Origin of the sequence: Zhongshania marina, from assembly GCF_002915595.1 — a bacterium.
Lineage (GTDB): Bacteria > Pseudomonadota > Gammaproteobacteria > Pseudomonadales > Spongiibacteraceae > Spongiibacter > Spongiibacter marinus_B.
Genome location: NZ_PQGG01000018.1, coordinates 1 through 46,872 on the forward strand (window position 1 = coordinate 1; position 46,872 = coordinate 46,872).

Sequence of the window (46,872 nt, forward strand, 5' to 3'; positions counted from 1 at the left end):
GCGTTGAGGCTGTAGATTTTCTCTTAAAAACCAGTGTTTTTTGCTAAAATCAGGCATCTGATCAGGGAGTGATGACATGCCCAAGTTCAAGCCTTACAACTACAACCAAGATGCGATGGTTGTGATCAATTTTGCCGAGCAAATTCAGCCTGGTACCTTCGAGTTTACGCTGCACCATCTCATAGAAAATCATATCGATCTGTCAGTCTTCTACGACAAGTACAACAATGACGAAGGTGGTCGCAAGGCCTACGACCCGGCAGTGCTGCTCAAGATTATCCTCTTTGCTTATTCCAAGGGGATCACTTCCAGTCGGGAAATCCAGTGGCAGTGCGAGCACAATATTATCTTTAAGGCGCTGTCCTGCGATTCGGTACCCCACTTCACGCTTATTGCCAGTTTTGTTAGCAACTACCCCGATGCCATTGAAGCGGTGTTTGAGGAGGTTCTGCTGGTCTGTGACCAGCAAGGCTTGCTGGGTTTGGAGTTGCTTGCCATCGACGGGTGCAAAATGTCGTCCAATGCGGCGAAAGAGCACTCAGGTACTTTTGACGAACTCGCACAGAAATCCGCCAAACTCCGCAAACAGATTCAGCACCACATCAAAGAGCATCAGCGCCTGGATGCACGTAAACCCAACGAGAAGGTGCGCCAGCAACGGGCCGAGCAGGCCGCCAATACCCTGTTCAAGCAGTATAAGAAAATCAACGATTTCCTAAAGACAGCAGCCCCAAGGATGGGGCAAGGACAACGGCCAAAGGAAGTAAAAAGTAATATCACCGACAACCAATCCGCCAAAATGCTGACCAGCAAAGGCACGATCCAAGGCTATAACGGAGTAGCCACCGTAGATAAAAAGCACCAGATCATTGTGGATGCCCAAGCCTTTGGCGAAGGTCAGGAGCACCATACACTCAAGCCTGTTCTAGGCAGAGTCGAGAACCGCTTCGAGCGCTTAAACATCAATGCCTCCATCTACGGAAAAGGCTTGGTCATCACCGCTGACACTGGCTTTGCGAATGAAGCCAATAACGAATTCCTGAAGAAGAACCGGATTAACGCCTACATCCCCGACAATCAATTCCGTCAGCGTGATCCAAAATTCAAAGATCAGAAAGCCAAGTACGGGAAGCGCCATCGGGACACAGTGAAAGGCCAGAAGTCAGTCATTCCGGCCAGCGAGTTTACTCTCAATATTACAAAGAAAACCTGCCATTGCCCGACAGGAAAAGAGATGTGGCTGCACAGCGAAGGCACTACCACCGGCGGCAAACTCAAGCTCAGCTTTGAGGGCAGGCTCACCGACTGTCGCCATTGCCCAATTAAGACTGACTGCATGCGCAACCCAGCATCAGCCGATACACGGCATGGCCACGGTCGCCAAGTGGCCTTCACTATTGATAGTGGCAAGACGGCGACAGACTGGATGAAAAAGCGGGTCGACAGTGCCAAGGGCAAACTGATCTACAGTCACCGGATGTCTGTAGTGGAGCCAGTATTTGGTAACATCGGTACCAACAAAGGCTTGAACCGCTTCTCGCTGAGGGGCAAAGACAAGGTTCAAGGACAGTGGCAGTTGTATTGTTTAGTCCACAATATTGAGAAGCTCTCCCGCTATGGTCGAATCGGGTTATATTAGGCGGAACAAGGGCCATTTACAGCTCAAAGTGGTGCCTCAGAACAAAACGAAGCGGCTGATAGAAATCCAAAGGAGCAGGAAGCGTTGTGAAGAAATCCGAAAATAAGCAAGATTTTGAGGCGCGAGGAATCATGCGTTCTGCTAAATCAGAAAATCTACAGCCTCGTTATGTTTTTTAAGCTCTGAGTGAGAAATGGACATCGAATATACAAACTTTGATGGTGATTGGGCTGCTAACTGCCCCTACTGCGGTAAGCCGCAAGTAACCCATCAAGTCGATCTCGGTGAATTTGAAGGTAAAAAATATATCCACCGGCAGCCATGCGAAGAAGAACAATATCAAATACGCAAACGTGCTGTTAAACGAGGGATAGTTAATAGAAGCATTATTTTGGCATATGACATCGTGATGTATATCTGGGGTCTTATACCGTTCAAAGAAGAAATTAAACTTGTATTTAGTACGGTAAAGCACTGCTTAAAAAGCATAAAAGCAGTCCTATATCTTCGTAGTACTAAACCAAAACATAACAAGCGGTTGTAGTTCGCCGCACAGAAAACGTGCGGCTGGGACGGCTTACGCTACGCTCCAGCCGTCCCTAAACCGGGCGTTATGGGTTTTAGAGGTGCCGTTCCACGTCCATACTGTTGTGGAGAATGCGGATCACGACAATCTTGGATTCTGTGCTAGCTCGGTAAAAGATGATATGACTGCCTTGGCTAAACTTTTTGTATCCCGGTTTTATGTCTTCCGCATCGCGGCCAATCTCCGGCTGTCGAGATAGGAGCCTAAAAGCATCATCAAGTTGCTTGAGGTATTTGTCGCGCTGACGCTTTCCTCACTTCTCAGTGGTAAAGCGGCCAATATCAATGATATCTTTTCGATCCGCGGAGGTGAGCGGGAGTGGAGGCATTAGTGAGCTTCGTTGTCCAGTTCGGCAATAACGCTTTCAAGCGAATACTCAGCTATCCCACTTTGCTCGCCCTCATCCAAGAGGCGCCGCAATCTTTCAAGTTTACTCTCAGTCTCTTCAAGCAAGCGCAATCCTGCTCGCACCACTTCGCTCGCGGAGCCATAGCGGCCATTTTTAAGCTGGGCAGCAATGAATTCATCAAAGTGGTGGCCAAGCGTAATGCTGGTATTTCTAGCCATGGGAAGGCTCCTGTACCAAATATTGGTATATTCTGCCAAAACACCCATAACAGGCAAGGCAGGCCGACGACGAAAAGCGGCACGGCTGCCCGCGCCGTTACTTGTGCTTCACGTAAACTACTTGCTCATTTCATCCTGCGTGACTGCATGGTCGTGAATACTGCCCCGTACAAATTTGTGTAGCAACACAGGTAGCAGCGTGAGGTCGGCTACGAGCGCAATAATGATCGCCAAGCCCGTCAGCAGACCAAATAAAACGCTGGGCACAAAATCAGAGAAGCCGAGCAGGGCAAAGCCAATCGCAATAATGACGGAGGTGTAAATTAGTGCGTAGCCCACGCTGTGGTGGCTGCGTTCAATTGCCTTTTCTGCGCTATTGTTTTTGAGTTCCTGTAAGTAGCGGTGGGTGTAGTGGATGGTGTCGTCTACCGCAATCCCCATCGCAATGGCGGCAATCGTCATCGTCATAAAATCTAGCGGAATTCTCAGCCAGCCCATAAAACCCAATACGGCTATCGCAGAAATAATATTGGGAACAATGGCAATGGCGGCAATTTTAAGTGATCGGAAAATTACGCAAAAAGCGATACCTAGGGCAATAAAGACCGCGCCTAAGGTAAGTATTTGCGAGGTAAATAGCTGTTCTAGCATGGCCTGATAGAGCACAAATAAATTGCTTAGCTGGTAGCTGTCGGCAGAAATCCCCAAGGCCTGAATTTTTTTATGAATATCGGCGAGCATGGCACCGCGGTCTAAATTTTCGGTGCTGTCTTTTATTCTTGCGCTTATTCGCAGTTGCGCAGGTGGTTCGATAAAGAAGCTATTAAGTAAATCTTCGCGAATGCTCTTGTCCAAGGTCCAATAAATGGCGGTTAATTCGTACTCGGTTAAGGGCTTGTTATTGTTAATTTGCTTGGCGAGTTGGGTGAAATTGAGTACGGACAGGCGGGTGCCCATTGCCTCAAATTCCCCTAGCGCTTTTTGAATGCGCTGCACGTTTTGAACGTCTTTGGCGCGCAGTACTAGATTCTTGTCTGGTCTGGGTTCTTCTGGTGGGGTGTAAATAATATCCAGCGGTGTTGAGCCGCCGAATTCCTTGTCGATAAAGCTGAGTTCTTTGTGAACTTCGGTGTCATCGCTAAAGTAGTTGATAAAGCTATTCTCAACATCTAGCTGTAGTGAGCCAAATACGCTGGCAGCAAAAAATAAAATGCTAATAATGATAGTGGCGGAACCGTGCTTAATGCAGCCGTTCTGCAGGGCGCCAACGGGTTTTAAAAGAATGGAATTCTCGTGACTGTTCTTGCCCCGTGGGAATAACAGCAGCAAGGCCGGAAACAACAGTAGTGTGCATAGAATAGTGACGGTCATCGCTACAATCATCATCCAGCCGAAAGCCATCACGGGCTCAATTTTGCTGAGTAGCAAGGATGCAAAACCTAGGGAGGTGGTGAAGCCCGCGAAGAAGCAGGGTGCTATTTTGTTTTTTAAGGCGCGTAGTACTAAGTCTCGCTGCTCAAGATCCGGATTGGCTTCGGCATCCTCTCGGTATTGGACAATGAGGTGAATGACGATGGCGAGGCTGAGTATAAGCTGAAGCGATATAAAGTTAGATGAAATGACCGTGGCCTTTAAGCCGAGGAGACCGAAGGCGCCGACAGTGATAAGCAAATTACTCGCGCAGCAAACCACGGTGATAAATACCCAGCTAAAGCGCCGAAACACCGCAAACACAAGTAAGCAAATGACTAGCGCGATCGCGCTTCCAAATATACTTAAATCGTTTTGAATAATATTAATAAGTTGATAGCCGAGTACATGTACTCCGCCGAGGTAAAGGTCTGCCTCATCGCTATAGTCTTTTATGATGCTGCGCAGGCTTTCAATTTCTTGATTGCGAGTCTCCCTTAGAGCTTTTTCTAATGGCGCAGCTTTGGCTTTCAGGCGTTTGAGTTCGGCTTTATCTTCTTTTGATAGCGGGCCCTCTAAACGCTTAGCTTGAATGGCGAGAATGTCTGCGTCGAGATTTTGTAAAATAATATTGGTTTTGAATAGTATTTGAATGCCGGTAGCGGTCTGTTCGTGATTGATTAGCAGGCCGTCATAAATTGGGTGATCTTTGAAGAGACTGCGCAGTTCTGCGGCTGGTAGCTGTAGTTTACTTTGGGTAAAGTCATTCGGATCCATGTCCGCGCTAAGACCCTGCCCAGCTTTGGATAATAGCGGGACATTCATTACCGAACGAACAGATTTAACACGGTTAATCTTCTGTATTTTGGCGCTAATTTCAGCGATGTTTTGCAGGCTTTGCTTTGAGAATATATCTCCGTCTTTGGGGCTATAGGCAATAATCAAAAATTCCTCAGGCGAGAATTTTTGGTTCACTTTTTGGCTTTCAATGAAATCGCGATTGTCTTCTGATATGAGTGTGTCGGCAGAGGCATTTATTTCAAAGCTGCGGCTATGCCATGCAAAAAAACCGACGACTAGCGCAAAAACCAGCAGTATTAATTTGTGACGTGAAAATAGGGCGTCTAGCATGGCTTGGGTCCCAGTTATTTTTCTGTGGTATTGGCTTTTGCTTCGTCGGTTTTGAATTGCTGGTCTCGCAGCAAACCCTGCAAATACATATTGCGAAAAAATAAATAGGGATCATCGCTTTTTGCGCGTAGGGTTTCGTAGCTTTCAGCTTTAGGTGCAAAGCCCTGCGCGGCGTCTGCAGCCATAATAAGGGTGGTGTCGGGTTGCTCGGTAATATAGGGGATGGGGTTTAAAAAATAGTCTGCGACCACGCCGGTGCCGCTGCGAAGGTCGGAGGGGCCGATGAATGGCAATACTAAATAGCTACCGTAGCCGCTGCCGTAATCTGCCAAGGTGTCAGAAAATCCTGTTTCATTTTTTTGTAAATCAAACCATGCGCTGGCGGGGTCAAAAATACCGGCGATGCCAACGGTGGTATTTATCAGAAAGCGCGCTGTTGTTGTGCCGGCCTTGCTCGGCTCCCATTGCAGCAGGTGATTGATGATGTGAATAGGCGCCTTGATATTGGCAAAGACATTGCTCACCCCCGTTCGCACCGGCTGCGGCGCGATGTAGTTATAGGTTTTAGCAACGGGAATCAGGACGTAGCGATAGCTAAAATCATTAAATGCAAACATGGCGCGATTAAAGCCCATTAACGGGTCTTTATATTCGCTCTCCTCGTAGCTGACAACGGTGATTTCGTCTTCGCTAAGGGTGTTGTCTGCACTGCTAGTTGCGTGGTTGGATTCGCTGTCTTGGCTTGCCGCACAGCCGCTATTGCTGAGTATTGCCAGTAAGAATATAGCGCGCAGCAATACGTGTACGGGCAATTGAAATACTCCGCTGGAGCGTGAAGGCCGTGCTGAGTGTTGAAATATAAATGGCATCCATTCACCTAATTTATGTCGTTTTCACCGGCAATCTCGGTTTGCTAGCGCCAATGTTTAGAAGGGCGGAGGTGGGTTTCGTTCCCCTGCGTTGTTTTAGCTGGCTGCTATGTGTCTTGATGTTCACTCCTGCCATGACGGCCAGCGCCTTGCTCAAAGCGCTTGGCACCAGTGACGGTTTCGCCGCTGGATAAGGTCTCCATTCCCCAGTTGAACTCATTGCGAATGGCCGCCGCTTCATCCATTCCCCATTGCTGGTAGGCGCTGCGGCGGTCGTTGCGCAGGCATTGTCGTGGCTGAGCGGCAATCTGCAGTGCTAGTGCTTCGGCGCTACTATGAAGTTGTTCTGGCGGTACTAGACGATTTGCCAAGCCGATAGCAAATGCCTCTGAGGCCTCAACAGGGCGGCCGGTGAGAATCATATCCATTGCCCGGCTCATGCCGATAAGGCGGGGCAGGCGCACGGTGCCACCGTCGATAAGTGGCACGCCAAAGCGACGGCAGAATACCCCGAAGATGGCGCGGTCGGTCGCTACGCGCATATCGCACCACAGAGCCAGCTCTAAGCCTCCGGCAACGCAGTAGCCGTCGATGGCGGCAATAACGGGCTTGCTTAATTCCATTCGGCTTGGGCCCATAGGCCCGATACCGTCGCGGTTTAAGGGGTTGCGGCGCTCGGGGTCTTCGCTGGCAACCGCTTTTAAGTCTGCGCCCGCGCAAAAATTGTGTTCTGCACCGCTTAAAATGGCGACGGCGAGCTCTGGGTCGGCGTCGAAATCGCTGAAGGCCTTGGCCAATGCGTGGGCCGTTTTGCCGTCGACGGCATTGCGAACTGCGGGGCGGTTAATTGTTACCCAGAGTAGGGGCGGTCTTCGGTCTATTGTTATGTTGATGGCGGCAGACATAAGGTTTTACCTTCTGTTTTGGACGGCTAAGATTTTGGTATAGCATTAAGTGTGGCACTTTTTTGGTGCTTATGTCGTATATTGCGAGTTAGGGTTTACCATAGCGCATTGCACTAAATGGCTTAGTGTTAGTCCTAGTGTGCGAGCCCCGCGAGCTTTTAGCGGTGGCTATGTATACGACGAGATAATTAAACGGATTTTTCATCGATTTTCGGCCCATGCGAAAACCGATACAGCAAGGGATACAGGCATGGCCAGACCCAGAGTAAGAGAAAAAATATTAGATGCGGCATACAGCCTGTTACAGCGTGATGGCATTGCAGCAATGACCACGCGGCATATTGCTGTGTGCGCGGGCACGACAGAAGCGAGTGTGTTCAATAATTTTGGCGATAAAGCGGGGCTGCTTTACGCCTTGGTGGGGGAGCGTTTACCAGAAGTGCAGGCGGTAAAATTAGCAATTAATGCCGAGCTGCAAGGTGATATGAGTGCATGGTTGCGAAGCGTGTACGAACACGCCGAGCTATTTTATAGCGCCATTATTCCGCTGACCGCACCGCTTTGGGGGCGCGAGGAGTTTTTAGACAATGCCATGGCTGGCGAGCGCCATCCCATGCATGGCTTGCTTGTCGTCCGTCTGCGCGAACTTCAAAGCGATGGCATATTGGCGTCAAGCCTAGACGCCAAGGCGCTGGCAGTCGTGCTGTTGGGGGCTGCCTTACACAATAGTTTTAATGTGGTCGCACACGGCAGTGCCGCTCTAAATGAAAAGGTTGCGGAAAGATCTGTTCGGATAGTGGCGAGCTTGCTGCCCTTATTTACGGCTGCAGATTAGTAGGTGCTTGTAGCAAAGCTTGCGTTTAAAAAAGCCGGCACCACCGAAGTGGTAGCCGGACGAGGGGGAGACTAGGGTTAAACCCGACGTTTCGCGTCGTTGTATTTGGTTTAATGGCTTATGCGGATCTGTACCGAATCGCCTTCGGTGCGCGCCTCGTAGGAGGCGATAGATACGCTGTCATCTTCCAGGCATTTACCTGCTTCAAGACTAAAGTGTTGTTTATAAATAGGTGAGGCGACCACCAAGGTGCCTTGAATACTGCACACAATGCCACGCGACAAGACATTGGCATTGCTGAAGGGGTCTTTATTTGCAAGGGCGTATACCGTGTCGTTAACGCGAAATATGGCTACTTGGGTTTCGTCTACTAAGGCGGCGACGCCAGTATTTGGCAATATGTCATCGAGCTTGCAAATGGTTGTCCACGACATGGGGTAATCCTCTTTCTGTTCAGTGCTGGCCGGCCACCTATATGGCCGGCATCTATATTAAGCTCGTTTAAGCAACCGCGATTAAATCGGTGTCGGCGATTTTTTCCGCTTCGGTTGCAGGGCGAATTTGACCGCGCTCCTGGATGAAGACAATTTCCTTGTCGCTCTTGTCGGCATTCACAAAGCTGCGGAATTGCTTCACTTTCTCTGGGTTCTCGACGGTGGTTTTCCATTCGCACTGATAGGTGTTCACTACGTGTTCCATTTCAGCTTCAAGATCAGCGCAAATTCCTAGTGAGTCGTCGATAATGACTTTACGCAGATAATCTAAGCCGCCTTCGAGGTTTTCCATCCATACGGAGGTGCGCTGTAGGCGGTCTGCGGTGCGCACATAAAACATCAGGAAGCGGTCGATGTACTTGACCATTGTTTCGGTGTCGATATCTGAGGCAAATAGATCTGCATGGCGTGGCTTCATGCCGCCGTTGCCACATAGATACAGATTCCAGCCTTTTTCTGTGGCGATAACGCCCACGTCTTTGCTCTGTGCCTCGGCGCATTCACGGGTACAACCAGATACCGCCATTTTTAGTTTGTGCGGTGAGCGCAAACCTTTGTATCGGTTTTCTAGGTCGATGGCTTTGCCAACGCTGTCTTGGACACCGTAGCGGCACCATGTGGAGCCAACACAGGACTTAACAGTACGAAGGGATTTTCCGTAGGCGTGGCCAGATTCAAAGCCGGCGCTGATCAGCTCTTCCCATATACGCGGCAGTTGGTCGAGGGTGGCGCCGAATAAATCAACCCGCTGACCACCGGTGATTTTGGTGTAGAGATTGTACTTTTTGGCAACTTGACCAACTGCAATTAAGCCGTCAGGCGTCACTTCACCGCCGGCCATGCGCGGCACCACTGAGTAGGTGCCGTTCTTTTGCATATTGGCGAGGAAGCGGTCGTTGGTGTCTTGTAATCCAGCGTGCTTGGGTTCGAGTATGTAATCGTTCCAGCATGAGGCCAGAATCGACGCGGCGGTAGGTTTACAAATCTCACAGCCGTGACCGCTGCCGTGTTTTTCAAGCAGTTCGTCAAAGGATTTAATTTTACCAACCCGCACCAAGTGGTAGATCTCTTGGCGGGTGTAAGGAAAGTGTTCACAGAGGTCGGTGTTAACCTCAACGCCCATTTTAGTCAGCTCGGCATTAAGCACTTGGCCAACCAATGCAGTACAACCGCCGCAGGTGGTGGCTGCTTTGGTGCAGGCTTTTAGGTCGCCGACGGTCATGGCGCCGCCTTGAACAGCAGCGCAAAGGTCGCCCTTGCTCACATTATTACAAGAACAAATTTGCGCAACATCTGGCAGTGCATCTACACCAAGACCAGCACCCGCGCTGCCATCCAAACTTGGCAAAATCATACTTTCTGGGTGTTCGGGCAGGGTGATCTTGTTCAGGGCAAATTGCAGCAGGGTGCCGTAGTCATTAGCTTCACCAATTAATACTGCGCCCAGCAGGTGCTGACCGTCATTGGTGACAACGATTTTTTTGTAGACCTCGGCCTGCTCGTCAATAAAGGTGTAGCACTTTGCGCCTGGGGTCGTTGAATGGGCGTCGCCAATCGAGGCAACATCTACGCCCATCAGTTTGAGCTTGGTGCTCATATCTGCACCGGTAAAGGCTTTTTCTTCAATGCCACCTAATACGTGGTCGGCGGCAACTCGGGCCATGTCCCAACCCGGTGCAATAAGGCCGTAAATACGGCCGCCCCATAGGGCGCACTCACCAATTGCATAAATTGCGGGGTCAGAGGTTTGGCAGCTGTCATTAATTACAATACCGCCGCGCTCACCAACCTCAAGCTCGCATTGGCGGGCCAGTGCATCTTGAGGGCGAATACCTGCAGAGAATACGAGTATGTCGGTTTCTAGTTCGGCACCGTCGGCAAATTGCAGTTTATGAACACACTCTTCACCGTCGATGATTTGCTGGGTGTTTTTCTGGGTGTGTACCGATACCCCTAAATCTTCAATTTTACGGCGTAAAAGTGCGCCGCCGCCTTCATCTACCTGTACAGCCATCAGGCGAGGCGCAAATTCGATAACGTGGGTTTTTAAACCTAAATCCTTTATTGCCTTGGCTGCTTCAAGGCCGAGTAGGCCACCGCCGACAACGGCTCCGACTTTGGCATTCGCCGCTGCTGCGGTTATGGCCTCAAGGTCTTCGATGGTGCGGTATACAAAGCAGTTTTTACGGTCATGGCCAGGCACTGGTGGTACAAAGGGAAATGAACCGGTAGAAAGTATGAGTTTGTCGTATGCGTACTGTTGGCCTTTATCGGTGGTGGCGATTTTAGCGTCGCGATCAATCCCAACGACTTTTTCGTTGCTTAGCGCGGTGATGCCGTTATCTTGGTAAAAGCCTTCTTTTACCATGTTCAATGACGCTGCTTCGCGGGTTTCGAACCATGCGGTTAGGTGCACCCGATCATAGGCGTGACGAGGTTCTTCGCCAATCACGGTAATGTCGAATTGATCAGACTGACCGCTCTCGACAATAGATTCGATAAATTGATGGCCTACAGGGCCGTTACCAACGATAAGCAGGCGTTGTTTGTCAGTCATGTTTACATCCTTTAATACTTGCGCATGCTTTGGTCTTTACCGCAGCAGTTTAGCGGGTGTGGATACTATCTGTAGTGGTAAAAGCAAAAGCTGTGCCACTGTTTGGTTCATTATTTAAGGTATTGATTTTTAAGTAAAAATAGTTTGTGTTGCGCTTTGTTGGGGCGGGGTTTGCGCAAAAACTCGATGTGGCTTGGGGTTTGGTGGGGCGCAGTGTATTAAAACGGTGCACAAATATCCTAGTGATGGAGGGGTTTCTATGATGCTTTTTGGTGCGTTTTGCTTTGCCGTGTGTTGCGGATATAAAAATAATTCAATTAAAACAATATCTTAGGTCATTGATTGGGTGGCTAATTTCTTGCTTGGCACAGGGATTGCTGAAGGGCTGTTAGAAACCTTTCCGTTGCTATTGGAGCTGTTGATGTCTTCCTCAACCTTGAATGTGCTTGATCTCAAGCAAGATAAAATTCGATTACTACATCTTAGTTGGTTTGCCTTTTTTCTGACTTTTGTTGTGTGGTTTAACTTTGCGCCGATGTTGTCGGCAATTAAAGAAGCCTTTGATCTGAGCACGCAACAGGTTAAAGCACTGATGATATTGAACGTGGCTTTGACAATTCCGGCGCGGGTCATAGTGGGTATGTTGGTTGACCGCTTTGGGCCGCGTATCGTCTTTAGTGCATTGTTAATTTCGGGCGGCTTGGTGTGTGTGGCCTTCGCGATGGCGAATAGCTACGAGATGATTGCACTGCTTCGCTTCTTAATGGGCTTTATTGGTGCCGGTTTCGTTATTGGTATTCGACTGGTTGGTGAGTGGTTCCCCGCTCGCCAAGTTGGCCTAGCAGAAGGTGTGTATGGTGGCTGGGGTAACTTTGGCTCAGCGGCGGCGGCAATGAGCTTGCCGACTCTGGCACTGTTTTATGGTGGAGAAAACGGTTGGCGCTATGCGATTGCTACCACGGGCGCGCTTGCTTTTGCTTACGGCTTTTTCTTTTACTGGCGCGCTCGCAACACTCCCAAGGGTTCTACCTACTTTAAACCGAAAAAATCTGGTGGTTTGGTGGTGAGTAGTAAGCGCGATCTCGTTTTTTATATTGCCATGTGTGTGCCTATGTATTTGGCATTGGCGGTACTCACCTGGAAGTTGTCACCGGTAAATTTAGGTTTATTGAGTGAGTTTGCCTCTATCGCTCTGTATGTGGTGTTGGTGGTGCTATTTGTAGTGCAGGTGAGTCAGATTTTGCGGGTAAACAGCGATGTGCTGAACAATGTGCCGACGCCGCCTATGCAGCAGTACAAGTTTAAACAAGTCGCCATTTTGAATGTTGCTTATTTTGTTACCTTCGGCTCTGAGCTTGCAGTGGTGTCTATGTTGCCGCTCTTCTTTATGGAAACCTTTACTTTAAGCGCTGTTGCGGCGGGTATGTTGGCGTCTGGTTTCGCCTTTATGAACTTGGCGGCACGCCCAGGTGGTGGTTATTTGTCGGATAAATTTGGCCGTCGCAAATCACTGTCTATTTTAGTTGCGGGTTTGGCGGTAGGTTACATGGTGTTGAGTCAGATTGATTCTGCATGGCCGGTAGCTTTGGCGGTGGTTGCCACCATGTGCTGCTCATTCTTTGTGCAGGCTGGCGAAGGTGCGGTATTTGCCATTGTGCCACTCGTTAAGCGCAGTATGACTGGGCAGATTGCAGGTATGACTGGCGCCTACGGTAATGTTGGGGCAGTAATATTTCTAACCGTGTTGTCTTTTGTGAGTACGGCGAACTTCTTTATGGTAATTGCGGCCTGCGCTGCGGTAGTGTTTGTTGCGGTACAGTTTATGGAAGAGCCTCAAGGTCACACTGCAGAATTAAATGATGACGGCAGTGTTGCCCTGATAGAAGTAAGTTAAAGTGCATTTATAAAAACTCGTTTCTGGAATTTATCCGATGCACTTTGATGGCGGCTTAAAATTGTCGATTGCCCAGCACAGCAGTGCTGGGCAAAAATCCGTTAACGAAGACAGTCTTGGCATTCGGGTGCCAGATGACGACCAACTTACCACCAAGGGTGCGGTGGCAGTTATTGCCGATGGCGTGTCCGCCGCAGAGGCGGGTAAAGAGGCTGCAGAAACCTGTGTAACGGGGTTCTTGAGTGATTATTTTTCAACGCCAGACTCTTGGTCGGTAAAGCGTTCTGCTCAGCAGGTATTAAATGCCTTGAACCGTTGGTTGTACGGTCAGGGGCAGCATTATTTGCAAGCCGAAAAAGGCTATGTTTCCACCTTAAGTATTGCCATATTTAAATCGCAAACGGCGCATATATTCCATGTTGGCGATAGCAGAATATATCGTTTAAGAGATGGATTTCTTGAGCAACTAACCCGCGATCACGCTATGCCGATTGGTCGAGGTCAGTCCTATCTCACCCGTGCAATGGGTTTAGATATTAATTTAGATGTGGATTACCGCGCCGCCGATGTCGCCGTTGGCGACGTGTTTTTATTGAGCACAGACGGCATTCACGACGTGCTGAGCAATGCGCAGATGCAGGCCATTATCAGCGGCAATGAGCTAGATCACGCAGCACAATGTTTGCTCGACGAAGCTTTGGCCGCCGGTAGCGATGATAATGTAAGTTGCCAGTTGCTCAGGGTAGATGCTCTGCCCCTTGAAGACGCCGGGGATGTCTACAGAAAATTAACCGCGCTACCTTTCCCGCCGCCGCTGAGTGTAGGCATGGTGTTGGACGGCCTGGTGATTGAGTCTGAAATTCACGCCAGCCCCCGCAGTCAGCTTTATCAGGTTTATGACGCAAGCGCAGATCGCCATTATGTGATGAAGACGCCGTCGCAAAATTTTAATGACGATCCAGCCTATATCGAGCGCTTTATTTTAGAGAGTTGGATTGGTCGGCGTATTAATAGTGAATACGTTATCGACGTTGTGGAGCCGCCTAAAGCGCCCAGTTGCCTATATTATTTGTCTGATTACTGCTCTGGCTTAACCTTGGGGCAGTGGATGGTAAAGAACCCCAAGCCGACAACTCAGGCGATGTTGGAGCTGATTTTACCTGCGGCCAAGGGCCTGCAGGCCATGCATCGGCGTGACACCTTTCATCAAGATGTTAAGCCAGATAATATATTAGTTGGTGACGACGGCGGGGTTAAAATCATCGATTTTGGTTCTTGCTATGTCGCGGGTTTAGCTGAAATAGCCGTGCCAATTGAGCGCGACAAGGTGCTTGGTACGGCGCAATACTCAGCGCCCGAGCATGTGTTGGGGCGTCGTCCTAGCGCTAAGGCGGATCAATTTTCGTTGGCGGTGATTGTGTTTGAGATGTTGACTGGGCAGCAGCCCTATCAGGATCGATTACAGAATTGCACAACGACGGCGGCGTTTTCCCGCTTGGAGTATGTGTCTGCCTGCCACTACAACCCCCATGTGCCGCTGTGGCTGGATGCTGCCTTGAGTCGCGCACTCAGCATTAGCCCCGAACTGCGTTACAACGATGTGTCTGAGTTTGTGTATGATCTGGAGCATCCCAATCCAGAATATATGAAGAATGAGTTCCAGCCGCTACTCACCCGTAATCCGGTCCGAACCTGGCAGGGCATATCGCTATTCCTGTTTGTGTGTTTGCTGTGGAGCCTGATGCGTTAGCGCCGCGAATGTACCGAGACGCCATAGTTTTCGTCTAGATGTTGACTGCACATTATAAAAAATAGTGTCTTTGTGGTGCGTTCCTGAACCCGCATGTAATTATTTTGTGTACTAGGCTGGTGCGTTTGCGAGCTATTTGGGCGTAATGCATCCCTCTATTTTGATTTCAAACGTTGCTGGCGGGGCCAATTTTGTGCCCTAGGCCACATTTTTCCTGATTTACCAAACCGAAGCCCTGTTTAATCTCAAAAAAATACCAGGACTAAATTTCTTTGGCGCGCCTCTTGCAAAGTCATGTCTGAAAGCAGGGATTTTGGATAATTTTTGCTGTAGACGACGAATGCAGATTCAGGCGGTTTAGTCATGGCGCATTTTTCTTTAAACAAAATACAAATTTCGATTGTGACTTTATTGTTTTTAAACTCAATAAATTCATTTTCTAGCGACGCAAAACTAGCGGGTATAAAAACCAAGGCTATACAGAGCTATCTGTCGCCTGAGTATTCCGCGTCCTCTAGCGAGGCGCTTCATAGTGTTCACGTTTATATCGGCAACGGTGCCGAGAGCTTTGTCATTCAAGCAGCAAAAATTCAAATAGACGACGCTGAACCGGTTCGTTATATCTATAGTGAAATGGAGTCCAGAGCGCTATTAGCGGGGGGATTACATGCTATTAACAGTGCAGATTTGGCTTCTGGCGAACATAGAATTCGCGCGGAGTTTGTCGCGATGGCGGGTGACGGTGGACCAAATACCGACAGGGTATTTCCTACGATAGATCAGCAGGTAAATGTCAGCGAAGAAACCCATATTGAGTTGCAATTATTTAGCGACGGCATGAAGAAAGTGCTCGGCAAGGCTGAGCTTGTATTACATGAATGGCGTCCAACATTATGAGAGTCTTTATTGTTCTTTCATTATTGCTGTCTTCGCTAAGCTCAAATGTGCTGGCAGATACCTACACCCAGGGAACAGGGCGTGACCCTCGGCTTCGGGTGGCGTATTTTAACGCGCGGACACACAAACCGTTTGATGCGCTAATTGAGTTAGCGACGACGGCAAATAAACGCGGCCAAATTATAGATGCCGGCCCCGAGATGAATGCGGCGTTTCTGGCTGCAGCGAATGAGTTGGGTGTGAGTTTGTCGGCACTTGGTATAAAACTTTCACATCAAAATGAGTCGCAATATGTAGGGAATAGCGCCGCTGATATTTATGCGAATTATAATCGCGGTGTGTCTTTGCTTAAATCAAATACACCGCTTGACGGTGTGAGTGTACTCAAAGAAATTTCTGTTGGTGAGTATTTAGAGAACGACACGATATTACTGCAAGACAAAGCAAATTTAACACTCGCTTACTATTTTTTAGAGTCTGGAGATAATCGCTCAGCTGTTCATTACTTTCGACAAGTTCGACGTTTAAGCATGTATGCCAATAAGGCGCTTGTCGGTCTGGGGTGGGCATTGCTGAGCCCCAATACCGGGACTGAAGGCGAAACAGCTTTAGATAAACTAAATGCGAGTAAAGTGTCTGCAGAAGGGTATCTGTGGTCTGGGTCTGAGGACGACATTGCTTGGTCGCGTCGAGAAGCACCGTTCCGGCGCGCTTGGGCGATCGCCAAAGGCGAGAAAGAAGAAGATTTAAGGGCCGCTATTGTTCCGTGGATGGAGTTGATTAATCGCGACTCCCTTGATCCCGCCGTGCAGGAAGTTATGTTGATACTTCCTTATATAATGCTCCACTGGGATGGGCAAGAAACGCGGGCGCAGCAATATTATGTCTCTGCGGTGGAGCGTTTAAAGCAGGCGAGCCAGGATTTGGTGAAGATCGAAAATGATATTCGCAGTGGCGGCTTAATCAGCAGTATTCGCGCCGCAGATATAGACAGCAACGGCTGGGATATTTGGCTTAGCGAACTAACCGCAAATCGCTTGGGCGGTTATCTGAGTCTACTGCTAGATAGCGCCGAGTTTCGCAACACGCTACAAGAGCTTAGGCAGCTCGATCTTATCTACAAGCGTTTAAATACCCTAGGTGGTGGCAGTAATGAGGCGGCGTTGGCGGAGGTGGACGACGCACGTGCGACCTTAGCTAGCGAGCTAGAAAAGCTGGCATTGACGCGAATTGTGGAACGGCGTCATCGCACCGAAGCTTATTCTGCGGAAGCCGAGTTTGCCCTAGCAAGAAACTACGAACGACTTCGCCTGCAGTTATCCGGTGTGGTTTGGAGTGGGGGTGAATCATGAGCCGAAATGATCACGCTAAGAAAGTCGCTCCGACGGTCGCGCGCCGAGCAACATTGGCTCTACTTATCGCCATAGTGTTTAGCGCCAGTCACGCCTATTCGGCAATAGAGGGCGATACGCAAACCATCGGCAGCCTTTTGGACCGCAATGCCCAGAATCCCGATCGCCTTATTGTAAGGCCAACTCCCAAATTAGAAATTGATGATGCCGAAAAAGAAATGGAGACGGCAAGGCGCGCCGCGATACAGCATTACGAGCGGGTGATTGCCTTAGCTGCCGCACCGGCGGTGCGGGCGGAATCTATGCGTCGCGCTGCGGATTTGCGGCTTGAGTTTATTGACGCGCATATAAGCTCTGAAAAAAGCACGAATACCAGCCAGGCATCGCTTCAGCAGGAATTAAGCACGGCCATTAATTTGTACAAGCAATTGCTGAAGGAATATCCCGATTATAGCGCCGGCGATTTTGTGCTTTATCAACTAGCCAGAGCTTTTGATTTGAGTGAGCAAGGCGATAATTCTATCGATACCTTGCGGCGTTTAGCCATTGAGTATCCGAAGTCAACACGGCTTTATGAATCGTCATTCAGAGCCGCTGAAATGTTGTATTTGCGTAAGCGCTATCGCGAGGCAGTGGCAGAGTATCAGCGTATAAGTGGTCGTGAATCTACTGTCGAGTTTTGGTGGCTGGCTCAGTATAAGCAGGCGTGGACGTATTATCAGCTAAGTGATTACGAGGCGGCGGTGGTAGGTTTTGCCAATATTCTAAATCAGTTGGACTTAAAATCTGAGATTAGTAGCTTAGATGACATGCTCCTTGCCGCACCAAAAGATAGGACGGAATTACTTAGAGACGCTGTACGGGGTATGAGCCGAGCGTTTTCAAAATATCCCTCCTCAGACGACATCAACACCTATTTTAGTCGAGGCGATAGCCAAAATTATTTCCCTCTTATATATCGCGGTCTTGCCGCTATTTTCTCGGAAGAAAAGCGTTATACCGATGCTGCCCATGTTTATGAATCGTTTGCGTCATTGCATCCGCAGCATGAATTAGCACAGGGCTTTAGTGAGCAGGCGGTGAAGTCTTATCAGGACGGTGGCTTTGAGGAATTAGCGGTTGCAGGGCAGGAGCAATACATAGCGAGCTATGGGCCAGAAAGTGCAGTGTGGTTAGGTGACACGCTAAGCGATAGCCATAAATCCTTAGTTCGGCAGTATATGGGCGAGGTTGTAAAGTTTAGACACACAGCGGCGCAGACCCTTGCCGCCAGCGAGCCTGAAAATGCGAGACCACAATTTTCTGAAGTGGCAGATAAATACCTCGCGATTATTTCAGCATTTCCTGAGGATAAAGAGCAGGAAACTCTGATAAGTCTATACGCGGATGCGCTTTATGATGCTGCACGCTTTGCGGACGCTGCAGCACAATACGGCAAATTAGCGTATGAACTTGAGGGCGCTAAGGCTGCCGGCGACGCTGCTCTCGCGCAGGTGAAGTCATATCGCCAGTGGCATGAAAGTCTAAAACTGAGTGGTGCCGCAGAAGCGGAAGTTAGCAGCGCAGGTGAGACGGTTTTTGCCGCAATCGCTAAATTTGCAGCGAGCTTTCCCAGTCATTCGCAACGCTCATTCGTATTACTTGCGGGAGCGGAGGATTACTACGCCCTAAATCGCTATGACGATGTTATCGCGATTTGCCAACCCTTGGTGGATGCTAAAAACTGGTCTGATACCGCACTACAAGACAAGGCATTGGGTTTACTTGCCGATGCGTATTTCGCTAAAGAAGATTTTGGGAACTCAGAGACCTACTATGCGGCCTTAGTGCCACGTTTGGGCTTAGACAATAGTGAGCGCAAGGATGTCGCAGAGCGGCGATTGGCGATATCAGTATATCGTCAGGCTGAGGTCGCTCGAGAGCAGGGGCAGGCGCGTTTAGCGGCAAATTTATTCCAGCGCGCGGCCGATTTAGCTAAGGATAAAGACCTTGTTGCTGAGGCAATATTTAATGCGGCAGGGCAATTATTTGAAGTAAAAGAATGGTCGCAATCCGCAACGCTGTTGGCGCGCTTTAATGCTCAGTTCAGTGGGCATAGTATGGCGCTAGACGCTGACAAAATGCTGGCTACGGCATATCAGAAGTCTTCACAATTAGAGAAGTCGGCAAAAGTATACGAGCGCATCGCCTTGTATCAGTCGGCTTCTAGCGAGTTGCGTAGAACTGCACAATTAACGGCGGGAAAACACTATTTATCCGCTGGTGCTTCCGGAGACGGTATCCGCGTACTAACAACCTATTTAAAAGCGTTTCCCAAGCCGCTTGACGAGGCGCAGAAAACACGTCTCATGCTGGCGGGTTTGTATCCCGAAAATTCAAAAAGTCATTTGAAGTGGTTGCGTCATATTGTCGAGGAAGATCAGCTTTCGGGAGAAAATAACGCGCAATCTCAATTAATGGCCGCCGACGCCAGTTACAAATTGGCGATGGTGGATGTGGCCTCGGCGAATGCAATTCCCCTGTCTTTACCTATTGAGAAGAGTTTGCCGCGTAGACGTGCGGCAATGGAGAAAGCCATCAGCTCGTTGATGAAGTCGTCTTCTTTTGGCTTTTCAGATATTACGACTTTGGCGAATTACGAGTTGGGTGAGCTGTATCGAAAGTTCGCCACCGCCTTAATGGAATCGGAAGTGCCAACAAAGTTAGATGGCGATGTTTTAGAGCAATATATGATTTTGTTAGAAGAGCAGGCATACCCCTTTGAGGAAAAGGCCATTGCTGAATACGAGTCAAATATGGCTCTGGTTGGCGAGGGCGTATGGACCGCAGGGGTGCGGAAAAGCTTAATTGCGCTGGCGGCATTGGCGCCGGCTAAGTATGGCAAGCAACCTCATCTTGAGAAAGTTTATGACTCACTTTATTAAAATATTATTCGCTATTTTCATCTCCTCTGTATTGCTTGCGTGTTCGAGCACAAATCAGGTCGTGAAAAATGACGGCGGCAATTCGAGATACGCGGCTGAATTCAAAGACGCGCTGACGGCTATGCAGGCGGGGGATATTGAATCTGCGAAAACAGCGCTTATTGCTATCACTGAGAAAGCGCCAAATTACTCTGGGCCGTGGACGAATCTTGGGATTATTAGCGCCGGTCAACGCCAGTACGATCAAGCGGAAAATTACTTTTATCAGGCGCTTAAGTGTCAAGAACGAAACACCGTAGCGATGAATTGGTTGGGCTATCTTAGCAGTGTAAAAAATGACTTTTCCGCTGCATCTAATTGGTACTCGCGGGCCATTGCGATTGACCCTAAGTACGCAGAAGCGCATTTGAATCTTGCTATGTTGTATGAGGCGAATCTGAACAGACCCAAAGCGGCTTTGGATCATTACCGAATATATCAAACGCAGACCGGCGGTAAAAATACGTTGGTGTCTGCGTGGATTCGCAATCTTGAAGAGAGCATGAACTACGTCGCGACAAATAGTGAGGTAGTGAGATGAGATGTTTCGGTGTCGCTACTCTAAGTCTGATGTTGATTGTAAATGGTGCCTTGGCGAACGGTGAGGGGGCACCTGCCACGACGACGGAAACCACAATGGGTATGACAATTCACGGCGACGAGGCGGCAGCGGTCGGCTTATATCTTATGCCCTGGAGTAACGAAAAGCTTAGCGATATTGACCGGCCACCGCGATTGTTGAAGGAGGAGATTGCTGAGGTCGATATGAGTGACTTCAAACGTCAAGCGGAGTGGGATCAAGCGCGTCGTGAATATCAAATTTGGCGCTTGCAAAGAAATAATTGGTAGTTGCGGCCATCAATGGGCGCAATTTAATGATTGTCGGTGAGGAAGTTACATGGAAGCCATAAATAGTTTTGTTGTGTTTTTTAATAATGGCGGACACTTTATGTATCCGATAACAGTGGTGCTTGCGCTGTCGTTGGCGATAAGCATAGAGCGCTTTGTGTTTTTGGGGAAATCGCTGCGGGAAAATCGCAAGCTATGGGCGAAGGTCTCACCCATGTTGAGTGCGGATGATTTGTCAGAGGCCCAAGCCCTTGTAGGAAAATCTAAAGTTGCTGTAGCTAGAATCCTTAATGAAGGCCTGGATAAGGCGTCTAGTGCAAGACGTCGCAGTGAGCTAGAAATGGCGACAGAAGATAGTTTGATTTCAATATTGCCAACGATTGAGAGAAGAACCCACTACCTCGCCACATTCTCAAATGCAGCGACCTTGTTGGGTTTGTTGGGTACTGTTTTTGGCTTGATTACTGCTTTTGGCGCTTTAGGTGGTGCGGATCCTATCGAGAAGGCAAATTTGCTCTCGGCGGGTATTTCAGAGGCGATGAGTTGTACAGCCTTTGGTCTGATGGTTGCCATCCCATCCTTGTTTGCCCATGCGTATTTGCAAAGTCAGGCTGAAGAGTTGGTGAATACCCTGGAGTCTGCTTGTGTTCGTTTTGTGTCTTTAGTTAGTAATAGCAGTGCCGTGCATTTTAAATCGTAGTTTGTGCAATGGGCGCTCAAGGAGTTTGCGGTGACCTCATTATTTCAAGCAGAACCGGAATATGAAGAAGTAGAGCAGCGCCGATCAAGACGAACTCGGCGATTAAAACGAAAGCTAAAAGGGTATGGCGATGGTGAATTAAATATAGTATCGATGATCGATGTGTTTGCGGTAATGGTGTTTTTTTTACTCGTTGGCTCATCAATTTCTGCAAGTAAATTACATACCTTAAATCTCACTATTCCCGTCGCAAGTAATACACCCAGTTCAACGCAAGCTGATTTTCAATTGGCGATCAGCTTGTATGATAACAAGGTGCTTGTTAGCAAATCGGGTGTGCGCACAAGTATTAATCACATCGATGCTAAGGTAGATATTGATTCATTATCTAATCTACTTCGTTCAATTAAGGCAGAACATCCAAATGAAGAGCGCGTCAGTTTACTCGTCGCAGATAATGTGCCCTATGAGCAAATTATTAGGGTAATGGACAGTGTTCGTGAATCTCCACCGACAGAAGGGAGTGACGCTGTGCCGCTTTTCCCTGCAATTTCAATGGGTGATGCTGAGGTGGGTGCTAAGTGAGTTATTCAGCAAGCGAAAGACGCATTATTCGCAAAATTAAGCAGTCGAAAAGACAGGTCAGTATTAATGTCGTTTCCTTGATCGATATATTTGCCATATTAGTATTTTATTTACTTGTTAATGCCTTGGTCGTAGAGGTTATTCCTGAGTATCAGAACCTCAAGCTGCCTGATTCAATATCTAAAGATAAGGCTAAACGAACGGTCGCTGTAGCCATAAGTGATCACAGTATATTGGTAGATGATCATGTGGTTATGAGTGTGGATGAGGCGCTGCTTGTAAATGAGCGAACTTTGCAAAGTTTGGCGCAGGTATTGAGTAGCAGGCAGAAAGATGATGAAAAGCCGCTAATTGACGGTGAGCCTGAAATACTCGATGTCAATATTGTTGCAGACTATAAAACACCGTATGAACTGCTAAAGAAAGTATTGGCGACCTGCGTAGATGCAAAGTTTGGCAAAGTGTCATTAGCGGTTAGGGCGCTAGAGCAAGGAGCTAGTCTATGAATGTTGGCTTTAATAATACACAGCTGGGATTCGACAATTGGGGAATTCATCAGGATGCCGATAGGCGATTCCGCCAAATATTGGCCAATGTCCTAGCCATAACGCTATTCTTTTTTATTGTTTTACCTTTTTGGGTGATAGAACCCCTAGAGGAATTAAAGGAAATCGAGGAGGAATATTACCTAGAGATACTGCCTCCGGCGGTATTAGAAAAGCCGAAAGCCAAATCGCCAGACATTCCAGATACCAAGCCCGAGCCTATCAAGGCTGTTGAGGTGCCTAAGCAAATAATTCCAGAGCCGGTAAAAGCCATTGAGCCACCGGCGTCATCGCCAAAAAATGTGCAGCGAGATACCGCAGCGGCAAAAAAGGTCGCCGCGAGCAGTGGCGTAATGGCCTTTAGTGAGCAGCTGGCAATATTGCGAGACACCGACACGCGATCTCTAGCGTCAGTAAAGGCGCTACGGGATCGGGGTAGTGTTGTAGATGATGTGGCGTCACCTTCGTCTAATTTGATGAGTGCCAATACACGGGGCAGTGAAGTAGGTGCTATTGATGGTGAGAATATTAGCGATGATGCGAATAAGCTTGCCTTAGGTAAACATAGTACTCAAAAAGTGGCTGTGTCTTCGGGTAAACCAAAGGTTGCCGTGGCAGGAGGTGGCAGCGCGGGCGGGCAGAAGACGCGTAGTTTAGAGGAGATTCAATTAGCTTTTGATCGCAGCAAAAGTGCCTTTTATGCCATATTTAATCGCGCAGCGAGAAGCGACTCTACTATTGGCGCGGGGACAGTGGTGGTGGCCTTAACCATTCAGCCCGATGGTAGTGTGAGTGACTGTACTATTGTGTCGTCTAGCTTTTTCAATCCGGAGCTAAAGAATAAGCTGATTCAGCGTGTTAAACAGATGAAATTTGAGAGCAAGTCAGTGCCGGTATTTGTTTATGGAAACTACCCGATTAGTTATGTTCCCTAGGGATCTATAGGTCAATTAATTTTTGTAGTTATAAATGAAAAAAGGCGGAGTTAACTTGTTGCTTTTCAGGGGAGAAAACAACAGCTGATAGCTAACTCCGCAATGCGCAAAAATAAAAATTAGATAATGCCGCCAGCGATTACACCATTCAATAAAGGTATAACCACCACATTCGTCGTTTCTAGTACTGTTGGTAATAATGGACCTAATAGGTCTGCGGTTGGAAGTGGAATGCCAGATGCGGTTAAGCCATCCAGTAAGGGAAGTACACCATCCAAGACTTCCAATGTTAGTGGCAGTCCACCCGCCAGAATCGGGCCAAGAAGATCAGACGTTAATGGCACCAGTCCGCCGATAAGCTCATTGCTAAGCAAGTCGTTTACTAGTGGTAATGATTGGTTGGTAAGATCAAGAACACTCGGAAGTATTCCGCCGAGTAATCCAGCTGGAATACTCGTAAGATCGGCTTGAGAGTGTGCGTGACTTGCCACTGTGAGTGCAGTGCTGAGTAATAATGCATTTAATGGTTTCATTGTGACTCCAGGAAGATTAAGGGTTAAGCGTGTTAAGGAACTTATTGTTTTCAGAAGTCTGCAATTAGGGTGCCAAGCAAGAATATTGTTTTTAATATGTCTAATAAGTAATAAATTTCATAAAAATAAATAAAATTTGTCATATTTAAGATCAAATGTAAGTAATTCTATTGCAGTCATCGCATCTTATGCATTGCTATTGTGCGTGTGATTAAAAGCTGTGCGTAATCAAGCGAGTTGTTGTGGTGCTATTGCATTTATTTGGCACCATGTTGGTAATTTTTTGACAGGATGTGATGGTAATTGATAGTTGTATATTGATTGGCGGCGATGTTGGTTTTGTCAGTGGCAAATATTACTTTCATGTCGAAGCTTTTGCTCGGCTATGACATTTCGCTTCTTGCTTATCTTTATTGCTTGCGCTGTCTTGGTGCGAATCTACTTATTATTGTATTGAATGATGTGGCTACATAAGTGTGCAGCTATAAAATTGATGATTTTTGCGGTGGCGGGATAAATAATTTTTTGTGCACTGTATTTATTCATATTGCAGATTTACTGGTTCCATTATGTAACTAAATTGACATACCCCTCTGTTTTTCGCTCATAAATCGCGCATTTTTGTCGTGTGTCGGTGTTTGTTTATGCACTTTCTGCGCGCCTAGATATTTCCTACATGACACTCTTTATTCTGATTTTCATATATGGCACATCCGTTGCTAGTTGTGTAATGCACCCTTAAAAAGACGGATTTCGTGTTTTGAATTGCTAGATAGGTTGCTTGAGTTTTTAAATTTTAAACAACTTTGCGATTGGCAATTTAAGAACAGAGAAGGTTCGCGAGAACGCGGGGCATTTATTTATGCATTGTGGTTTGTCTATTGATTAGGAGCATCAAAATGGAAGAAGCAAAAAGAAACAAGTTTCCTTTGAGTAAAGGTGCGGCGTTATTCGTAGCAATGCTCGCGAGTAGTATATCTCATGGAGACTTATTTGACTCAGGTAAGGTATTGGCTACCGGCGGTGTTAGCATGATCGATGGTGCTGGTGGTGGCGGTATTACACCTTGGGCAACAATTACCGGCTACGCAACTAAAGAGGGGATTAACGGAGATCTTCACTATACTTACGCGCCATTGGCGAACTATACCTTGCACTCTGTGGGTGCGGCGGTTGGTTTTTGGGATAGATTTGAGTTGTCTTACACTTCTAGCTCGCTAACAACGGGTTCGACATTTGATACCGTTGGTCTTGTTACTGATACCTTAGGTGGAGCAACAGGCTCATTAGCCGGTACCCCAATTAATACTGGTATTGAACCTTTTAATACCACAATTGATATGGAGGTCATTGGTGCCAAGGTTCGAGTTTTTGGTGAAGCAATTTACGACTCTGATAATTTAATTCCTCAGGTCGCAATTGGTGCCTTTTACAAAAACAACAAGAACGAAGACTTGTTGAAAACCCTCAAGGCCGACAAAGCTAAAGATTGGGAAGCGTATATATCCGCAACTAAGATATTTTTCCCCATCAATACGCTTATAAACGTTACTGCTAGATACACCGCCGCTAACCAAACTGGTCTGGTAGGTTTTGGTGGTCCAGGTGGCAGCGATAAAGAGATTCGCCCGGAAGTTTCTATAGCTTATCTACTCCGTAAAGATACTGTTATTGGTATGGAGTGGGCGAAGCACGGGGATAATCTTGAAGGCGAAAGTGTAGAAGTTGCTGGTTTAGATTTAACGTCTTTGCAGCCTACATTAGAAACTTTGGGTCTGTCTGCAGTAGCTGGGACATTAACCCAACACGAAAGTGACTGGTATGACATTTTCGTTGCGTTTTTCCCGAATAAAAACCTCTCTATCACGATGGCATATGCGATGTTAGGTAACATCACCATTACTCCTGATCAGCATGGTTTTTATATGTCATTACAAGCTAGTTTCTAAGTGTAAGTAAGATACTTTTTGAATTTCAGGAGAGAATTATGAAACAACTATTTCGTACTATCGCGATAACTTTTATGTTGAGCGTGGCGGCATCACCGAGTTTTTCCCAAACGGGTAAAACTGAAACCTATCCTCCTATCGACAGTGACGCGCTTGAGCAGTTTGGCGGTCCAGAGGGTGTACGTAACTGGGTTGAAAGCCTTTTCTACTACATCATGCTGGATAACCGAATCAATCATGTGTTTCGTGAGTTCGGTAATATCGAGCGACAAATTTACCTCAATACTCAGCTATTGCAGTTGGTGCTTGGCGGTAATGAAGTTGAATACCAGGGCGCAAGCATGGCCGCTGCACATGCTGATTTAGGAATTACTCTGACTCAGTTCAATGCGGTTGTTGAGGCAGCTTACAACGCTTGTGAACGTATTCAGCTTACCTATGAAGCTTGTAACTTAATGATTGCTGGTCTGGCGCCATATAAACACGCCATCGTAACTCGTTAATACACTGGAGAGCGCATGCTTTTTCTATATGACAAAGCGGGCGGGGCGGCATCTGTTTCAGATGCCGCAGTACTGGCCCCAAAATCGAAAATGATTCCGCTATTTGCTGTTCTAGGTTTGTGCTTGTTTAGTGCCGCAACAGTAAAAGCATTTGAAATTTATAAAACCTTCCAAACCCCAGAGGTGTTTTTGGCGGAGGTATTTAAAAACAATGTTCCGGCACCAAAGATGCTGGTTCTCGACAATAGTGCGCAAAGTAAGATTTCTGCAGTATTTAATCGCTCCTTTCCACAGCAGCGAGTTCGTTACTGGGAAGACGGTGAAAGAACTGTGTGGATATTTGATGACATTGGTAAAGAGGGCTATGTGCCAACCACAAGTGGTTTTGTTATCAATAATGGTGTGGTCGATTCAGCCAAGGTTTTGGTCTATCGGGAGTCTCGCGGGGAGCAGGTTGCGGAGCCTTCGTTTTTAAACCAAATAAATGGCTCGAAAGCGGCAGGAAACGGACTAGACAAACCAGTAGACAATATCACGGGCGCGACCTTGTCTGTGAATATGATGAAACGGATGGCGCGTACCGCGATCACCTTGGATTCATTGCGCAAAAAATGAAATTAGTTTCTAGGAGGTACTATGCGTGATCAAAATGCGCTCCGTGCAGCTGATGTACAAGAGCCTGAGACCGCGACGCCAGTGGCTTCAGAAATGAAGCGAAAGGCGGTTGTTAATACACTTAAGCCGTCGGCGGGTAAATCTAAAATGAATGTATCGATGTTGTTACGAAAATGGCATCAACGTATAGGTTTATTTGCTTTTATTTTTATGGGATGGCTTGGCTTTAGCGGCGTTTTACTAAATCAAAGTGTCAGCATGGGCTTGGATGCTATTCGTGTGAATTCAATAGCGTTAATGTCCTTGTATGGGCTTCACGCTGAGATTCCCGAGAACGGCTATCGCTCTGGCGAGCACTGGCTAGTCACTACCACAGAAAATACCGTTTTAGATGATATTGCATTGGAGCAGCATATACCCTCGCCCTTGGGGTTTGTGGATGTAAAGAACAGTCTTGGTGAAACACTCTATGTTGCCACTAATGACAAATTGACCCTGCTGTCTACAGAAGGGGTTGTAATAGAAGAGCAAAGTGGCTTCATGTTGCCGGTAGGCCATATTCGTAATTTAGGCTTATACGAGCAGGGCGGCGAGTCTTATCTCGCTCTGCAAGGCGAGAACACCTATATAACCGAAGACGGGCTCACGTGGAATGAGTTCGACAAGCCTGACCAAGTAAGGTGGTCGGCATTAGAAACCTTATCAGAAGACGCTAAGGCAGATGTTGAGCCCTATGCGCACCCAACGGTTGCTTTGGAGCAGGTATTAATCGACTTGCACAGCGGACGTTTGTTTGGATCCTTCGGCTCCACTCTTATTAATTTGGTAGGTGTTGCTGCGGTTTTGCTATCGATATCTGGGGTTTGGATGACGTGGCGTACTAACCGTATGCGGAATTTGCGTCAGAAGAAATAATTTCTCGTTTATCGCAATGCTTTTTTAAGGTGTTAAAAGAGCATTGCGAAGGAGTTTTACTGTGAAGAAATATTATTGTCTTTATACCCTACTTGCTGCTTTAACCATGTTTTTAGGGGCTGCAATATCATCAGATGTGCTGGCGGCTTCTACAAGTGTAAAGATTGAAATTAAGAATTATAAGTTTGGCCCTGAATCAGTGGATGTTCAGCCGGGTCAAAGTGTGGTTTGGGAAAACTTAGATGGCGCTAGTCACACCATTTTAATTGACGGTAAAGAAAGTCCTCGTCTTGCTAAAGGGGCTGATTACAGCCAAGTGTTTTCTGCACCCGGTGTTCACAAATATCAGTGCGGTCTTCACCCATCAATGAAAGGTGTTATTACTGTTGCAGGCTCCGCAAGCTCTGCGGCGGCGAGTGCGGGCATCGCATTGCATGGTCCCTCAGTGCCAACGCAGCAATCGGCACCGGTGCCAGTAAAACGTGTTGAATCTGCGGGTATTAAAAAAGTGGGGGCGCCCATAAAGGTCATTGGTAGCGCAGCAGCTTCTGGTAAACAAGCTGTGAATACCATTTCGATAGTCGACTTTATGCGGTTTTCACCAGCTGTATTAAAGGTCAAAGCTGGCACCACCGTTACATGGACTAACTACGACGGCTCAAATCATATTATTTTGATGGGCGATGTTCGCAGTCAAAGACTTAAACATGATTCCACGTTTACTCACACTTTTAGCACACCGGGTGAATACAGTTATATTTGCGCTATTCACGGCGAGAAAATGAGCGGTAAAGTAATTGTTATGTAGTGCTGACTGCATTCGCTCTTAGATGGGTAGAGTGCAGCGTTTCTAATAATCGCGTAGTGCAAGGCATTCGTGTTCGCACTACGCAATTACTTTTAATAGTCGTCTAAGCGCCAACCCTGCTCGGTTTTTACCAGTTGTACACGGTCTTCCTTGGTGATTGAGTCGCCTGCCTTAAAGTCACCAAATTGCATGCGCATGGTCATGAGTTTAAATCCCGCGCCCACAGTCTCGAAGGGGGAGTCGCTGGGTTTGTTAATGACCTGATCGCTTAGTTCTTCAAAGCCCTTTTTAAAGGTAAGCTGGTAGCGAACGTCGGCAATATAAAGTTGTTCGGTTTTAGCTAAGCCATTGGTTTTCTCAAAGTTGGAGATGCTGTAGGTCTCTGCGCCGCCGTCGCTAAGAATGGCTTCTGAAACAAGTTGTTCTATTTGCCGGTCGCTGGGTTTACCAGAGCAGGCGACTAAAACAAGGCTGATGAGTAGAAGGCTAACTTTTTTCATTTTCGGTCCAAAGAGTGTAAGAACAAGACGGTTGATTCTAGCGCAGTCTTAGCGCCGAGCGGAAATTCTCTTAGCTTTGAATAAGCCATAGCGCCATATATGGGGTGAGGTTAAACACCAGAACCAATAGTTTATACAGTGCTAAAAACTGATAGATCTGGGTATTGAAGGCTTGCCTTGAGAGTTGAAAAATCTGACCGTGCACGCGATAAATAAAATCCGGCATAAGGGATAGGGCGAGTGTGCTGATGAAAAGAATGCTGACATTAAGAATACAGCACCATTTAAGGAAGTTGCTTAGTAAAAGAATGTCCATTTTGCGCCTCGATATTGAAGGTGTAGAGCAGTATCTTCAGTAACAGAATAGCGCAAATTCGACTTTTGTCAGCTTGGTGACTAAACCCTTTAGAAGGGGATTTTGCCAATTAACATATCTTTAGCCATCACCCAGTCACCGATAAAACTATACAGCGGGTGTTTAAAGGTGGCGGGCTTATTGTGTTCAAAAAAGAAGTGCCCTATCCATGCGAAGCCATAGCCGATGATCGGCAGCAGCCAGAGCAGGGCCCAGTATTGGGTGATTAGGGTGCTGAAGAGTAAGCACAGCACTAGTGTACTGCCAACGAAGTGCAGACGGCGGCAGGTTTTATTGGCGTGCTCCGCTAAATAAAAGGGATAGAACTCAGCAAAGCTATTGAAGTGTTTTAATTCGCTACTTGTTGTAGACATTTAGGGCTCCTTTTATTCTGTGTAGCCTGGGTTTTGGCGGTCTAATTTACGTAGTAGGCCGGGCCATGCTAATCCGCCAAACATACCTTTGGTAACAATTCTCGCAGCTTCTTTTACGCCATCGACAATGGCGGGATTGATTGGCGTTAATTCGCGATTTCCCGCGAGTGCACGTACCTGAATCATACAGGTCGCTTCAAAAATATACATGGCTAGAAATGCATCTGCGGGGTTGTTGCCAACCGTTAGTAAGCCGTGATTGCGAAGCATCAAGAAGGTATTGTCTGCAAGATTGGCAACCAAACGGGGCTTTTCGTCTTCGTTTAAGGCTATGCCTTCATAGTCATGGTAGCCAAGACTGGCGAGTATCAGGGTGGCTTGTTGCGATAGCGGTAATACGCCGTCACGTTGGGCAGACACTGCCACGCCGTTCAGGGAGTGGGTGTGCATCACACAGTGGGCGTCTTCACGTGCTTGATGGATGGCGCTGTGAATAGTAAAGCCAGCAGGGTTAACCGGATAAGGTGAGCCCTCCACTTTTTCGCCGTTGAGGTCTATTTTTACCAGCGATGAGGCGGTGATTTCTTCAAACATCATCCCGTAAGGATTGATTAGAAAATGATGCTCCGGACCGGGCACCCGTGCCGAGATATGGGTAAAAACTAAATCATCCCAGCCGTATAAGGCAACTAGGCGGTAAGCCGCTGCAAGGTCTACCCGTAGTTGCCACTCCTCGGGGGATACCTGGTTTTTCAAGGAAGTGATTGCCGTCATTACGCATTATCCTTATTGGTTTGCTAATTTGTCTTTAATAGTGCTTTAGTGTCGGCGCTGCGTACCTAAAAATCTGTCAATAAAGTTACAATGTTGACGCTGATTACGATAATAAAAGTAAACCAATCTTATAAAGTGGATATATCAGGTGATTGATAAGCGCGAAATTTTGGCTACTAACCCGCTTTTGTCGGGGCTGCCGGTCGATGTGGTCGAAGAATTAATGGCGGTAAGCGTGGTGAAGCAATTCGCTGATGGCGAGTGTGTTTATGCCCAGGGGGAAGAGGGTGACGGCCTGTTTGGGGTGGTGCAGGGCCGCATTCGATTAAGTAATAGCAGCCGAGAAGGCAAAGAGCTTTTAGTGATGTTGGTTGAGCCTGGAGACTGGATCGGCGAAGTGTCACTGCTGGACGGTTTGCCACGTAGCCTCGATGCTTACGCGATGGGGGATTGCGCCGTACTATTTTTGTCCCGTGCGCGATTTGATGCTTTATTAAAAGCCAAGCCCGAACTTTATCAATATTTTATCCCCATGTTGTGTCGCAAACTGCGTTTGGCGCTGAGCTATGTTGAGGGGGTGGCGCTATTCCCGCTACCTGCACGTTTAGCCCAGCGGCTGTTGGAATTGGTGGCATTTTACGGCGTGAGCGATGATAAGCCCGGTACGCTGATTGATGTACACCTCCCCCAAGAAGACATAGCAAAGATGCTTGGGGTGTCTCGGCAGGCTATTAGTCGCGAATTAAAGCGCTTTGAATCCGAGGGGATTATTCAGCTTGCCTATGGGCAATTGCGGGTTACGGATGAAGCGGCATTGCAGCGGGAGTTGGGACAGGTCTAAGGATCAAGCCTACAAGAGTCATTGTGACACCTTGGGGCTGCAGCAATATTTGATCGTTGTTTTTTATAAAAAACTATTGCCCTCTCCGTTGTAATACAAATAAGCTATCAAACTTCTGTGCGACAGTTTAAATAGAGCGTATAGTGCGTAGCTGCCGTTCCCATGTGTCAATTCGACACGGCTCACATTTTTTCCTCCATATTACGATTCGGTTTGTTGACACGTGAATAGGGTCGATTCATAGCACCTGCTGTTTTCGCTTTTCGATCTTTATGCGAATGCTCAGATTTTTGGCGTAACTCTGTTTTTATTAGCAGCGAGATGCTGCACGTTTTTTTCAGCGTGATGTAGGTGCTTCCTTAGTTTGTACTTGCTTTTAGGAGCCCCATGATTGGCAATAACGAAGAACCTCAATACCTACAGCCTAGTATTATTTCTTTTGTAAAAGATCTCCCTAATGTGTGTTCTCTTGCCGGCTTGGCATGCACGATTTTAGCGATTTACTTCAGTATTCTTGGCGTCTTTTACGCCGCGATGATTGGCATGATATGGGCTGTTGCCTTTGATTGGGCCGACGGATTAGTGGCGAGAAAGATGAAGGGGCGTACGGGAAACGACCGATTTTTTGGTGGTCAACTCGACCTCGTTATCGACATAGTGAGCTATGGTGTAGCGCCTGCGGTTTTGCTGCTTAGCTTCGGTGTTTTTGATCCGATATTTTTACCCGTCGCATTTATTGTGCTTGCTGCCAGTGCAATACGTTTGAGTTACTTTAGTACTTTCGGTTTGTCTGATGAGTCTAAGTACACAGGGCTAGCCCTAGATAACAACAATATTATTTTGGTTTCTATATTTCTTTTAGAAAGTATTCTGCCTATTGGGATGTTTTCAGTTGTGCTCTATGTCAGCGCATTGGGACTCGCTGCTTTGAATGTGTCTGAAATTAAAACCCCTAAGCTTTCTGGTAATCCAAGAAATGTTGTTCTGCTTGCATGCTACACGTTAGGAATAACGGCAATTTACACGTGGAAGCTTTTATCGTGAATATGTAGATTCGCAAAAACTGCCGTTAAAACGGCGCTAATATTTATTTTATGAGGAATTAAATAACATATGATTGTATATACCGTAGGAACGTTTGATTTGTTACACGTGGGGCATCTTGCTTTACTGCAGTACTGTAAATCCTTGGGTGGTGTGTTAGCTGTTGGTGTTGCGTCAGATCGTGTGGTGAACTCATACAAACCCAGCGTGCCTGTTATTCCTCTAGAGCAAAGAATGGAAATGCTTAGGGCGTTGAGCTGCGTGGATATTGTGCAGTCCTACGATGAACTTGAGTATGTGTCGGGCTGCAAAGATGTGAATGCGGATATTTTTGTGATAGGCGAAGACTGGGGGAATAAGCCTCATAATCTCGCAGTAGAGTCCTATTTGAAATCAGCCGGTAAGCAGATCAAACAAGTGCTTTATAATCCCCGTACCTCATCAACTACAATAAAGAAAAACGTGGTGGCTCAAACGTATAATGTAAAAAGTTTAAAAATGGCGGTTGCGTAGCGGTATTTACTATGAGTGTCTTATAGGGTTATTTGCAGAGCTAAGAAAGTAGAATAAACGGCGCCATGCTTATATTTCCATCATTATTAACGGCGACTTTAGCTGGGGCTTTAACGGTCACGTCTACTCAAATCTACTTGAAAATAGACCCATGGCAAGTGCCAAATCGGACTTTTATGTGCCATTGCGACCAGCTAGATATGGGTGTGTAAGCTGGCTAATACGGGTTTTAAAAATTACGATCCTCGGGGTGCAGTAGAGATTTTATTCGTCCTCCGTTTAGTGTCGCAATTAATTCTGTTCGGCTTCTAACGCCAAATTTTTGGTAAATTCGTCTAAGATGGTTTTCTATCGTGTAGTTGGACAGCGATAGTGTGCTCGCAATTTGCTTGTTACTTTTGCCTTGCACTATTTCAAAAACCACCTGCTGTTCCCGTGGGCTTATATCCGGCGCGATATCTTCCATATTATGTAATGATGATTCTGTAATACATTCAGTGCGTAAGGTATTGATAGAGCTTTCTAATATATAGTCGCTACTATCGGACATCCAGTCCTCCATTGCAGACAAGGATTGTTCTACGCAAAGATTTTTTCGTTCCTGTAGCATCTGCATGCCAATGATTAAGTGTAGGTTTTTGCTTAGCCGGTGAATCATGCATGCTGTTTGTCGGTAACCGTAATGGCCAAGCCCTCGCCAATATATATCGCTAGGGTCTGATTTGGCGGGAAGATTATGCTTTATATCATTTTCCTTTATTTTCACTTTCACGGCGGTGGCATCTAGAGTCTGAGGTTCTGCCATTTTTTGTAGAAAGGAGTCGACTTTATATAGGCGAAGCCGGTAGTCATCCATGGCTTCAGCTTTGGTATGGCGTTGGTATAAAAAACTAATCGCCTTGTCGTCATTCTGGCGCTTGTCAAAAATAAAAAGCGATATGCCATCGGCCTTTGAGTGATTTAGCACTCTTTGAGCGTGGCTGTGGTTACTCATTTCAAAATTATTATTATTCATTGCGCAATACCTTTTTATTTGTCTAAGGTTAATTGTCTTAGATTACGCGTCAATACGTACTTATGGCTACATTTGATGTCATTACGGTTGTCGGATTGATCCGATAATGACCACTATTTTGCTCCTATTCCGTTAGAGAAAATATGACGGATTTCCGTCTATGTACGTTTTCAGGGCCTATTGCTACCTTAAATGCAGTCCTGATAAGCGTGAATGTCTGCCAATTAATATAAGTCCATGGCGTCTGAAACCCTAATATTCGGCGAAATAACTCTAATGTAACGCGAGCGAACAATCTTAGCAGTTCTGTGCGACACGGGCATCTCGTGTGATTTCTACAGGGTCAAACTGCATTAATCTGAGGGTAGTACATGAATAAGTATTTTATTAAACGTCCTATTGCCATAGGTATTGCTAGTGTAACAATGTTTGCTACAAATGGTTACGCTGCGTCAGTGCTAGAAGAGATCATAGTTACCGCTAATAAGCGTTCCGAAAACATCAATGATGTTGGTTTGTCTATTTCTGCCGTTAGTGGCGATCAAATGTCTGAGCAAAAGCTCAGCTCACTTGAGGAAATCTCGTCGGTGGTGCCAGGCTTGGTATTTTCGTCTAGCACCTCTAATACGCCCATATTTACTTTGCGTGGTATTGGGTTCAATGAGCAGAGTTTGGGTGCGTATCCCGCAACCAGTTTATATATAGATGAAGCGCCGATGCCGTTTCCCGTTCTGGCCAGTCATGCTGCGTATGATTTGGAGCGTGTGGAGGTATTGAAAGGTCCGCAGGGAATTTTGTTTGGGCAAAACTCTACTGGCGGTGCTATTAACTTTATTTCTGCCAAACCCGGACAAGAGTTTGAGGCGGGCGCTGACGTATCAATAGGTAACTATGCCAGAAAAGAGCTAAATGGGTTTGTTAGTGGCCCGTTAAGCGACACCGTCGGCGCGAGACTGTCGATGACGTCATTACAGGCAGATGAGTGGCAAAAGAGCTCTTCTAGAAATGATAAAAATGGTGCGCAGGATTACTTTGCGGGTCGTTTGATTGTCGAATTTAACCCCACTGACCGCTCTGCTTATATGTTTAATATAAACGCTTGGCAGGATGATAGTGACCCGCAAGCGCAGCAATACATAGCATATAACCCTGCGATCACGGTAGATGGTGCGACAGGTAATCCGCCGGGTACATTGGCTGCAATTAATGCGCAGAAATTTAGTGCTGAAGATACAGAAGCTGCTGACTGGTCTGCTGATACACCGCCGTCTTCTGCGCGAGACTTTTATCAGCTTGTCGCGCGTGGCGACTGGGACCTTAGCGATGAAATGACATTAACAGCGTTGACTACCTATCAGGAATTTGAACAAACACAGGATACTGATGGGGATGGTTTGCCCCTAGTTTTATTTGATTTAGCTGACAGCTATGGCGAAATTGACACTTGGATTAGCGAGATACGTTTGTCCTCGGTTAACGCAAGCACTAAGTGGGTTGTCGGTGCCAATATCGAGGAAAGTAATACCGCCGAAGATCAAACCCTTAGGTATGTTGACTCTACCAACTACACCGATCAAAACGCCTATATAAATACCAGTGGAATTTCCTTGGCGCAGGACATTTCAACCTATGCTATGTTCGGCAATCTTGATTACAGCCTAACAGATCAGCTTACTGTCAAGGTCGGTGCGCGATATACAGACTCAAGTATTAAGGTGAATAGCTGTAACTACGCGGCGCCAAATATGACAGGCGCCATTGATGCGGGTGACGGCGCAAACACTGCAACCTTATTTAATAGTCTTGGTAATGCGCTGGGAACAGTACCTTTCACGCCGATTGGTATTAATGGCTGCTATACGCTTAATAATAATGGTGTTCCTGGTGACCCTTACGTCGATGAGTTAAGTGAAGATAATGTCTCTTGGCGCCTAGGTGCGGATTATGGTCTTAGTGACGACACACTGGTTTACGTCAATATATCTAAGGGCTATAAGTCCGGAAGTTATCCCGCTCTCGCAGCCGCAAACTTTTTTCAGTTAGATCCGGTAACTCAGGAATCTGTTCAGGCCTACGAAGTGGGTGTGAAAAGTTCTTTGATGGACAATAGGGTTCAGCTCAATGGTGCTGCTTTTTACTATGACTACAAAGACAAGCAGTTAAGAACCAAAATCTTAGACCCTATTTTTGGCTTCCTTGATACTCTGGACAATGTTCCAAAAACTGAAATTTACGGCTTTGAGACAGATATAACCGCGCAGGTAACAGAAGGTCTTCGCTTAACGGCCGCGCTTACCTATTTGCAGTCAGAGGTTAAGGATTACAAAGGCGTTAGCTTTACTAGCGAAGCGATTAGAGACGGCAGTGGTGCCTTGGTGTTGGCAACGGGAGAAGAAGATTTCTCTGGAGATCCCATCCCGTTTACGCCAGAGCTAACGTACATGCTCGATGCTGAGTATACGATGGTGCTCAGCGGTGGCGCAGAAGTTTACGCCGGTGTAAATCTTAACGGTCAGTCGGAGTCCGATGCCGCATTTGGTGGTAATCGCTTAAGTTATACACCTTCTCAACAAGCCGGCGGCGCTAGAGCAATCAAAGATAAGTTTAATGAGATGGACGCTTACAGTGTTGTTAATGCGCGTATGGGCTACCGTTCCGACGATGGCACATGGCGAGTGACGCTATGGGGCAAGAACATCTTTGATGAGTACTACACGACTAACGTCATAGCCTCTTCAGATACCTCAGCTCGCCTTACCGGTCGGTCTAGAACCTTTGGACTAACGGTCGGCTACTCATATTGATACAAACTTAAGTTTAGACCCGGAAGGCCTCCCACTGGCGGCGCTCAAATAGTTCGAGTGCCGCCCTTTTTAACGGCTTCCTTATATACGTTTAGCGAGGAAACGAATAATGACCGAATATACAACAGAATATCTTAGCGAAAATATAGAACGGTATATTCCAAACCCAGATATTTACAAATGGAATCAAAGTTACTATTTCAATTTTTACGACAGAGAGCAAAAGACCGGCGGATTTTTCCGTATTGGCATTCTGGAAAATGTTGGTGAGATAAATTGCTTCGCCATATTCTTTAAAGACGGCAAGCCTCTGTTTACTCGAATCAATATGAATCTGCCGTATACGGCAGAACGTTTAGATCCTGGTATTACCGTCGCCGGTATCACTATGCGTGCAACGAAATCCCAACAAACCGCAATCGTTAAAATAGAAACTGATGATTTTAATGCGGAATTGGAGTGGGATTTAATTCACCCTATGGGTGACAGCATTGCCCTTAGTAAGTGCGGTGAGGGCGATGCCATTGCCAAAGAGCTGACCTATGTTCATCCCGAAGGATTTTGCCGAGTAGTCGGCGACATCCATCTTCGTACTGGCGAAACTATTCATATCAACGATAAAGGTTTTCGTGATCTGAGTGTTGGCCCACGAAATTGGACGGGTTTGATTCATTATAGACTCGCTTGGCCTATTTTCGATAATGGTATTAGCTGCGTCGCAGTACACGGAATTACTACCCACGGTGATAGCTATCAAAAAATATTACATGACGGTGAACGCTGGTTGACCTTAGAAAAAGTCGAAGAAACCATTACCTATGAAGACGACGATATCGGCTTCAAACATGTGCATTGGAAGGTCTGGGATGAAAACGGCAAGCTCTATGAGTTTACGGGTGTTCCGTTATTTCGTTGGCAGTTCCCCTACGACTCATTCATGTTTGTTGAGCAAATGATGGAGTACACCATGGCTGATGGCACCAAAGGTTATGGCATGGGAGAAGGCGGATTTAGTTTTCCTTGGCAGGGAAATGGCAACTAATAAAGCGGTGAAATCAGGTCTAAGTACCTCAGGCAGGAAGATAGATAATGGATACGAAAATAGCAGAAATTAGTAATATGCTCATTGAGCCGCGCATGGTCTATATTCTAGAGCGCAAACTGCGTCGCAGTAAATTTGGCCCCTACAAACCTAAAACGACGGCGGAAATTGAGCAAAGTTTAAAGCAGTTATTTGAAGCCGAAGGCATGAGCGAGATCGCCATTAGCGGTGTCAAGCGCATGACAGGTGGCGCGTCTAAAGAACAGTTTCTTTTTCAGTTGCAGCACAGTGGTCTCGATGGTCCTCAAGGCTATGTGCTACGTATGGACCCTCTTGAGGGCATTGTAGAAACCTGCCGGTTACGAGAAGCAGAGCTGCTTCGGGCGCTGGCGGGTAGCTTCCCAGTGCCAGAGATCTTAACAGTTGACGCTGAAGGCGACTTGCTGGGAAGCCCCGGCTTAATCACAGGTTTTGTTTCTGGTGTAACCAAACCTACGAGTTTAGAGGGTCAGAGTGTGTCAGGCATAGGCTCCAGTTATGGGCACTACGCCGAGCTTATCGCCCCGCAGTTTTTGAATATTTTGGTTAAGCTTCACTCTTGGCAGGGTTGGAGAAATGCAGCGTTGCCGAATTACGTCATACCTAAAGGTAACACTGCTGAAGCTGCGTTATACCAAGTTAATTTATGGGCTCAAACATGGCGGCAAGACTGCGTTGAGCCCGTTCCGATGGTGACCTTGACTGAGCAATGGCTTCGTGAAAATGCGCCGGTATGTGAAGAGCCATGCCTTGTCCATTGTGACTATCGTGTCGGTAACTTTATGTTTGAAGAGCCATCTGGTGAAATCACCACCATTCTCGATTGGGAGCTAGCTCACTTTGGCGACTTTCACGAAGATCTTGCATGGATTTTGCAAAAATTGTTTGGCACGTGGAATGCTCAAGGACAATTTTTGGTGTGTGGCTTAATGGAGAGAGAAAAGTTTATTTCGGAATACCAGCGACTTTCCGGCCGTGAAATTAAGCCGGATGTTTTGCGTTACTACGAAGTACTTAATGCGTGGAAGTGCGCGGTGATGGATTTATCCAGTGCCATTATTGCGGGCCAACGTGCAAATAATCACCAAGACCTTCTTATAACATGGTTGGGTTCAGCCGGTGCTGTGTTTTTAGATCAAATCGAAATGTTGCTAAGAGAGGAGTTGCCAAATGCTGCCTGATATTTCTAACAGAATTAATAATCTCAGCAAGGCATTGGAAACGGTAATTATGCCGGCGATTCCTACCGAAAATAGTTTTGCCGCCGAGCAAGCCGCACTGATGCTTGGTCATCTAAAAATGCTTGATCAGCAATGGGATTTTGCCTATTTGTATGAGAAAGGTTCATTCGACAATATGCTCGCGCTGGCAGCTAGGCTTGAGCAGCTAGCGTTGGGTGGCAGTGAAAGTAAAGCTGCTGCAGTACAATTAGGCGCACTGCTAGCTTCGCTGCCAGAGATACTTCCTCTTACGGTAAATACTGTTAACGACCTGACCAAAAGTTTAGGTGTTGCCGTTGATAAACTGATTGTTGCCGCATATAAAGATGGCAGTGCTGAGTTTAAAGCCGCGATGCTCAATAGTATCCTTGATTACAATCATATTCAGTGTACGAGAGAGCGAACGTGGTTTAAGGCTAATAACCTCGACCCTGATGTGAGGGGCTTGCCGTCAATGGATGAGATGCTAAATTCAAAGGAATTTAGTTATTTTTCGGTAAGTGACGCTAAGTAATTGGGGGAATTGATTATTGTAAAATTAGCTAGCAAGAGAAGTATAGGGGGCAGTTGCCCCCTATATCGACGTACTACTTTTAATACTTTGAGTTAATGCGTCTTTCAGTAGTGAGTATTAATTTAGAAGCTGTAAACCACCGTTATGGCAGTTTCACGGTCTAAATGCACAGTGTCATTAGGCACAATTTCATTGTATTCCATGGTGTAGCTGATCTTTAAACCCAGACCACCGACAATTTTGGTTTTCAATGATGTGATCGATTTTGAAACGGTATTTTCATCGCCGCTCTCTACCGTCAGTTTTTGTTCGAAGGTCGCGGTTTCAGACAGCGCCCAAGCAAAGTCGGTAGACATACGCAAAATCGCTTCGGTAATTTGGCCGTCGCCGGCATCGCTGGCGGTTTCAAATTCGCTTACACGAACACCGGGGCCGACTTCGGCGTCCCATGTTAGTTTTTCGTTTTTCAATAATCGACGACCGTAACCGCCAGCCACAGTAGCCTGATAGACAAAACCGCTAAAGCGGTCTTTATCGCCGGATACATAGCCAAAGGTATAATTAAATTCGCTGAAATCGTAAGCGAGACGGTTGCTAATAAAATAACGCTCGGCAGATCGTACGCCGGTAGTTTCGCTATTTTGTGCTTCGGCTGCGACGTCGTAAGTCCATTGGCCATTGCTGCGCTTGGCATTTGCTTTGCCTATAACACTGGATTCTTCGGTATTACCTTCTTGTTGGTAGTAGCCGAATTCTACATCGCCTTTCCAAAGTTTAGTCGCTGCGTCTTGGGCAAATGCGCTATTTGCCGCCACGGTGGCAGCAATGGCGACCAGAGTGTTTTGAAGATGCTTCATTGTTTTCCTTACTTAAGTATTAATAAAACTATGTATCACAGAGCGCAGTTGCGCTCTGCTTTTGCCAAATAATTAGTCTTCCTTGTGAAAGTGCACGTCCATTTGTGGGTAAGGTATGCCCACACCGGCAGCGTCAAATTCATTTTTAATGTCTTCGGTTAGTTTCCACCGTGTTGGCCAATAGTCCGCCGTTGCGACCCAAGGACGACAGATTAAGTTTACAGAGGAGTCGCCTAGTTCAGATACCGCAATGGTGGGTGCGGGATCTTTAAGGATACGTTCATCGGCCTCAACTAGTTTTTTCAGTATGTCTTTAGCAACGCGCATATCCGCGTCATAAGAAATGCCAACGATTAAATCAATACGACGGCGGGGCATCACGCTGTAGTTAGTGATGGCGTCTGACATGACTTGTGAGTTGGGGATCACAATGCGTTTGTAATCGCCAGTTAGCAATATGGTGGAAAACAGGCTGATGCTTTCTACTGTGCCAGAGCAGCCGCCCGCATCAACCCAGTCGCCAACGCGGCAGGGACGAAAAGCAATAAGCAGTACACCAGCGGCGAAGTTGGCCAAAGAACCTTGTAATGCTAAACCGACGGCTAAACCGGCGGCACCCAAGGCAGCAATGACGGAGGCGGTTTGAATGCCAGCGTGGCCCAATGCCGGTATGGCAACCAAGGCAAAGAGAATGCAAAACACCAATTTAACAATGAAGTTGGTAAGAGTGGCATCAATACTTCGCTTTGCCATTGCTGTGCGAACTAGTCCAGAGGCAAATTTAGCGATCCAGTAGCCGACCAGTAACATGGTTAACGCGGTGGCGGCGCGGAGACCGATGGCGGCTGCATCTGGCGCGTATTGTGCGATTAATTCTTGTATTGCTTTGGAGTCCATAAATATCTACCCGTGATGGAGTGTTTGGGATGAATGTGAAGTTTGCTACGCAAATTGATGATCAGCGGATGAAATCAGCACAATTATAAACATGGAGAGGGCGCCAACCACAATGGCAGCAGGCCTAAATGGCCTGCTTGCGGGCTTGCTTAATGGATGGTGGATAGAGCGTTGCGCAATTAGAACGGCCAGGTCGTCGACTCTGCGCCGCCGTCAACTTCGATGATTTTACCGGTGACCCAACGCGCCGCAGGTGAGGCTAGATACAGTGCCGCGGCGGCGATATCTTGTGGTTCACCCAGTGATTTCATCGGGGTGAGAGCGGTCATTTTTTCTTGTACCTCGTCATTAAGGTACTGCGCTAATGCCTCGGTAAGTATGGTGCCAGGCGAAATGCCGTTTACGCGAATGGCGGGGGCGAAGTCTGCCGCAAGCAGTTTGGTTAATTGCTCAAGAGCGGCTTTTGCGGTGCCGTAACTGCTAAATCCCGCTTGTGAATAACGTGAGGAGGCAGAAATAATATTGATTACCTTGCCCTTGTTCTGCACTAAATAGGGGTGGCAGAGGCGGGTGAGGTTAAAGGCGCTGGTGACATTGAAATTAAAATCGCGATTAAAGGTTTTCGCCGTGGTCTTGAGGGGATCATTGGGATAAGCCCCGCCAGCATTGTTAATCAATATACTGATTTTGCCAAAGGCTTCGGTGCTTTGACTCACTAGCGCGTCAAGGGCGCTTTCGTCGCTTACATCGCAGGTCAGGGCAATGGCATTTGCAGTGCTGTTTGGGTGGTGTTCGCGCAGAGCAGCATTGCACAGAGCGGCAGTTTCGTCGATGTCGGCTTGGGTTCTTGCGGCGCAAACAAGTGATGCGCCGGCTTCGGCAAAGGCAATGGCGATGGCGCGGCCAATGCCGCGTCCGGCACCGCTGACTAAGGCTACTTCACCGTCGAGTGAAAATAATTGCTGAATGCTCATGGAATTATCCTAGTCCTGATGATGTTGTTATTTTGATTTTCAGTCTCCTTAGTGGCACTGCTGTGGTCAATGACTAAAGCGGTCGTTGCAATGACGTTTTAGGTGCAGGCAAATGCAAAATTAGTGGGTGTAAAGTCTTTTAATGATAATCATTATCATCTAGTATCTCCTGCATAGAAAATATCAGGAGGTGAATATGGCGATGCAATTTTTGTGTTCTACCCATCGGCAGCAGTTAAAGCGCAGCAGAGTGGTGGCGGAGAACCGCTGGGATGAGTGGATGGAAGCGGGGCGTGAAGCCTTTGCGCAGCGGGATTGGCAGGCAGCCTTGAAGTATTTGGGCTGTAGTTTTGAATTGAGTGAGATGCTCCTGAATAGCGAAGCCTTGCCCACCTTAAGCAATGTTGATCGCTATATGGTGTCGGGCCATTTTTTGGCAGAGTGTTTTGGCCGCTGCCATGATCGCTGCTTGCAACGTCATTGTCTGTTGGCGGTACATCACCATTTGCTCAAGGTGCTGCGCAGCCCACAGGGGCGCGGTTTGTCACTGCAGCGCAATGTTGAAATCTCTCTGCAGATGTTGTCTCGACACTATGAGGCCGCCGGTGAAGAAGAGATGCTGCAAGCCTGTTATCAAGAAAGTATGCGATTGCTAAAACACAGCTACCATTGATGTGCACTTGATATCTGCGGCTGTGCGTATTGGATCAGACTTGCTATGCTCAAGGGGAACATAGCGGAGAATAGCAATGGATCCAAAACACTTGCACGAACAATTAAAGCAGCTCCAGATCGAAATTGACGCGCTAGCGGTTGACGATGGAAACAGGGCTAAATTGCACGCCTTGGTTGACGATATTGACCGTGAATTGGGCGTTGGTCCGCAATTTGTCCTTGAAGATACCAATTTGCAGGATAGGCTAGACGAGTTGGTTTCTGGCTTTGAGGTAGAGCACCCCACCGTTGCAGGGATTTTGAAAGATATTATGGTGAAGCTCGCCAGCATTGGCATCTAGCTGCTTACTGGATGTGTATCGCCATTAATAATGCCCATAGTGGCTGCTTAAGCAATGTGGACGAGCTAGGTGGCCGGTGACGAACTTTAGTCTTTTTCAAGGTGATATTTGCCGCTTACCAGTGGATGCCATTGTGAATGCCGCGAATAACAGTTTGCTTGGTGGCGGTGGTGTCGATGGCGCTATTCACCGTGCTGCGGGGCCTGAGTTATTAAATTATTGCCGAACCTTAAATGGCTGCGACACTGGCGATGCCAAAATCAGTCCGGGGTATTTACTGCGGGCGCAATATGTCATTCACACCGTAGGCCCAATTTGGCGCGGCGGTGCTGAGGGCGAAGCCGCGTTGCTGGCATCTTGCTATAAGCGCAGCCTTGAAATTGCCTGCCAATATCAACTCAAAACCCTAGCTTTTCCTGCTATTAGCTGCGGCGTGTACGGCTACCCCAACGCCGCCGCGACGAAGCTTGCTATTGCCGCACTATTCGACAGTTTAAGCTCCAAGCAAAATACCCTTGAGCAAATTGTTTTGGTGGCATTTAGCGATCAGATGGCAGCATATTGGCAGGCCGGCTTGGGTGCACAGAAGCTGAATTGGAGTCACTACAAATGTCTATAAATTCAAAGGCGACCGCTAGCACTGAGCCCCTGGCGCCGGTGCTTTTTATCCCCCACGGGGGTGGGCCGCTTCCCTTATTAGGCGACCCAGGACATCGTCAATTGACGGCATTTTTAAAAAATTTGCCTTTGCAGCTCGGCAACCCAAGCGCGATAGTATTGATCAGCGCACATTGGGAGACGGCACAAGCGACCGTCACCGCTAACGCGCATCCTGATCTTATTTATGATTACTATGGTTTTCCTGAGGAAAGTTATGCCCTGACATATCCCGCAGCCGGTGCCCCCGCATTAGCTGCTACAGTATGTGAGCTATTAGATGCGGCGGGTATTCCCGCGGCTATTGATTCAAATCGCGGTTTTGATCACGGCATGTTTGTGCCGCTAAGTTTGATTTATCCCAAAGCAGATATTCCCTGCATCCAGCTTTCTCTAATCAATTCCCTCGACCCAGCGGTGCATACTGCCTTGGGCCGCGCCCTAAACGCATTGCGCCAACAAAATGTGCTGGTGATAGGTTCGGGTTTGTCATTCCATAATTTACGGGCCTTTGCCCACCCTGACGCGGCGGTGCGCGCCGTGGAGTTTGATGATTGGCTGCTTGAAACTTGCACTGACGCGAGTCTGAGTGCCTCGCAGCGCGAGCAGCGTTTAATCAATTGGGCATCGGCACCACAGGCGCGATTTAGTCATCCCAGAGAGGAGCATTTGCTTCCCTTATCGTTATATACATTTAATATATAAAAAATGTTGCTATATTCCGATGGTCTGCAATTATTGTTTCATTGAAGTAATTGGTGTTGGCTCATGCTATGTAAAGTTGCGAAATTAAGCGATTATTCATATAGGGGGCAATTATTTGAAATCCTTTGGGTAATATTGGATAAGCAATCGTCGCCTCCAATTTTACCATTGATGTATACGACATATTTGTCTCAATTTGGTGTTGTGTATGACGCAGTAGAGATGGAGTCTAGAGTTGAGCAAGAAAGGGGGCGAAGGTTTCAGTCGCGAGATATTTCGGACACCACTATACGATCGTATGTTTATGCTCTATCTAAATTTTTGCAGTATTTAGATGAATGCGAAGTTCTTTATAAAACAAGAAGCATGCATGCTTCTTCAGATCCCTGACAAACCCCCGTATTTTTACTGGGGTTTGTCGTTTCTACGGCTCGTTCTCACACAGGCATAGAATTTAGGCGATTCCCCAAATTAATCACCAAGGTGCTTAAATCGCCTTCTAGTCGGCTTTTAGGGTGCTAATTCAGAGGTTTTAAACGACAAAATGGCCTACGCTGCCATCAGTGCTATCTTTTTAATGTTTTGGGCGGCAGCTACCAATAAACATTGGCCTTGAACACGGTTTAATCCTTTATAACGTGCATAGCGGTAACCATGAAGCTGTTTTGCATCTGCAAAACTTCGCTCAACGGTTTCTTTTCGCCTCTTATAAATAACTTTCCCTTCTGATGTTAGCCTGTGCTGATTAATCCGCTCCTTGCTCGCTTCCCAAACATGGCGGGTAACCGTTTTTACCTGCTTTGCGTTCCTGGTACAGCGTGATAGATGCTCACAGTGTTGGCAAATACGTGGATCTGACTGGTAGTGGCGGTAACCTTCCCGATTAGTGGTTTTATAGATGAGCTGTTGACCCGCTGGGCACTTGTAGGTATCGCTATCGGCATCGTATTGATATTCACGTTTGTAGAAATAACCTTTCTTATGCGTGGGGCGGCGATAGCCCATTACACCGTACAGTCCTCGATCTTCAATGCCTTTACAAACGGCTGAGGTGAAGTATCCCGCATCTAGTCCTACTGCTTCTACTGGTAGGTCAAAGCGCTTAATTTGCCGGTCTAGCCGCTTCAGGTAAGGCACACTGTCATGGATATTCCCCGGCGTAACGTGAACATCGGTAACGATGTTGCATTTACCATCGACTGTTCGATGATCTAAGTAAAAGAACCCTTTAGGCTTTTCATCTCGTACCATGTAGCCACTGTCGGGGTCGGTAGTGCTTTTATTTATTTCTCTGGTGACTGGCGCTTTCGTTGTCGGCGCTAACGGCTTTTTTCCGTGGCGTAATCTGTCCTCCTCTACAGCGCTATCAAGCGCATCCATGTAATCTTGACGAGAGGCGGCGACCTGAACTTTGGTTTTCTTGTGTTTATTGGCGTTGGCTTTTAGGTGGGTCGAGTCGGTGAAGAGGTGCTTTCCTGATACCAGTCGTTTTGATATTGCCTGCAAAACGATTTCATCAAAGATTTGTTGGTATACACCTGACTCATTAAACCGCCTGCGACGATTTTGACTAAATGTAGAGGCATCTGGGATTTTGTCCGTTAAGTTTAAACCTAAAAACCAACGATAAGCGACGTTCACTTGCACTTCGCGAACCAGCTGGCGCTCACTGCGAACACCGAATAAGTAGCCAACTAACAACATCTTAAAGAGTAGTGTTGGATCTAAAGCTGGTCGCCCGTTATCAGCACAGTAGAGATCTTTGACGAGATCATGAATAAAGCTGAAATCGATATGTTTATCGACTTTGCGCAGCAGGTGGTCTGAGGGGACTAGCTCGTCAATACAGACGAACTCCATCGAGGATTGGGTTTGCGGTCGAGTATTTAGCATGCCCCATTATAAAAAATCCTCGCGCTTTGGCGAGGACTTTGTCAGCAGTCTG

46 protein-coding genes and 1 pseudogene are annotated in these 46,872 nt (G+C 47.1%); 30 read left to right on the top strand and 17 right to left on the bottom strand.

Features of this window, described 5'->3' with window-relative positions:
* Positions 1–76: 76 nt before the first annotated feature.
* Complete coding sequence (locus tag C0068_RS07480) at positions 77–1,639, top strand: transposase (RefSeq protein ID WP_103682677.1); 1,563 nt, start codon at positions 77–79, stop codon at positions 1,637–1,639.
* A 193-nt stretch (positions 1,640–1,832) separates the two neighbouring features.
* On the top strand, positions 1,833–2,183 hold the full coding sequence (locus tag C0068_RS07485; RefSeq protein WP_103683874.1) for a hypothetical protein: 351 nt from the start codon (positions 1,833–1,835) through the stop codon (positions 2,181–2,183).
* A 76-nt stretch (positions 2,184–2,259) separates the two neighbouring features.
* Here C0068_RS07485 and C0068_RS19650 read toward each other — a convergent pair.
* From C0068_RS19650 to C0068_RS07510, 5 genes and pseudogenes are all read right to left on the bottom strand, one after another.
* Positions 2,260–2,463, bottom strand: a pseudogene (locus C0068_RS19650) (type II toxin-antitoxin system RelE/ParE family toxin); the annotation flags it as partial.
* An 89-nt stretch (positions 2,464–2,552) separates the two neighbouring features.
* A complete protein-coding gene (locus C0068_RS07495) occupies positions 2,553–2,792 on the bottom strand; it encodes a type II toxin-antitoxin system ParD family antitoxin (protein WP_103683875.1) in 240 nt (79 codons plus the stop codon).
* A 117-nt stretch (positions 2,793–2,909) separates the two neighbouring features.
* Positions 2,910–5,333, bottom strand: a complete 2,424-nt coding sequence (locus C0068_RS07500; protein ID WP_103683876.1) for an efflux RND transporter permease subunit — start codon at positions 5,331–5,333, stop codon at positions 2,910–2,912.
* A gap of 14 nt (positions 5,334–5,347) precedes the next feature.
* On the bottom strand, positions 5,348–6,145 hold the full coding sequence (locus C0068_RS07505) for an MlaA family lipoprotein (protein WP_233208769.1): 798 nt from the start codon (positions 6,143–6,145) through the stop codon (positions 5,348–5,350).
* A gap of 164 nt (positions 6,146–6,309) precedes the next feature.
* Positions 6,310–7,107: a crotonase/enoyl-CoA hydratase family protein gene (locus tag C0068_RS07510; protein ID WP_103683878.1), complete on the bottom strand. Its 798-nt coding sequence runs from the start codon at positions 7,105–7,107 to the stop codon at positions 6,310–6,312.
* A 250-nt stretch (positions 7,108–7,357) separates the two neighbouring features.
* Here C0068_RS07510 and C0068_RS07515 point away from each other — a divergent pair, with 250 nt between their 5' ends.
* Entirely contained in the window at positions 7,358–7,942 is a 585-nt protein-coding gene (locus C0068_RS07515; protein WP_103683879.1) for a TetR/AcrR family transcriptional regulator, read from the top strand.
* 110 nt (positions 7,943–8,052) lie between these two features.
* Here the strand turns inward: C0068_RS07515 and nirD are convergent, their stop codons facing one another.
* Entirely contained in the window at positions 8,053–8,376 is a 324-nt protein-coding gene (nirD, locus tag C0068_RS07520) for a nitrite reductase small subunit NirD (protein ID WP_103683880.1), read from the bottom strand.
* Positions 8,377–8,443: 67 nt separating this feature from the next.
* Positions 8,444–10,993: a nitrite reductase large subunit NirB gene (gene nirB / locus C0068_RS07525; protein ID WP_103683881.1), complete on the bottom strand. Its 2,550-nt coding sequence runs from the start codon at positions 10,991–10,993 to the stop codon at positions 8,444–8,446.
* A gap of 421 nt (positions 10,994–11,414) precedes the next feature.
* Here nirB and C0068_RS07535 point away from each other — a divergent pair, with 421 nt between their 5' ends.
* The 11 genes from C0068_RS07535 (at position 11,415) to C0068_RS07585 (ending at position 23,463) form a co-directional block, all read left to right on the top strand.
* Positions 11,415–12,887, top strand: coding sequence for a NarK family nitrate/nitrite MFS transporter (locus C0068_RS07535; protein WP_103683917.1), 1,473 nt, complete (start codon positions 11,415–11,417; stop codon positions 12,885–12,887).
* 37 nt (positions 12,888–12,924) lie between these two features.
* The gene (locus tag C0068_RS07540; RefSeq protein ID WP_103683883.1) at positions 12,925–14,637 is read left to right on the top strand and encodes a bifunctional protein-serine/threonine kinase/phosphatase; all 1,713 of its coding nucleotides are present in this window, start codon (positions 12,925–12,927) and stop codon (positions 14,635–14,637) included.
* Between the two features lie 363 nt (positions 14,638–15,000).
* Positions 15,001–15,534 (top strand): hypothetical protein, encoded by a 534-nt coding sequence (locus tag C0068_RS07545; protein WP_103683884.1) that lies wholly within the window; start codon positions 15,001–15,003, stop codon positions 15,532–15,534.
* Positions 15,531–16,886, top strand: a complete 1,356-nt coding sequence (locus C0068_RS07550) for a hypothetical protein (RefSeq protein ID WP_103683885.1) — start codon at positions 15,531–15,533, stop codon at positions 16,884–16,886. The genes C0068_RS07545 and C0068_RS07550 overlap by 4 nt, the downstream gene beginning before the upstream one ends.
* A complete protein-coding gene (locus tag C0068_RS07555) occupies positions 16,883–19,810 on the top strand; it encodes a hypothetical protein (protein ID WP_103683886.1) in 2,928 nt (975 codons plus the stop codon). The genes C0068_RS07550 and C0068_RS07555 overlap by 4 nt, the downstream gene beginning before the upstream one ends.
* Entirely contained in the window at positions 19,794–20,390 is a 597-nt protein-coding gene (locus C0068_RS07560) for a tetratricopeptide repeat protein (RefSeq protein WP_158249936.1), read from the top strand. The genes C0068_RS07555 and C0068_RS07560 overlap by 17 nt, the downstream gene beginning before the upstream one ends.
* On the top strand, positions 20,387–20,698 hold the full coding sequence (locus C0068_RS07565; protein ID WP_146047852.1) for a hypothetical protein: 312 nt from the start codon (positions 20,387–20,389) through the stop codon (positions 20,696–20,698). Before C0068_RS07560 ends, C0068_RS07565 begins: the two co-directional genes overlap by 4 nt.
* A gap of 49 nt (positions 20,699–20,747) precedes the next feature.
* Positions 20,748–21,398 carry a MotA/TolQ/ExbB proton channel family protein gene (locus C0068_RS07570; RefSeq protein WP_199176135.1) on the top strand — a complete coding sequence of 217 codons (651 nt, stop codon included), beginning with the start codon at positions 20,748–20,750 and terminating at the stop codon, positions 21,396–21,398.
* Positions 21,399–21,428: 30 nt separating this feature from the next.
* Entirely contained in the window at positions 21,429–21,983 is a 555-nt protein-coding gene (locus tag C0068_RS07575; RefSeq protein WP_103683889.1) for an ExbD/TolR family protein, read from the top strand.
* Entirely contained in the window at positions 21,980–22,489 is a 510-nt protein-coding gene (locus C0068_RS07580) for an ExbD/TolR family protein (protein ID WP_103683890.1), read from the top strand. The genes C0068_RS07575 and C0068_RS07580 overlap by 4 nt, the downstream gene beginning before the upstream one ends.
* A complete protein-coding gene (locus C0068_RS07585; protein WP_103683891.1) occupies positions 22,486–23,463 on the top strand; it encodes a TonB family protein in 978 nt (325 codons plus the stop codon). The genes C0068_RS07580 and C0068_RS07585 overlap by 4 nt, the downstream gene beginning before the upstream one ends.
* 119 nt (positions 23,464–23,582) lie before the next feature.
* Here C0068_RS07585 and C0068_RS07590 read toward each other — a convergent pair whose 3' ends face one another.
* Positions 23,583–23,996: a hypothetical protein gene (locus tag C0068_RS07590; protein WP_103683892.1), complete on the bottom strand. Its 414-nt coding sequence runs from the start codon at positions 23,994–23,996 to the stop codon at positions 23,583–23,585.
* A gap of 899 nt (positions 23,997–24,895) precedes the next feature.
* Between C0068_RS07590 and C0068_RS07595 the strand changes: the two genes are divergently transcribed.
* The 5 genes from C0068_RS07595 to C0068_RS07615 all read left to right on the top strand — a co-directional run bounded on the left by C0068_RS07595 (position 24,896) and on the right by C0068_RS07615 (position 28,786).
* The gene (locus C0068_RS07595; RefSeq protein ID WP_103683893.1) at positions 24,896–25,945 is read left to right on the top strand and encodes a DUF3034 family protein; all 1,050 of its coding nucleotides are present in this window, start codon (positions 24,896–24,898) and stop codon (positions 25,943–25,945) included.
* Positions 25,946–25,983: 38 nt separating this feature from the next.
* On the top strand, positions 25,984–26,448 hold the full coding sequence (locus C0068_RS07600; RefSeq protein WP_103683894.1) for a group I truncated hemoglobin: 465 nt from the start codon (positions 25,984–25,986) through the stop codon (positions 26,446–26,448).
* A gap of 15 nt (positions 26,449–26,463) precedes the next feature.
* Complete coding sequence (locus C0068_RS07605) at positions 26,464–27,063, top strand: FMN-binding protein (protein ID WP_103683895.1); 600 nt, start codon at positions 26,464–26,466, stop codon at positions 27,061–27,063.
* 21 nt (positions 27,064–27,084) lie between these two features.
* Positions 27,085–27,978 carry a PepSY domain-containing protein gene (locus tag C0068_RS07610; protein WP_103683896.1) on the top strand — a complete coding sequence of 298 codons (894 nt, stop codon included), beginning with the start codon at positions 27,085–27,087 and terminating at the stop codon, positions 27,976–27,978.
* A 61-nt stretch (positions 27,979–28,039) separates the two neighbouring features.
* Positions 28,040–28,786, top strand: coding sequence for a cupredoxin domain-containing protein (locus tag C0068_RS07615; RefSeq protein ID WP_103683897.1), 747 nt, complete (start codon positions 28,040–28,042; stop codon positions 28,784–28,786).
* A 92-nt stretch (positions 28,787–28,878) separates the two neighbouring features.
* Here C0068_RS07615 and C0068_RS07620 read toward each other — a convergent pair whose 3' ends face one another.
* The 4 genes from C0068_RS07620 to C0068_RS07635 form a co-directional block, all read right to left on the bottom strand.
* Positions 28,879–29,286 (bottom strand): hypothetical protein, encoded by a 408-nt coding sequence (locus C0068_RS07620; protein WP_103683898.1) that lies wholly within the window; start codon positions 29,284–29,286, stop codon positions 28,879–28,881.
* A 70-nt stretch (positions 29,287–29,356) separates the two neighbouring features.
* Positions 29,357–29,602 (bottom strand): DUF6868 family protein, encoded by a 246-nt coding sequence (locus tag C0068_RS19860; protein ID WP_103683899.1) that lies wholly within the window; start codon positions 29,600–29,602, stop codon positions 29,357–29,359.
* An 89-nt stretch (positions 29,603–29,691) separates the two neighbouring features.
* Positions 29,692–30,015 (bottom strand): Mpo1-like protein, encoded by a 324-nt coding sequence (locus tag C0068_RS07630; protein WP_103683900.1) that lies wholly within the window; start codon positions 30,013–30,015, stop codon positions 29,692–29,694.
* 12 nt (positions 30,016–30,027) lie between these two features.
* A complete protein-coding gene (locus C0068_RS07635; RefSeq protein ID WP_103683901.1) occupies positions 30,028–30,789 on the bottom strand; it encodes a class II aldolase/adducin family protein in 762 nt (253 codons plus the stop codon).
* Positions 30,790–30,937: 148 nt separating this feature from the next.
* On the opposite strand from C0068_RS07635, the gene C0068_RS07640 reads away from it, so the two are divergent.
* The 3 genes from C0068_RS07640 to C0068_RS07650 all read left to right on the top strand — a co-directional run bounded on the left by C0068_RS07640 (position 30,938) and on the right by C0068_RS07650 (position 33,187).
* Positions 30,938–31,630: a Crp/Fnr family transcriptional regulator gene (locus C0068_RS07640; protein WP_103683902.1), complete on the top strand. Its 693-nt coding sequence runs from the start codon at positions 30,938–30,940 to the stop codon at positions 31,628–31,630.
* Between the two features lie 387 nt (positions 31,631–32,017).
* Positions 32,018–32,674 carry a CDP-alcohol phosphatidyltransferase family protein gene (locus C0068_RS07645; RefSeq protein ID WP_103683903.1) on the top strand — a complete coding sequence of 219 codons (657 nt, stop codon included), beginning with the start codon at positions 32,018–32,020 and terminating at the stop codon, positions 32,672–32,674.
* A gap of 69 nt (positions 32,675–32,743) precedes the next feature.
* Entirely contained in the window at positions 32,744–33,187 is a 444-nt protein-coding gene (locus C0068_RS07650; protein WP_103683904.1) for an FAD synthase family protein, read from the top strand.
* 229 nt (positions 33,188–33,416) lie between these two features.
* On the opposite strand, the gene C0068_RS07655 is transcribed toward C0068_RS07650, so the two are convergent.
* Entirely contained in the window at positions 33,417–34,202 is a 786-nt protein-coding gene (locus C0068_RS07655) for a response regulator transcription factor (RefSeq protein WP_103683905.1), read from the bottom strand.
* Between the two features lie 371 nt (positions 34,203–34,573).
* On the opposite strand from C0068_RS07655, the gene C0068_RS07660 reads away from it, so the two are divergent.
* From C0068_RS07660 to C0068_RS07675, 4 genes are all read left to right on the top strand, one after another.
* Entirely contained in the window at positions 34,574–37,006 is a 2,433-nt protein-coding gene (locus C0068_RS07660) for a TonB-dependent receptor (RefSeq protein ID WP_103683906.1), read from the top strand.
* Between the two features lie 109 nt (positions 37,007–37,115).
* Entirely contained in the window at positions 37,116–38,048 is a 933-nt protein-coding gene (locus tag C0068_RS07665; RefSeq protein ID WP_103683907.1) for a DUF7064 domain-containing protein, read from the top strand.
* Positions 38,049–38,095: 47 nt separating this feature from the next.
* Positions 38,096–39,268, top strand: coding sequence for a phosphotransferase family protein (locus C0068_RS07670; RefSeq protein ID WP_103683908.1), 1,173 nt, complete (start codon positions 38,096–38,098; stop codon positions 39,266–39,268).
* On the top strand, positions 39,258–39,821 hold the full coding sequence (locus tag C0068_RS07675; protein ID WP_103683909.1) for a hypothetical protein: 564 nt from the start codon (positions 39,258–39,260) through the stop codon (positions 39,819–39,821). Before C0068_RS07670 ends, C0068_RS07675 begins: the two co-directional genes overlap by 11 nt.
* 122 nt (positions 39,822–39,943) lie before the next feature.
* On the opposite strand, the gene C0068_RS07680 is transcribed toward C0068_RS07675, so the two are convergent.
* The 3 genes from C0068_RS07680 to C0068_RS07690 all read right to left on the bottom strand — a co-directional run bounded on the left by C0068_RS07680 (position 39,944) and on the right by C0068_RS07690 (position 42,549).
* Positions 39,944–40,678: a DUF481 domain-containing protein gene (locus tag C0068_RS07680; protein ID WP_103683910.1), complete on the bottom strand. Its 735-nt coding sequence runs from the start codon at positions 40,676–40,678 to the stop codon at positions 39,944–39,946.
* A 72-nt stretch (positions 40,679–40,750) separates the two neighbouring features.
* Entirely contained in the window at positions 40,751–41,575 is an 825-nt protein-coding gene (locus C0068_RS07685; RefSeq protein WP_103683911.1) for a mechanosensitive ion channel family protein, read from the bottom strand.
* Between the two features lie 179 nt (positions 41,576–41,754).
* The gene (locus tag C0068_RS07690) at positions 41,755–42,549 is read right to left on the bottom strand and encodes a glucose 1-dehydrogenase (RefSeq protein ID WP_103683912.1); all 795 of its coding nucleotides are present in this window, start codon (positions 42,547–42,549) and stop codon (positions 41,755–41,757) included.
* 196 nt (positions 42,550–42,745) lie between these two features.
* On the opposite strand from C0068_RS07690, the gene C0068_RS07695 reads away from it, so the two are divergent.
* The 4 genes from C0068_RS07695 (at position 42,746) to C0068_RS07710 (ending at position 44,927) form a co-directional block, all read left to right on the top strand.
* Positions 42,746–43,222, top strand: a complete 477-nt coding sequence (locus C0068_RS07695) for a hypothetical protein (protein WP_103683913.1) — start codon at positions 42,746–42,748, stop codon at positions 43,220–43,222.
* A 76-nt stretch (positions 43,223–43,298) separates the two neighbouring features.
* Positions 43,299–43,565, top strand: a complete 267-nt coding sequence (locus C0068_RS07700; RefSeq protein WP_103683914.1) for a DUF4404 family protein — start codon at positions 43,299–43,301, stop codon at positions 43,563–43,565.
* A gap of 76 nt (positions 43,566–43,641) precedes the next feature.
* Entirely contained in the window at positions 43,642–44,184 is a 543-nt protein-coding gene (locus tag C0068_RS07705; RefSeq protein WP_103683915.1) for an O-acetyl-ADP-ribose deacetylase, read from the top strand.
* Positions 44,175–44,927 (top strand): DODA-type extradiol aromatic ring-opening family dioxygenase, encoded by a 753-nt coding sequence (locus tag C0068_RS07710; protein WP_103683916.1) that lies wholly within the window; start codon positions 44,175–44,177, stop codon positions 44,925–44,927. Before C0068_RS07705 ends, C0068_RS07710 begins: the two co-directional genes overlap by 10 nt.
* A gap of 549 nt (positions 44,928–45,476) precedes the next feature.
* Here C0068_RS07710 and C0068_RS07715 read toward each other — a convergent pair.
* Complete coding sequence (locus tag C0068_RS07715; RefSeq protein ID WP_103682823.1) at positions 45,477–46,820, bottom strand: IS1182 family transposase; 1,344 nt, start codon at positions 46,818–46,820, stop codon at positions 45,477–45,479.
* Between the last annotated feature and the right edge of the window lie 52 nt (positions 46,821–46,872).

Coding starts and splice junctions, on each gene's coding strand:
- C0068_RS07710 (WP_103683916.1), top strand. CDS start 44,175: ATGTCTATAAATTCAAAGGCGACCGCTAGCACTGAGCCCCTGGCGCCG.
- C0068_RS07590 (WP_103683892.1), bottom strand. CDS start 23,996: ATGAAACCATTAAATGCATTATTACTCAGCACTGCACTCACAGTGGCA.
- C0068_RS07495 (WP_103683875.1), bottom strand. CDS start 2,792: ATGGCTAGAAATACCAGCATTACGCTTGGCCACCACTTTGATGAATTC.
- C0068_RS07680 (WP_103683910.1), bottom strand. CDS start 40,678: ATGAAGCATCTTCAAAACACTCTGGTCGCCATTGCTGCCACCGTGGCG.
- C0068_RS19860 (WP_103683899.1), bottom strand. CDS start 29,602: ATGGACATTCTTTTACTAAGCAACTTCCTTAAATGGTGCTGTATTCTT.
- C0068_RS07570 (WP_199176135.1), top strand. CDS start 20,748: ATGGAAGCCATAAATAGTTTTGTTGTGTTTTTTAATAATGGCGGACAC.
- C0068_RS07650 (WP_103683904.1), top strand. CDS start 32,744: ATGATTGTATATACCGTAGGAACGTTTGATTTGTTACACGTGGGGCAT.
- C0068_RS07555 (WP_103683886.1), top strand. CDS start 16,883: ATGAGCCGAAATGATCACGCTAAGAAAGTCGCTCCGACGGTCGCGCGC.
- C0068_RS07595 (WP_103683893.1), top strand. CDS start 24,896: ATGGAAGAAGCAAAAAGAAACAAGTTTCCTTTGAGTAAAGGTGCGGCG.
- C0068_RS07600 (WP_103683894.1), top strand. CDS start 25,984: ATGAAACAACTATTTCGTACTATCGCGATAACTTTTATGTTGAGCGTG.
- C0068_RS07655 (WP_103683905.1), bottom strand. CDS start 34,202: ATGAATAATAATAATTTTGAAATGAGTAACCACAGCCACGCTCAAAGA.
- C0068_RS07545 (WP_103683884.1), top strand. CDS start 15,001: ATGGCGCATTTTTCTTTAAACAAAATACAAATTTCGATTGTGACTTTA.
- C0068_RS07510 (WP_103683878.1), bottom strand. CDS start 7,107: ATGTCTGCCGCCATCAACATAACAATAGACCGAAGACCGCCCCTACTC.
- C0068_RS07675 (WP_103683909.1), top strand. CDS start 39,258: ATGCTGCCTGATATTTCTAACAGAATTAATAATCTCAGCAAGGCATTG.
- C0068_RS07515 (WP_103683879.1), top strand. CDS start 7,358: ATGGCCAGACCCAGAGTAAGAGAAAAAATATTAGATGCGGCATACAGC.
- C0068_RS07585 (WP_103683891.1), top strand. CDS start 22,486: ATGAATGTTGGCTTTAATAATACACAGCTGGGATTCGACAATTGGGGA.
- C0068_RS07690 (WP_103683912.1), bottom strand. CDS start 42,549: ATGAGCATTCAGCAATTATTTTCACTCGACGGTGAAGTAGCCTTAGTC.
- nirD (WP_103683880.1), bottom strand. CDS start 8,376: ATGTCGTGGACAACCATTTGCAAGCTCGATGACATATTGCCAAATACT.
- C0068_RS07560 (WP_158249936.1), top strand. CDS start 19,794: ATGACTCACTTTATTAAAATATTATTCGCTATTTTCATCTCCTCTGTA.
- C0068_RS07660 (WP_103683906.1), top strand. CDS start 34,574: ATGAATAAGTATTTTATTAAACGTCCTATTGCCATAGGTATTGCTAGT.
- C0068_RS07685 (WP_103683911.1), bottom strand. CDS start 41,575: ATGGACTCCAAAGCAATACAAGAATTAATCGCACAATACGCGCCAGAT.
- C0068_RS07645 (WP_103683903.1), top strand. CDS start 32,018: ATGATTGGCAATAACGAAGAACCTCAATACCTACAGCCTAGTATTATT.
- C0068_RS07540 (WP_103683883.1), top strand. CDS start 12,925: ATGCACTTTGATGGCGGCTTAAAATTGTCGATTGCCCAGCACAGCAGT.
- C0068_RS07485 (WP_103683874.1), top strand. CDS start 1,833: ATGGACATCGAATATACAAACTTTGATGGTGATTGGGCTGCTAACTGC.
- C0068_RS07665 (WP_103683907.1), top strand. CDS start 37,116: ATGACCGAATATACAACAGAATATCTTAGCGAAAATATAGAACGGTAT.
- C0068_RS07695 (WP_103683913.1), top strand. CDS start 42,746: ATGGCGATGCAATTTTTGTGTTCTACCCATCGGCAGCAGTTAAAGCGC.
- C0068_RS07550 (WP_103683885.1), top strand. CDS start 15,531: ATGAGAGTCTTTATTGTTCTTTCATTATTGCTGTCTTCGCTAAGCTCA.
- C0068_RS07480 (WP_103682677.1), top strand. CDS start 77: ATGCCCAAGTTCAAGCCTTACAACTACAACCAAGATGCGATGGTTGTG.
- C0068_RS07565 (WP_146047852.1), top strand. CDS start 20,387: ATGAGATGTTTCGGTGTCGCTACTCTAAGTCTGATGTTGATTGTAAAT.
- C0068_RS07715 (WP_103682823.1), bottom strand. CDS start 46,820: ATGCTAAATACTCGACCGCAAACCCAATCCTCGATGGAGTTCGTCTGT.
- C0068_RS07610 (WP_103683896.1), top strand. CDS start 27,085: ATGCGTGATCAAAATGCGCTCCGTGCAGCTGATGTACAAGAGCCTGAG.
- C0068_RS07670 (WP_103683908.1), top strand. CDS start 38,096: ATGGATACGAAAATAGCAGAAATTAGTAATATGCTCATTGAGCCGCGC.
- C0068_RS07700 (WP_103683914.1), top strand. CDS start 43,299: ATGGATCCAAAACACTTGCACGAACAATTAAAGCAGCTCCAGATCGAA.
- nirB (WP_103683881.1), bottom strand. CDS start 10,993: ATGACTGACAAACAACGCCTGCTTATCGTTGGTAACGGCCCTGTAGGC.
- C0068_RS07635 (WP_103683901.1), bottom strand. CDS start 30,789: ATGACGGCAATCACTTCCTTGAAAAACCAGGTATCCCCCGAGGAGTGG.
- C0068_RS07535 (WP_103683917.1), top strand. CDS start 11,415: ATGTCTTCCTCAACCTTGAATGTGCTTGATCTCAAGCAAGATAAAATT.
- C0068_RS07500 (WP_103683876.1), bottom strand. CDS start 5,333: ATGCTAGACGCCCTATTTTCACGTCACAAATTAATACTGCTGGTTTTT.
- C0068_RS07630 (WP_103683900.1), bottom strand. CDS start 30,015: ATGTCTACAACAAGTAGCGAATTAAAACACTTCAATAGCTTTGCTGAG.
- C0068_RS07605 (WP_103683895.1), top strand. CDS start 26,464: ATGCTTTTTCTATATGACAAAGCGGGCGGGGCGGCATCTGTTTCAGAT.
- C0068_RS07620 (WP_103683898.1), bottom strand. CDS start 29,286: ATGAAAAAAGTTAGCCTTCTACTCATCAGCCTTGTTTTAGTCGCCTGC.